Raw genomic sequence first — 57,671 nt, 5'->3', positions numbered from 1 at the left:
TATTAGGGTTGCAAATCTCTAAAATAATATTTTTTAGTTCAACCTTAAAATTATCGAGGGTTTCATTAGTAATTAAATTGTCTTTTTTAGCGCGGTAACCTGAATGTTCTTTTTTCCCAAATTTTAAAACACCGGCATTTAAGTTTTTAAATGAAATAATTCCAGCCTCTACAGGTAATTGAATGGTTTCCATTTGGTGCATCATGTAAGCATAACTTAGTATCTGAAAACTTTTGCTGAATTTTTTATAATCGGTTGTAATGTCTTCCCAATTAACAATCTCAACCTGATTTTGACTTACCTTACCAGATTTGTAGTCGATAATTCTCGTAACACCGTTATATACATCTACACGATCTACTTTACCAACCATTTTTACGGTGAAATCAAGCTCAGGTATATCAACCTGTATTTCATTATTTGCTTCAATGGCTTTAATTTCTATGGTATTTCCTGCTTTCAAATCTGAAATTTCAAAGTCTATAAAGTTTGAGACATAACGTTTAGCAATTTCAAAAATTATAAGGTTTTTCCCTTTACTAATATCACCTTCTTTATATTCATTTTTAAAATGATAGGTTACACGTTCTTCTATTTTACTTTTAAGCGTATTTAAAATATCGATGGTTAAATTTTGGCCTATAAGTGGTTTATAAAAGTCTTCAAGGGTATTGTGCACAACCGTCCCCAAGGTGTTGGCAGCAACCGTTTCTTCAACATCGTCATGTTCTTTAATTTTTAATACTTTTTGATAATAAAAATCTATAGGGTTTCTAATGTAAGCAGTTAACGAAGAAGGGGAAAACCCCTTTGCGGCAACATTTTTTAAATCTTGTATTAACTGGTCTGTTTTGTGTATGATATTTTCCGATTCAACTAAAACGGGGACTTTAGGCGTTAAAATTTGATGAGTTATTTCATGTGTTTTTTCCAATTCAAGCTGTGTAATAAATCGGCTTTTTTCACCACCTGTAAGAACATCAGCTTCGGTATTATATAATATGAAAACTCGTTTTGCACGTTGCAATAGTCTGTAAAAGTGATAGGTATAAACAGCATCCTTTTCTTTATAAGTAGGTAGTTTATTTTCTATTTTAACATCAAAAGGAATAAATGAATTATTACTTTTCCCGGATGGTAAGACACCTTCGTTAACTGAGGATATTATAACGGTTTCAAAATCTAATACGCGCGATTCTAGCATACCCATCAACTGAAGCCCTTGTAGGGGTTCGCCTTGAAAATCTAATGATTCAGAACTTAATAATTCTTTGTAAATGCTAAAAAGTGCAGAAATATCGTTTATATGGCCGTAAGTTGAATTTAAGCTATCTAGCGTATTAAATAATTCGTTAAAGCGATACAGGTACTCTAAAGATAATAAATTGGAGTCTTTATTGGTATTTAGGTAATCTTTGATTAAAATTATTAATTCTGTGCAATTTTTAATAGCAGCAACGGGTGATTGATTCCAGTTCGAAAATAAAATGTTGATGAGATTACTAGATTCTGGAGCTATCTCTTTTAACCGGTTTATCGTAACATAAATTATATTGTTGTTATCTATAGTTTCGATAAGCTTTGAAGCATAATCTACCCCTGATTTAGAAAATAAAGGTCTTACAAACTGATGAGCAATTATGTTAGTTACATCTTTAAAATAGAAAGCATGAGGGTCTGTTTTATGTAGCTGAAATAAAGACTCGAATAATGAACTTAGTGGAATGGATTTTAGTGGAAAACCCATGGTGATATTAAGCGCATTAACATTTTCTGGAATGGAATTTAGTACCGGAATCAGCAAGTCTTCATCGCCCAAAACCACTGCAGTATTTTGTAAATTTGGATTCTCAGTTTGTAATTGTTTTAGCAGCGATCCGATATATTTTGCCTGACCTATATTTTTAGGAATTCCAAATATAGAAAGTTCTTTTTTCTGTTTGTAATTATTGGTTATCCAATTAAAGTCATGGTTTTTAAAGTAAGACCATTTTTTTTTGTGCTGTCGGGTAAACAGTGAAGCATCATGGTATGTGTTGTTAAAAAAATGAGCGTCAATGTCCCAATAAATATCTGCTAATTTATTGTTTAACAAGTTTTGGATAATCTGTTCTTCGCATGTATTTAAAGCATTAAATCCTAAAAACACATGCTTTTTTTCAGGATATTCTTCAATATAGCCATTTATCTTATGAGTAGCTTCACGATACAATAATCCTTGGTAACCCATGTTTTTAGCTTTTAATGTTTCCGAAAAATGGATGTAGTAGCTGTGAAGCTTATTCCAGAATGCTAAATAATTTTTTATGAATTCGGTTTGGTTTTCCTCAAGCGACCAATGATGGTGTTCAATATCTTTGATATCGCTTAAATAATCAAAAATGCGTTTTTGAGGAATATTATAGCGATCAATTTCATTAAAATCCTGTAGTACTATTTGTGCCCATTTTGTAAAAACCTCGAAAGTATCTGGTTTTGCTGGTTTGGTTAGGGTTAGGTAAGTATTATAGAATTCAAATAGAAGTTGGGTATTTGTTACCGTTTTTAATCCGGAAAGTGTTTCAATAAATTCTTCAATACTTATTATTTCTGGGGCAAAGATTGTCTCATCACACAGTTTTTTAAGCTCATGTTTTAGAAAGAGCCCGGCTCTTTTACTTGGTAATATAAAAATTAGTTCTGAAAGGTTTTTGCCTTGAGATTTTAAATCGTTAAGAACATCGAAGATAAATGTGGTCATAGGATAAAAATAAAAAACGCTTCGGATATCCGAAGCGTTTTTTGCAAAACTTATTTATTGAAATCTAAGTTCTAGTTTTCTATTTATTTCACTAAGTTAATTTCAACACGTCTGTTGTTGGCTCTACCTTCTCTTGTAGAGTTGGTGTCGATTGGTTTAGACTCACCAAAACCTTCAGCAGAAAGTCTGAATTCGTCTACGCCATTATTAACTAAATAATCTTTTACAGAAAGTGCTCTGGCATCCGATAATTTTTGGTTTAATGATTCGCTACCAACGCTATCTGTATGACCTTCAACTGTAAATTTAGCATTCGGGTATTCTTTTAATATTGCTACGATATCATCTAATACTTGAGCAGATTGTGCTTTAATAGTAGATTTACCTGTATCGAATAAGATTGTTTTAGCGTAATCGTTAAGCGCTTTTTGAACAGCCTCAGTTACTTCAGGACATCCGTTGTTAGCAACAGTACCTACTTTGTCCGGACATAAATCATCTTTATCTAATACACCGTCACCATCAGCATCAGCGTAAGGACAACCGTTGTTAGATGCAGGACCAGCTTCGTTAGGACATTTGTCTTCACCATCGGTAACACCGTCACCATCGGCATCAGGACAACCGTTTAACGATTTTAAACCAGCTACTGTAGGACATTTATCATCTTTGTCAACAATACCATCACCATCAGTATCTGGACAACCATTGAATTCAGCAGGACCAGCCTCATTAGGACAATCGTCTTTACTGTCTTCGATGCCATCGCCATCAGTATCAGGACAACCATTGAATTCTTCTAAACCAGCAACTTCAGGACAAGCATCATCCTTATCGTAAACACCGTCACCATCACTATCGGCTCCACCAAATTTGATAGAGATACCAGCACTATGTTGGAAGTGTGTTTGTAAATAGTCTTCGAAAGCGTGCTTATAAGTAGATTGAAGTGTTAAACCGATATTTTCGCTAAACCAAAGGTTAAAACCTAAAGTACCGTTTAAGGTACCTGCGCCAATTTCGTCTATCCATGTGTAACCACCACCTACACCAAGAAATGGGTCGATAGTCGTTCCTTGAAGGAAGTTGTACTTAATTGTACCATCAACGCCGTAGTAAGATAAATCGCTAACTTCGTTAACTTCTTCTGGATCAGACCCAGGAACATCACCCCATTTTTCTATTTTATTTAAAGAACCAGTAACTCCAAAAGAGAAACCACCTCCTACGTATTTTGAAACGGAGATTGTAGATAATGATGGTAAAATGTTCCAGTGATCGTCTACGTTAAAATACTCATCGAAGATCGTTTCACCGAATTGGGAACTGCCCACAATACCATCACCAGATGGGTATGCGTCAACGGCATTTACTCCAATACTAATTTGCCAAGGATTGTTTTTGTCTTGTGCGTTCATGCTGTTGTAGCCTAAAACTAGCAACATAGCGAACAATAATCTGCTAAGATTTTTCATATTCAAAAGTTTAATTTTTAAGTGTTAATCGTAAACAAATTTAAGTTGTAAAAATTTATTAACAAAATAAATATAATAAAAAAAGCCTCACATAATGAGGCTTTTATTAAAATATATTGCTTTGTTTATTTAGAAATAAGCTTGATTTTTATCTCACTTCTTCTATTTTCAGCTCTACCTTCTTTAGTTTTATTGTCGGCTAGCGGTTTATCTTCACCAAAACCAACAGTTGAAACATTAGCAGGGGCTACGCCTGTACTTGTTAAGTAATCGGCAACAGCTTGAGCACGTTTTTCAGATAATTTTTGGTTGTATGATTTAGGACCAATATTATCGGCATATCCTTCAATAGTTAAATTGTAGGTTTTATCTGTACTTTCAATTAAATCTGCTATTTTGTTTAAAGTAATTTGATTATCTGGCGTTAATTTAGCGCTATCGAAATCAAAGAATATAGTTTTTGCAAGAGCATCGATTAATTCTTGAGTGTTATCCTCAACAACTTCTGGACAACCGTTATTAGCAGCAGTTCCTTTTTCGTTTGGACATTTATCGTCGATATCAGCAACACCATCGCCGTCAGTATCAGGACATCCGTTTAATGCTTTAGGGCCAGCAGCGTCAGGACATCTATCATCTTTATCGGCTACACCATCACCATCAGAATCAGGACAACCGTTAAATTCTTTTAATCCAGCAACTTCAGGACATTCATCTTCAGAATCTTGTACACCGTCGTTGTCAGAATCAGGACAACCATTAAACTCAGGTAAACCAGCAACTTCAGGACAAGCATCTTCATGGTCTTTAATACCATCTTTGTCGGTATCTTTTGAACCAAACTTATAAGCAATACCTACATTGTGTTGGAAATGAGGAATTAAGTAATCTTCGAATGCGTGTTTGTAAGTAGATTGTACATTTAAAGCAACATTTTTCTTTTTGGTAAACCACCAGTTAAAACCAGCACCTCCATTAATTGTACCAGCACCAATTTTATCAATCCAAGAGTATCCTCCACCAATCTTCAAGAAAGGCTCGAAACTTTCAGAGTTAATGGCTTTTGCAAAACTATATTTAAAGAAACCATCTGCACCGATGTATGAGAAGTCATCGATTTGTTTCCCTAGGTAAGTTGAAGCATCACCAACTTTAGAAATTTTGTTGTAAGAACCAAAAATTCCAAAAGAGAAGTTTCCTCCTAAATAACGAGAAACCGTTAAAGAAGAAGGGTAAGGAACCATGTTCCAGTGGTCAGTAGCGTTAAAGTACTCATCAGTCCACCAGCTTTGTCCTGGGAAGTTTGAATCGCCAACGTTTGTTGGGTAAGTATCTACAGCGTTTACACCTATACCTATTAACCAAGGGTTATTAGCATCTTGTGCATGTAGGTTGCTAATTCCTACAATAGCTAAAGCCAGAATAAAAATAATTTTTTTCATGTGTTAGATTTGTTTGAAACAATTTTTTAAGCTGGCAAATTTAAAGCTTTATGAGGTTTCTTAAAGATGAATTAAATTTTTTCGATGAAGTGCATATAAAACACATAAAGTGTAAATTTGGTTATTTTTTGTAAGTAAATTACACTATTTTTGTAATGATTTGATTATCAGTGTAAACCAGTATTTTTTGCACTACAAAAATGTTCATTTCATTTAACACATCTTCATAACTTTGTAATTGTTGGGTATGTTTTTTGTCTTCAATACCAGTCTTGTAATCTATAATTACAGCTTCATTGTCAGAAAGAAACACTAATCGGTCGGGTCGTAGAATAATACCGCTTTTAGATAGTATATCACGTTCATTAAAAACTTTTAAGTTATTGGCATAATATTTTTGTAAAGTGGGGTGATTAACAATACTAAGTATTATTTTATTTAATTTTTTAGCCTGTTGCTCATTAATTGTACCATTATTTAAGAATTCATTTACGGCATCACTGACATTATCGGCTGTTATAATTTTTGCCATTATGTTATGAATAAGATTTCCTTTCTCAATGGCTTCTTCCTGGTTAGTGTCCCACAGCATTCCAGATTTAGTGACTACCTTAATGTTATGCGCCTCTTTAGATGTAGATATGAACTCCTCGTAAGTTTGTGTATTTGGTAACGCTTTGGAACTTTCTATTTGTTTAAAGGGTGAACCAAAACTATATGTGCTCTGGTTGCTACTCCAAGCTCCTGTATATTGTAAAAAATGAATAAAAAGTCCTGAAAATCGGTTGGTGTTCACCTCGCCTTTTGCATTAATATCTTTAGTTGATATGATATAAAGCTGCTCAACAGGCCGCGTTAACGCTACATATAAAATATTAATATTATCTAGTTCTTGTTTGGATCTATGGCTCGTAAAAATGTTTATACCAGTATCACCGTAATGTTCAAAATCTTTATTAAAGTTTAGTAATGTTGTAGGGAAGCCGTGGTAACTATCTTTATCTAATGGAAACCATTCTTTAGGCTCAACTTCTTTGTAAATATCTAAATCGGCAAAGGGAAAAATAACGACGGGAAACTCGAGGCCTTTCGATTTGTGTATGGTCATAATCTGAACGGCGTCCTGTCCTTTTGGAGATACAATACTTAAGTTGTCTTTTTTTGCCTCAAAATACTCTAAAAACCCTGCGATATCCGAACCTTTTTTTTGTGAAAAATCTAGTATTATATCTAAATAGAATTGAATATACGCATTAGAAGATTCTACTAAATGGAAACATCTAACCAAAGTTTCTGTGAGGTCATAAAGTGGCAATTGAAGCAACTGTTCATGATTAATAAATATGCGATAGTTTTCAAGACTTTTAAATAGCTCGGGCAATTCTAATGGCATTAAATCTATAAAAAAGGCATGTTTATCTTCCAGCTTAAATTTTTCTGCTAAATAGTTTAATACCGATATTTTAACTTCAATGTTTTTAGGTTGAATTAATAATTTGAGCAGATTATTTAAAAAAATAACTTCAGGAGCATTGTTTATTAATAACGTTTCTGAAGAAATAATAGGAATGTTGAATTGACTCATATAGTTGGCAACGGCAATACCCTCACGTTTTTTGCGAACCAAGACGCAAATATCTTCTAACTTATAATTGTTTTCTAAACAACGATGAATCGTTTGCAAGACTTCAGCACAAAATAAGTCATCTCTATCATCATTTTTATGAATGTCTAAGAACGATAATTGAACATATCCATCTTGGGTTTTACTCAGGTTTTGATGCGATTGCTCATATAGGTTTTTATAAATATTGTTACTAAAAACGTCTTGAGATAAATAACTGAAAAATTGGTTGTTGAAATTTACTATTTCCTTAAAACTTCTATAGTTTGCCGGAAGATTTTTAAGCGATTTTTCAACGTGAAACGGATTTTTATCGTGAAACAAATCGATAAATTGTTCGGCCTCACCACCACGCCATCGGTAAATGGCTTGTTTGGCATCGCCTACTAACATGGCAGTACCTTTATTTGCGGATAAAGAATTGTCGAGTAATGGAATGAGGTTTTCCCATTGCATTTTAGAAGTGTCCTGAAATTCGTCTATGAAATAATGATTGAATTTTTCGCCAATGCGTTCGTAAATAAAAGGCGTTGGTTGGTTGCTAATTTCTTTGCTAATAATAGTATTGAACTCAGAAATTAGCATTTTATTTTGTTCTAGTTTTAATGCATTAAGTTCTTTATTTATTGCATTTAACACCGATAAAGGTGTTACATTTTTATAGAATGCTTGTATAAATTTTAAATGATAAACGTGTTTTTTAATGATTTTGTAAAACAGTTCAACTTCTGGCAAAATAGCATCAATACTTGCTGCAATATTTTCGTCGAGCGATTTGTTGTAAATGCCTTTACGTTCGGTAATATTCTCTTCAAGTTTATTATTGTAAAGGGTATCTAATTCTAGTTTAGCGGCTTTTTTAAAGTGATTAGGTAATGTTTCTCTTGTGAAATTTTCAAATTCCAAGCCACTTTCAGAGATTAAATTTAATACGGCGTTTGCAGTTTCTGTAATGGCTTCTTTGGTGGTGGCCATTTCCCCTCTTAATTGTTTTTTTAATGAGCTAAAATCCGATAAAGTTTTCGTTTTTAAACGTTCTATATAAGGTATGTCGTTTTCGTTTACCAATAGTTTAGCGATTTTATTAAAATCGAAAGCAATGTCGAAACTTTTATCGTCGTCTGCTTTTTCCAGTGCAAATTCTACTAGAATCTTTGTTAAAGCTTTGTCGCTTCCTGCTTTTGCAATAAGACTATCTACTGCTTGATTTAGTAATGATTCTTGGTCGAGCTCAACTTCAAAATTTAAGGGAAGTTTTAAATCGTAAGCAAAAGTTCGTATTATTTTATGTGTAAATCCATCAATTGTCGAAATATCGAACGCAGCATAATTGTGAATAATCGTATTTAAAAGGTTTGATGATTTTAAATGAAGTTCCTGAGGTTGCATGCTTAAATCTTCGCAAATCAATTCGAACATCGTATTAGGGCGCTCTATTATGTCTGGATTAGAAAATTCCTTTAAAACGACAATGATACGCTCTTTCATTTCAGCTACAGCTTTATTTGTAAAGGTTATGGCCAAAATGCGTTTAAACTGTTCTAAACTGTTTGATTTGAAAATGATCTTTAAATACTCTTTAACCAGCGTGAAGGTTTTACCACTTCCTGCCGAAGCATTATATATTGTAAATGGAGGCGTTTGCATTATAATTTTCGAAATTTAAAACAAGATAGAAACAATCAATGAAAGGATAAAGATTTATTATTTTTTATTGATGTCATTTATATGTAAATTTGGGAAAACAATTTTATTAATAGTTAAAAAAAATAATTATGGCTTTCGAATTACCGGAATTAGGTTATGCTTACGATGCTTTAGAGCCTCATATTGATGCTCGTACAATGGAAATTCATCATACTAAGCACCACCAAGGATATACAAATAATTTAAATGCTGCAATTGCAGGAACCGATTTAGAAGGAAAATCTATTGAAGATATTCTAACAAATTTAGATATTAATAATGGAGCGGTTAGAAATAATGGAGGAGGTTTTTACAATCACTCATTATTCTGGTCTGTTATGAACCCTGAAGGTAAAGGCTACTTATCAGGAGAGTTAAAAGATGCTATCGAAGCTGAATTTGGTTCAAAAGAAGGTTTTATTGAAGCATTCAGTAAAGCTGCTGCAACTCGTTTTGGTTCTGGTTGGGCATGGTTATGTGTTCATGAGGGCGGAAAGTTGGAAATTTGCTCTACGGCTAATCAAGATAACCCGTTAATGCCTGGTATTGGCTGCGGAGGAACACCTATTTTAGGTTTAGATGTTTGGGAGCATGCGTATTATTTAAATTACCAGAACCGTCGTCCAGATTATATTAGTGCATTTTTTAATGTTGTAAACTGGAATGAAGTTGAAAAACGTTATGCTGAAGCTAAGTAATTAGTTGTAATACTAATTCAATATAGAAAAAAATCGATTGAATCATATTCAATCGATTTTTTTATGTCTTTTTTTTTTTTTTTTTTGTGTGTGTGTGTGTTTCGGATTAATAAATGTTATAAAAATAAAAAGGTGAACTTAACGTTCACCTTTTTGCCCCAAATCTACCATAAACTTAACCTACTTATGTTATGGTAAACTCAAATATAATTTTGGTAGAAAGGGTAAGAAAATTTATTAGTTGAATTGCCAAAATCTTGGCTTAATGGGGTGATTTTAGTTTTTTAACGAATATTTACCAAAAATATTAGCAAAATATTAAATAAAAAAGGTGAACATATGTTCACCTTTTTTTGCCCCAAATCTACCATGAACTTAACCTACTTATGTTATGGTGACTCAAAGATATAATAGTAAAATCTTGTGGTAAAATATTTCGGTTGAAAGGTTAAAATTTTGGCTTAAAAGAAGTTAGGTAAGATTTTTATTCTAAAAGTTATAAAATGCAATGCCAAAGGTATATAGTATAAAAAAAGGCGAACTTACGTTCACCTTTTTTTGCCCCAAATCTACCATGAACTTAACCTACTTATGTTATGGTAGAACGAATGTATATGTATTTTAAATAAAATTTACATTTATTAGATTAAGTGCATTTTTTATAGTTAAAATGCAATTTATTTAAGATTAAATGTAAATATTACAATAAAACCTAGTTTTAATTGACTAGTTTTTAATTAGTAAGCTCTTTCTTTGTTGCCTTCGTAAAAGTTAATAAACGCTCTATTTACAACGCGGTTACCTCCAACCGTAGGATAATCACCTGTAAAATACCAGTCGCCTAAGTTTGTTGGACAGGCTTTATGCAGATTTTCTACTGGTTGGAAAATTATTTTTACTTCTGCATTAATACCTTCCGGACTTAATAATTCAGCGATTTTATCTGAAATTTGTTCATCGGTAAATGGATCGTAAATTTCTTTTACAAAATTCTGAACATATTTATCGGCTAACTCCGTTTGTTCAATACATTTATTATAAACTTCTTCAACAATACTATAAGTACCATTCTCTTTGTGTAACTCTAAAGCTGCTCTAAATGCAATTAAACTTTCTAGATTAGCCATATCTATGCCGTAACAGTCTGGATAACGAATTTGCGGTGCAGATGACACTACAACTATACGTTTAGGCCCTAATCGGTCTAACATTCGTAAAATGCTTTTCTTTAAAGTGGTACCACGAACAATACTGTCATCAATAATAACTAGATTGTCTTCAGGTTTAATAACTCCGTAGGTTATATCGTAAACATGAGCTACCAAATCGTCACGACTACTGTCTTCTGTTATAAAAGTTCTTAATTTGGCGTCCTTAATGGCTATTTTTTCAACACGAATATGTTCAGATAAAATTTCTTTAATTTTTTCGGAAGATAAGGAATGTTGTCCTTCTAATATAGCGGCTGTTTTTCTTTCGTTTAGATAAAGATCAGCAGAGTCTACCATCCCATAAAACGAAGTCTCAGCAGTATTAGGAATAAACGAAAATACTGTGTTTTTCGTGTCGTAATTAATGGCTTCTAAAACCTTAGGCATAACCAAATTACCTAACATTTTACGTTCTTGATAAATTTCGGCATCACTTCCTCTAGAGAAATAAATACGTTCAAAAGAACAAGATTTTCTTTCTAGTGGTTGTAAAATTTGTTTAAAACGTACTTCTCCAGATTTTTTTATAATGATTGCTTTTCCTGGATCTAACTCTTGTACGTCATCAAACTTAACATTGAATACCGTTTGAATTACCGGACGCTCTGAAGCGATTACAACAACTTCGTCGTCTTGGTAATAATACGCGGGACGAATGCCAGCTGGGTCACGTAATACAAATGCATCGCCATGACCTATAAGACCAGCCATAGCATAACCACCATCCCAGTTTTTTGCAGCACGTTTTAAAATTTTGCCAACTTTTAATCTTTCGGCGATTTTAGGTGAAGCATCTCGTTTATTGTAGCCTTCTTTTTTAAGGTCTTTATATACTTTAGCAACGGCATCATCTAAAAAATGACCGATTTTTTCCATGATAGTAATGGTGTCGGTATATTCTTTCGGGTGCTGTCCTAACTCAATTAAATTTCCGAATAATTCTTTAACGTTGGTCATGTTAAAGTTACCCGCCATAATTAAGTTTCGGTGCATCCAGTTGTTTTGTCTTAAAAATGGGTGTACGCTTTCCACGCTGTTTTTCCCAAAGGTTCCGTAACGAACGTGCCCTAATAAAACTTCACCTATATATGGAATGTTTTTTTTCTGTGCTTCAACATCGTTAGCGTATTCGGGATGTGCTGTAAGCTCTGTATTTATGCGATCGTTAATTTGTGCAAAAATATCCTGAATAGGTTGTTGTGCAATAGAGCGCACACGGCTTATGTAGCGTTCGCCAGGCTTCATGTTTAACTTAATACTAGCAAAACCTGCACCATCTTGACCACGATTGTGCTGTTTTTCCATCATTAGGTACATTTTGTTCACGCCGTAAAATGCACTTCCGTATTTTTCTTTGTAGTACTCTAGTGGTTTTAGTAACCTAATCATGGCTATACCACATTCGTGTTTTAAAGCATCACTCATTTTCGATGTATTGTGTTTGTCGCTTTTGCGTAATAATTACGTTTCTAATTAAAAACGCGCCCAAATTTGAGCGCGCGTTATTATGCTAATTCTATTTCAAATTGTGTTAAACTCTTAAACTGCATCAGGCGTTTATTAACTTCTCCTTCCGTTAAACTTTGCATTCGTTCGGTGCCGAATTTTTCAACACAAAACGACGCTAAGGTCGATCCGTAAATTACGGCATTTTTCATGTTTTCGAACGAGGTGTCTCCAGTTTTTGCAATATAACCTGCAAATCCTCCTGCAAATGTGTCTCCCGCGCCAGTTGGGTCAAAAACTTCTTCAAGTGGCAAAGCTGGAGCATAGAATACATTATCGTCGTTAAACAATAAAGCGCCGTGTTCTCCTTTTTTAATCACTACGTATTTTGGCCCCATTTCATGAATTTTTCTAGCGGCAACTAAAAGCGAATATTCACCTGTTAACTGTCGGGCTTCCTCATCATTTATAGTAATAACGTCTACCTTCGTTATGACATGATGTAATTCGTCTAAGGCGCAGTCCATCCAGAAATTCATGGTATCTAAAATAACCAATTTAGGTTTCACTTCCATTTGTTCTAAAACACTCAGTTGGACGAGCGGGTGAAGGTTTCCTAACATTACCACTTCGGCATCACGATAATTTTCAGGAACAACTGGGTTAAAATCGGCAAGGGTATTAAGCTCGGTAGTAATAGTATCTCTGGAATTCATGTCGTTATGATAGCGACCACTCCAGAAAAATGTTTTTCCTTCTTTAATGATTTCTATACCTGAAATATCGATATGTCTTTCAGATAGTAAATCTAAATATTCTTGTGGAAAATCACCGCCTACAACAGAGACAGCAGCTGCGTCTACATTAAAATGTGAAGCCGATAAGCCTATAAAAGTAGCTGCTCCACCAAGTATTTTGTCGGTTTTCCCGAACGGCGTTTCTATAGCGTCAAAAGCTACCGTGCCAACAATGACTAATTTACCCATAAAGGTTTTCTAATTTTGGTGCAAATATACGTCTTTTCATAACTAAAAAACGAATTTATTTTGAGGGTAAAATGTTGTTTTTTAGTTAAAAAAAGCATGTTGAAATTTTAAATATTTCTTAAATTGAATGGATTTCAATTTTGATTTTAATCTAATGAAAGTATAAGTTTATGTTACTTTCTTCCAAAATCAGCTGGTATTTCTCCCCAGGCTTTGGTTTCCCATTTTACAATGGTAGTGGAATAGGAGTTAGTTTTTAGCCAGATAATAGCGCGATCAACTAATTCAAAAAGTGCCTTGTTTTTGTCGTTGCGCTCGAGTTTAGTGTTGCAATTTTTTTTTCTAACCCAGCTCATTGCTGTTTTTGAGTCTGTATATATAATTCGATTGCTGTTGTTTTTTTTAAGAAAGGCTAATCCGTGAACAATGGCTAAAAATTCACCTATATTATTGGTGCCTTCTTCAAAAGGACCTTGAATAAATAATTGTTTTTTGGTTTTCGTATCTACACCACGGTATTCCATAACTCCAGGGTTGCCGCTTGAGGCAGCATCGACCGAAATAGAATTGTAATTAGGTTGTCCTATTTTTTTTAATTGTTCGGGAGACAAGCTACTGGTAAACGATTTGTTTTTTCCTATATAATCTTTGTAGTTGCCATTTAATGCCTTTTTCGCAGCATCGAAGGTTTCAAACGATTTGTATTGCGCGCCTTCATAGTTTTTTATTTGTGCCTTACAGTCGTTCCAGGATTCAAAAATGCCTGTTTTGTGTCCTTTCCAAACGGTATAATATTTTTTCTTTTTAGACATTTATGTCATCTTGAACTGGTTTCTGAATCTTACTTAATTTGAATTCATTATTTCTGTTCCAATAAAAGTTGCTCCACAACTTTTGGAAAATGTTCCATTTCTAAATTGTGTATTTTGGCAGCGACATCTTCGGCAGAGTCGTTGGCTTTTACGTCACATTTTGCTTGAAAAATAATGGCGCCTTCATCGTAATTTTCATTAACATAGTGAATAGTTATACCTGTTTCGGTTTCGTTATTTTCAACCACCGCTTTATGCACATTCATGCCATACATGCCCTTTCCACCAAACTTTGGAAGTAATGCAGGGTGAACATTTATGACCTTATTAGGGAATTTATTAATAATATTTTCAGGAAATTTCCATAAAAACCCAGCTAATACAATTAAATCTGGATTAGTGGCTTGTAAAAGCTTTAAAACATCATTAGTTTCGGTTAATGCCACTTTGTTAAAAGACAGGGCGCTCACTTTTAATCGTTTGGCGCGATCTAAAACCTTGGCCAAGGGATTATTGGTAAGTATCTGAACTACAGAAGCTTTGTTGCTATTGCTGAAATATTCAACGAGATTTTCAGCGTTAGAGCCACTTCCAGAAGCAAATATGACAATGCGTTTCATTTAAAGTCATTAAGAGTTAAACTTATTAAGGCAAAAAAAAGAATAAATATTAACAATTAGAAGGCAAAATGTAAATTCTTAAAAGTAATTTAGTAAATTAGAAACACATTTTTATGCTAAACGTGTGTTTTAAAAATAAAGTTTTTTATTTTTGCCAACTAATTAAAACTTAAAATTAAAAGATTATGTCAGACATTGCATCAAGAGTAAAAGCGATCATCGTAGACAAATTAGGAGTTGATGAAAACGAAGTTGTAACTGAAGCAAGCTTCACTAACGATTTAGGAGCAGACTCTTTAGATACTGTAGAATTAATCATGGAATTCGAAAAAGAATTCGATATCCAGATTCCAGACGACCAAGCAGAAAACATCGCAACTGTAGGTCAAGCTATATCATACATCGAAGAAGCAAAATAAGCCAAGTACTTTATGGAATTAAAGCGAGTTGTAGTCACAGGATTGGGCGCTTTAACACCAATTGGGAATACCAAAAACGAATATTGGGACGCCTTAATTAGTGGTAAAAGTGGTGCTGCGCCTATAACATATTTTGATACCGAAAAGTTTAAAACAAAGTTTGCCTGCGAGTTGAAAAACTTTAAAGCAACCGACTTCATAGACCGAAAACTAGCTGGTAGAATGGATAAGTTTACGCAGTATGCTATGGTAGCTTCTGATGAAGCTATTGCAGATGCGAACTTAGACTTAGACCAAGTAAACAAGCTGCGTGTAGGTGTAATTTGGGGTGCTGGTATTGGAGGTTTAGAGACCTTTCAAGACGAAGTTTTAAATTTCTCAAAGGGTGACGGTACGCCAAGATTCAATCCGTTCTTTATTCCTAAAATGATTGCAGATATTGCACCAGGAAATATTTCCATTAAACATGGATTTATGGGGCCTAACTATACTACGGTTTCAGCCTGTGCTTCTTCCGCTAACGCTATGTTCGATGCCTTAAACACCATTCGTTTAGGACATTGCGACGTTGTTGTAACCGGAGGTAGTGAAGCAGCAGTAACAATTGCAGGAATGGGAGGTTTCAATGCTATGCATGCCTTGTCGACTAGAAATGAAAGCCCTGAAACCGCTTCGCGTCCGTTTGACGGTACCAGAGATGGTTTTGTATTGGGTGAGGGTGCTGGTGCGCTGGTTCTAGAAGAATATGAACATGCAAAAGCAAGAGGTGCAAAAATATACGCAGAATTTATAGGTGGAGGTCTATCTTCGGATGCTTACCACATGACGGCCCCACATCCGGATGGTAAAGGCGTAGTAGCCGTAATGAAAAATTGTCTAGAGAATGCAGGTCTAAACCCTGAAGACGTAGACCATATTAATACACATGGTACTTCTACACCACTAGGAGACGTTGCAGAACTTAAGGCAATTTCAGAGGTGTTTGGCGAACACGCAAAACACATAAATATTAATTCAACAAAATCAATGACCGGGCATTTATTAGGTGCTGCAGGGGCTATTGAAGCGATCTCGGCTATCATGGCTATGGAAAACGGAATTATTCCGCCAACCATTAATCATACAACGCCAGATGAAAATATTGATCCTGAATTAAATTTAACTTTGAATAAGGCTCAAAAACGTGACATTAAAGTGGCTATGAGTAATACATTTGGATTTGGCGGACACAACGCTTGTGTATTATTCAAGAAATTAGATTAAATCCCGAATGAAAAACATTCGTAACATATTAAATTCCCGTTTTAAACGTAACGGGAATTTTTTTATGCAATTACATAAGATTCTTGGGTTTAAACCTAAGGAACTAAAGTATTTTAAAAAGGCATTTACGCATCGTTCAATGAATATAAAGGACAGCAAAGGTAATGCTGTTAACTATGAGCGTTTAGAATTTTTAGGAGATGCCATGTTAAGTGCCGTAATCGCTTCACATTTGTACTTAGAAGTGCCCAGTGGCGATGAGGGGTATTTAACTAAAATGCGGTCTAAAGTAGTTAGTCGCGAACATCTTAACGAGCTAGGTAAAGAACTCAAATTAATCGAACTGGTTGAAAGTAAAATTCCACCAGGTCAATTTGGCGATAATATCCACGGAAACTTGTTCGAAGCCTTAGTAGGTGCCATATTTCTTGATCGTGGTTACAAATTCTGTGAAAAATTTATTTACAATCGGGTTATTATTCCTTACGTTGATATAGAGCGTTTGGAAGGTAAGGTGATAAGTTATAAGAGTTTGTTAATTGAATGGTGCCAAAAAGAGAAAAAAACTTTTAATTATAATGTTTACGACGATACCGGTAACGATGATGTTAAACACTTCTCTGTAAAATTATCTATAGATGATAAAGTGGTTGCTAAGGCCCGAGCAACTTCGAAGAAAAAGGCTGAAGAAAAAGCCTCAAAACGTGCATTTTTTGTCTTTCAGAACAAAATATCAAAAATGCTTTAAATCTTATTCAATAAAGCTATTAACTATAACGTTTGAGTTAATTTTCTTCGAAATATTAATGGATTGTTATAAGCATTGAATGTTTTTAAATATTATATTTACGACGTTTAATATGAAATATGGCTATTCACAAACTTGTTCTTGATGATGTTTTTGATGAAGTCTCTTATACTTTAATTGCGATACATTGTTCGATTGACGATTATCGATTAGCCTATCTTTTAAACAAACATCTAGGAATAAACTTGCATCGTAAATCGATTGATGTCGATGTTAGTTTAGACCAATCAAATTATTCCGTTTTTGAATGGAAGGATAGAAAGCAGTTAACCACTTGGAATTTGGTAGCCAATGCTTGTAAAACTGAAGTTTATCAAAAGAACACAGGTAAATCGTTATTCGATTTGCAGGAAAAAATAACGAGAATATCGTATTTAGTGCCAGAACACAAGGCCGTTAATTATTTTTTAAAAATAGATAACGAGTTTAGTTCCAACAAGGAAAAATATATATTACAGAGTATACTAAATATTCCAAAAGTTGCAACAGCCTTTAGTGTCGATATTAATAATTTAAAATCAAAAGAAAATTTAATTTTTTAGCGAATGCCATTAAATAAAAAAACAAAAATAGTAGCCACTTTAGGACCAGCTACAAGTACAAAGGAAGTTCTAAAAGGAATGCTGGAAGAAGGTGTAAATGTTTTTAGAATAAACTTTTCACATGCCGATTATAAAGATGTAGCTGAGCGTATTGCAATGATACGCGAATTGAATGAAGAATTTGGATTTTCTGCAGCAATATTAGCAGACTTACAAGGCCCAAAACTTCGCGTAGGGGTAATGAAAGAAGAAGTGGTTGTAGAACCTGATGACGAAATAATATTTGCTACAGGCGAACGTTTTGAAGGCACAAAAGAACGTGTTTATATGACCTATGAGCGTTTTCCTCAGGATGCAAAGCCGGGCGAACGTATTCTTTTAGATGATGGAAAACTTATTTTTGAAGTTGTTGAAACCAACGGAGATTCTGAGGTAAAAGCAAAAGTTATTCAAGGTGGCCCATTAAAATCTAAAAAAGGTGTAAATCTACCTAATACAAATATTTCACAGCCTGCACTTACCGAAAAGGATATTGAAGATGCCATTTTTGCTATTAGTCAAGATGTTGATTGGATTGCATTATCTTTTGTGCGCCATGCTGAAGATTTACAGCAGTTACGCGATTTAATTGAAAAGCACACGGAACATAAAATTCCAATTGTAGCCAAAATTGAAAAGCCAGAGGCCGTTAAAAATATCGATGCGATTGTAGCAAATTGTGATGGATTAATGGTAGCACGTGGAGATCTTGGTGTAGAAGTTCCTGCAGAAGAAGTACCATTAATTCAAAAACAGTTGGTGTTACGCGCTAAAAAAGCCAGAATACCTGTTATTATTGCAACTCAAATGATGGAAACGATGATAACCAGTCTAACACCTACGCGTGCCGAGGTAAATGATGTGGCTAATTCGGTTATGGATGGTGCCGATGCAGTAATGTTATCGGGAGAGACTTCGGTAGGACAATATCCTATCCAAGTAATCCGTCAAATGGCTAACATTCTAAAAAATGTAGAAGATTCGCCATTAATTCAAGTACCTCAGTTACCACCGCATGTTCGTACAAGACGTTTTATAACAAAATCGATTTGTTACCATGCAGCCATTATGGCAAATGAGATTGATGCTCAGGCGATTTCTACATTAACAAATAGTGGTTATACAGCTTTTCAGATTTCGGCCTGGAGACCATCGTGTCATATTTTAGTGTTTACATCTAATAAGCGTATCCTAACACAATTAAGTTTATTATGGGGTGTTAAAGCTTTTTATTATGACAAATTTGTGTCTACCGATCAAACAGTTGGTGATATAAATCGTATTGCAAAAGCAAACGGATATGTTAAAAAAGGCGATATGGTTATTAGTTTAGCATCGATGCCAATTGCTGAAAAGGGCATGGTAAATACCCTACGTGTGAGAGAGATTACAAAGTAATTTATAGTATTTATTATAGATTTAAAGCTGCTTAGGAAACTGGGCAGCTTTTTTATTTCATATTAAAAACCAAATTTTAACTGTACACTAACGCTTTTTTTCTCAGGCTCTTTTTTGGTTTCGGTATTTAAATTAGATAACGAAATTCCTAGTAAACGTACCGAATTTTTTAGTTTTTCTTGATACAGTAACTGTTTTGATGTGTCTAGAATGATGTGCTTGTCATTAATAAAATAAGGTAAAGTCTTGCTTCGTGTTTGTAAGGAGAAATCGCTGTATTTAATTTTTAAAGTCACGGTTTTTCCGGCAACTTTATTTTTAGTTAGCCGCTTTGAAACTTCATCGGCAATATGATCTAATTTTTCTAACATAAAAATTTCACTGGAAAGGTTTTCACTAAATGTGCGTTCGGCAGCTAAGCTTTTTCTTATTCGATTAGGTTTTACCTCGCTATTATGTATTCCTCGAACCACGTAATAATAGTATTTTCCAGATTTCCCAAAATGTTCTTCTAAGTATTCAATAGATTTTTGTTTTAAATCTGTTCCTGTAAAAATGCCTAATTGATACATTTTTTCAGCAGTTACCTTACCAACACCATAAAACTTTCGAATATCTAATTGTTCTAAAAATTCAACTACATCTTCGGGGTTAACCGTCTTTTGTCCGTTTGGTTTATTGTAATCGCTTGCAACCTTGGCTATAAATTTGTTAATAGAAATACCTGCGGAAGCTGTTAAACCAATTTCATTAAAAATCCGTTCACGAATTTCCTGTGCGATTAAGGAAGCACTGGGATTTCCTTTTTTATTTTCGGTTACATCTAAATAGGCTTCATCTAAAGAGAGTGGTTCCACCAAATCGGTATAATCGTAAAAAATCTGTCTTATTCGCCTTGAAATTTCTGTGTAGCGTTCAAAATGATGACGCACAAAAATTAAATCCGGACAAAGCTTTGCGGCTAAAGTACCCGACATCGCACTTTTAACACCAAATTTTCGAGCTTCGTAACTTGCAGCACTTATAACGCCACGTTTACTACCTCCGCCTACCGCAATAGGTTTACCCTTAAGTTCAGGATTGTCCATTTGCTCTACAGAGGCGTAAAAGGCGTCCATGTCCACATGAATAATTTTTCTTATTGGTAAATCCCCTTGCATAATGTAAATTTACTAATTCCTTACAAGGAAGAAATCTTAAAATTGATGTTTGTCAAAGAAATAAGCAACAATTTTTTAAGCAAGTATTATGGTAGAAATTGAACGCAAATTTTTAGTAAAATCTTTAGACTTTAAAGATATAGCTTTTAAAAAAACAAGGATAATACAAGGGTTTTTAAACACTGATAAAGCAAGAACAGTTCGCGTGAGAATTAGGGGAGAACAGGGCTTTTTAACTGTAAAAGGCCTGTCATCTAAAGATGGTTTAGAACGTTTTGAGTTGGAAAAGGAGATTACAAAGGCAGAAGCTGAATCTTTATTAAAAATTTGCGAAAAAGGTGTTATTGATAAAATACGTTACGAAGTTCTGTCAGGAAATCATACATTTGAAATAGATGAATTTTTTGGTGATAATCAAGGGTTAATTGTTGCTGAAATAGAATTACAGTCAAAAGAAGACATTTTTGAAACACCTGAGTGGCTTGGAAAAGAAATTACAGGTGAGATAAAATATTATAACTCTCAATTAAGTAAATACCCATTTAAACTATGGAAATAATAAAAAGAATCCCGCTAATTTTAGTAACAATACTGCTAATAATAGCTTGTAAAGAAGAAGTAAAACAAGTAACCGAAGAAACGATTGAAGAGGAGGTAGATACGGTAGAAGTAATCGAAAAACCTGTAGAAAAAACTTTAGCTGATATTAAAGCTGACCTTAAAGCAAAAGGCTTCAAAACGTTCGATTACGTTGATGAAAAAACACAAGATACCATTTTAATGCAGCAGTATTTTGTGGCTTTTTTAAAAAGTGGTCCAATACGGTCTCAAAATGAAGAGGAGGCAGAGCTTTTACAAGAAGCGCATTTGGGGCATTTAACCAAAATGTATGAATTGGGTTACGCAGATATTTCAGGGCCTTTTGGAGACGATGGAGACATAAGAGGGCTAACAATTTATAATGTACCAACTCAAAAAATGGCGGATAGTTTAGCTAATGCAGACCCCATGGTAAAAGCGGGTCGTTTAGTTGTAGAAATACATCCGTGGTGGGCAGCAAAAGGGTTTCCGTTAAGATAAGAGCTATTTTACAATGGTTATGTAGTAATTATTATTTAATTTTTCAATGCTTAGGGAAATATCCTGATATGTTACTTTATTTAAAGTATAGAATGTATGGTTGCATTCATTAGTAGATGTGGATAAATTTAAAATTAAAATATCCGAATCGGTTTCGGCCAAATTAATTTTTAAAGTATTATTTCCCTCTTCACCAAATATTAAAAATGAAATTAAATTTTTGTTTGGATCTACAGCATTTTTAATAGTAAGATCTCGAAATTCCAAATTAATATAGTTAGAGATGTAAGTTTCGTTTTCTATTAAATTGGTGCCATCCTGATCTGTAATTTTTATATATAAGGATGTTGTGAAATAATCAACGGCCGCACAATATTCAGGGATATCGTTAGACGAAGTACAAGAAAAAGACAGAAAAACGACCAATAAAAGGCTGGATATTCTCATTTAATTTTTCTTAATAGATGTTTAGCGTAAGAAAAGGTTGCGTTAAATTATTTTAAAATTTCAATTTGCCTTTTTGCTTCATTCCCATATGCATCAACTACAGTAATCATATGTTTACCTTGCGATGGGGTAATGGCAAATTCATGTATGGTTGTTGTACTACCAAGGTAATAATCATTTAAATACCAGAACACTTCTGTATCTGGTTTGGAGTGCGCTAGTTTTAAAATGAGTTCATTTCGGGTTTCATTGAAATCTTTGGGCAAAAAGATGCTATTTGTTTCATCTGGATATATAAACGCCAGAGATATTGGGTCTTCGCCAAGACAATCATCTCTAAACTCAGGTAAAGGCTTGTAAAACGGATTTTTAGATTTGTAATAATATGCCATTAATGGAGGAAGAATAAACCAAGGTTTAGTAATTATATTGTTAAATGCTTCGCACGATGTGTTTACTTGATATTGTTGGGTTTTATTTAAATGAATTAATTTATGATAGGGGCAAGGTGGCGTTTTCAATCCACTTATTTGAATATATTGTTGCTTGGGTTCCGGGCAATTTGCAGAGGCTCGATAACCACTTTGTTTACAAATATCAATTTGCTGCATTTCATCAAAGGGTTTGGTAAACCATTTACTATTAGGAAGTAAATCAAACACATCAAAAAGGATAGGGGCTGCAGTTTGTACGCCAACCAACCCTGGGCGACCTTCGCCATCGGCGTTGCCAACCCAAACGCCAACTACATAATCTTTCGTTGTACCAATGGCCCAGGCATCCCGAAACCCGAAACTCGTTCCTGTTTTCCAAGCAATTTGTTTTGAGCTATCAAAAAACTCCCAGTTTTCGTCATGTTCAGGGCGATTGACTTCTTTTAAACTTTCAAAAGTGTGATAAATGGCAGCGGCATCGAAAAGTGTTTTTTCATTCGATAATTTACCAAAATTTAGTTCTTCCGAAGCGAAGTAAGTAGGTTCGCAAAATTCTTTTGAAAAATATTCACTGGATGTTTCATTAAAATGATTTAATGTAGAGGACAAAGCTGCGTAACTTTTGCATAAATCCCATAAATTGCTCTCAGCACCGCCCAAAATAAGTGAAAGTCCATAATGGTTAGTGTTGTATGTGAGGTCTTTTAGGTGTAAAGATTTTAAATAGTGATAAAACCGTTCTATGCCAAAAGATTGTAGCATTCGTACGGCAGGCACATTAAGAGAACGAGAAAGGGCTTTGCTTGCAGGAACAGCACCGTCGTAACTTTTATTGAAATTTTCAGGGGTGTAATTTCCATACTGGGTAGGGATATCCGCAATTAATGTATGTGGTAATAGTTCTCCTGCATCTAACATGGCAGTATATAAAAATGGCTTTAATATGCTACCTGTACTTCTTGGTTTATCAATAATATCGACGTCTTTTTGGTGGGCTTTATCGGTAGGTGTATTTCCAACATAGGCCAATACTTTTCTGGTATGTACATCTAAAACTAAAACTGCAGCATTATATATTTCGTTTTGTTTTAATGCGTTGTAATGCGATTTTACAATAAAATTTGTTTGGTTTTGAAGGTTGTAATCCAGAGTTGTGGCTACCTGTTTTCCGTTGTGCGATTTTGAAACACGTTGTAATAAATGCGGTGCTATTTTAGGTAATGGATAAGGCTTTTCGGGAAGTGATTCTGCTATGGATAGGCTGTAAGTTAATGAATCGATAACTTGATGATTCAATAACTTTTTTAATAATCGGTTTCGTTTTTTCAGTAGGAGTTTTTGATTTTTACCTGGGTATATTAAACTGGGTGCATTGGGTAATATGGCCAGTGTGGCACTTTCTGCCCAGGATAAGTGTTCTGAGTCTCGATTAAAATAGCGCCAAGCAGCAGCATCCAGGCCTACCACATTACCTCCAAAAGGGGCATTGCTCGCGTAAAGCGATAAAATACTTGCTTTGGAATGTCCAAGTTCTAATCGTGTGGCTAAAACAAGTTCTTTAAATTTTTCAAAGTAGGTTCTGTCTTGTCCTTGTCTTGATAATCTGATGACTTGCTGAGTTATAGTACTACCACCCCGTTTAATGGTATTTGCTTGTAAATTGTCTCGAAAGGCTTTAAAAATGGATACCGGATTGAAGCCCGGATGATAGTAAAAATATTCATCTTCAAAGTAAATAATGCAGTTTTTGAACTTTTCAGGGACGCTTTCATTATGAGGAAAACGCCACTGTCCGTCGTTCGCTATTAAGGCACCCAATAGGTTATTTTTGTTGTCGGTAATAACCGTTGATGTTGTAGTTTTAAAAAGTGTTTTAGGTAAGCAGAAGTAATATGCAATAAACAGAACTATAAAAACCGTCGATTTTATTTTGTGTTTTTTTATGTAGCCAAAAATCCTGTTCATGTACTTGTTGCTGCCGTTAACAGTAATTTATATATCATTTACATAATCTTAAAAAAAGATTAATTATCATGGTTATTAAGAAGTAGTTCTAATTCGGTAATTAGGTTTTCAACTTTAGAAACAGGCATTTTTACGACAGATACTATATAGTCTTCTCGGTTGTCAATTGTAATCGAGCCTGTTTTGTCTTCATCGTAACCTATTTTATTTACGTAAAATACCAAGTTGTTATAGCCTATTTGTTTTTTACCATCTTTAAACCACCCATAATTGGCTTCATAGTCAATGCTGCCAGTTTCAAATTTAATCGTTTCTTGTCCGTAAGTATTCCAAAGAGATAGGCGTAATAAATAAAATCCTAAAAGGCCAAATAAAAATAAACCAATTAAAAAACCAAAGTGAAAGCCTTGCCCTTCATAAATGGACATAACAACACCCGATAATGGCAATACAAAACAGGCAAAAGCAAATAAAAACATAGCACACCTAATCGCTAATGGTGCTTTTTTAACTTTTAAAGTCAATGTTTTGTTACTTATATGGTATTGCGACATTTATAAATTAAAATTTATTTTAAAGGAACATTCTATTATTTTTCAACTGTAACCCATTGGCCTTTTCCTCGAACAAAATAGTCGTTGTCATACATGGCTTCAGCTTGTATACCCGGTAAATAATAGGTGCCTAAATACGATGCATTTAACAATACGCTAAATCTTTTTGAACTTTGTTTGCCTTGTTTGTCTAAATCGAAATAAAAGTTTACACGGTCATCTCTTATGTCGGTGTAACGTGCTGCACTTGTTGTACTATCCCCAAATGCCGTAAAGCGGGTATTTACAATTTCCCATCCAGAAGGAAATATTTGAGTTAAAGCGATATCGTTAATGGTTTCGTCTTTTAAATTATTTACGGTAACAATAGCGACAAAGTCCTGACCTTGTTTTAACGTTTTTACATCTATTGTTTTACCTGATAAGTCTTTGTAATTAACGCCAATATTTAAACCGCGTTGTTCGGTTAATTCTTCACCTAAAGTAAGTTTGCCCGAATTCATTAAAGTAACATAAACTATGTTATCTAAATTATTCGTAAAACTTAGTAAATTATTGCCTTCGTTAATGATTAATTTCCGTTGGGCAATGGCATGGTTTGTAGATACAGGTGTCGTTTTGCCATTTAGCGTGTATTCCAACTGCATTGATTTACCACCATTGGCTTCTACCATTTTAGCCATAGCTAACAAACTGTAGGCTGTTGTTTGCGTACTCATCCAGCTGTTCCCTGATAATCGTTTTGCAATATATTCTGTAATTTCCCGAGTTTTTGAATGCTCTGTAAGCACCATAGTTTCGAGTGCCATGGCGCGGTTCCTGTCTACCGAACCATAGGTGTAATAATCATATCTTTCAGATGTGAAGTTTATATTTGCGGTTCTTGAAATGGCTTTACTGGCTTCTTTTTGGCCGGCTAGCGCATAAGCTGCGGCTAATCGCCATTTTGCATCGTTAGAGAGTTTATTAAATTCTTTTAAGCGATTCATAGCAGCGAGGTCAGGACTTCCTGCCAGAGCTAAAGTATAAAGTCTATAAGCCTGTGCTAAATCAGAATTATACGATGTGTAAGATGGTCGCCAATCACGTGCGGCCTGTTTTTGATATTTTAACCAATTAGTTTTGAAAGTTAATGGTAAAACAAAGCCTTTTTTCTCGGCTTCAATCATAAAATGACCAGCGTAACTACTAGCCCAGTCATTAGTCTGATTTTCACCTATCCAATAACTTAAACCGCCATTAGGTTGTTGAAAATTCCCTAATCGTTTTATCGCTTTTTCAATATTAGTTTGGATGGCTTTTTTCTTGTCGTATGTTAAATCAAAGATGTCATTTAAAAATAACTGCGGAAAAGCGCTCGATGTGGTTTGTTCCAAGCAGCCATGAGGATATTGTATTAAATAGTTAAGACGACGTGAAAAATCCATTGGAGGTAACGTAGAAAATTCTAAAGTCGTTTCATTGGTTCCTGTCACCCCAAAAGTTGAAAAATTCAAAGAGTTTGTTTCTTTGGCATTTAAGGTAATATTGGTGATTTTATTAGTTATTGGATTTGGATTAAAAACATCAAATTCTATGTTTTGCGATGCTGTTTCACCTTGTCCGGAAGCAATAACACTTAAGGAATTAAAACCATTGGCTTTACTAACATCTAAATCGAAGTAAACCATTTTTTCATCGGGTGATGTAAAGTTTAAGGTTTTTGTTTGGTCACCTATAATTTGAATGCCTTTACTCAATTTTAGTTTAACGGTTGCCTGTTTTATTTTTTTGTTCATAGCAAAAACCGTAACTGGTAAAGTAACTTTTTCTCCCGGACTAAGCTTCCGCGGAAGCGTAGCCAATACCATTAGTGGTTTTTTAACCTGTACTGACTTATCGGAGCTGCCATAGGCTTCTGTATTTACGTTTCCAGCAACAATCATAGCTCTAACTGCACCAATGTAATTTGGCATTATAAGTACATGTGAGGCCGTTTTGCCAGCTTCTAAAGAAAAGGGTCCTAAATATTTTACAACAGGTTTAAAACGGTTAGCTTTTTTCTTTTTACCAGCAAGAGCCGAGCCGTCGCCACCTATGGCGAATACCTGATCAATACTGCCGCTATAGGCGCCAATAACATCATCGAAAATATCCCAGGTTTTTACTCCAAGAGCTTCGCGGGCGAAAAAGGATTGCCAGGCATTTGGCGTGCTAAAACGCGTTAAATCGAGTAAACCTTCTTCAACCACCGCTATGGTGTAAGTCATGGCCTTATTGTTTTTTTCTGAAACGTCAATTTTAAATTCTTGTTCAGGCTTTAATTCATCAGGCATTTGTATTACGGGATGAAGTTTGGTTACCGGGTTTTCTACCATTAAAGGAATAACACCGTATAAACGAATAGGTAAATCGTTACTTGTAATAGCATGGGGTTGTAATAATGAAATATTGACGAATACGTTTGGTGCCATTTCTGGTGTAATAGGTATGTTTACGGTGGTTTCATTTTGGATAGTTTTTACCCATTGATGATCAATAATTTCAGAGCCGTTTTCAATACTAATTAAAGCGCGACCTTCAGGACCTGAAGGGAATGTTATTTTGGCTGTTTCTCCTACATTGTAACTTTCTTTATCGGCTGAAAACACTAGCATTTTTGCAGCTTCTTTATCTGCTGAAGGAGCTGTTTGATTCCAGTTTTTGTAGAAATATGCGGTACGACCAGTAGCATGACCACTAGTCGGGTCTGTAACCCGAATTAAATAGCGACCACGTTCGTTTTCAGGAATTTTTAATTTGAATTGTGCCTTGCCTTGCGCATCGGTGTTTATCAGTTGATCGAAATACGGACGATGGTATTTGCTAGAAACATAGCTAGAGAGGTTGTCGTACGAAGAGTTCCACCACCAACGCCATTCAATTTTATAAATTTTAACCTCTAATTTATTTCGTTTTACAGGATTTCCTTGAGCATCGACAACAACAACATTAAAGGTTTGATTTTCGTCGGTGTAGTATGAACCAAATCGGTTGCTTTGTGGTGATTTTAATCCTACAAACGAGGCGTATGGCGCAAAGGTTTTGGTAAAGGCATCGATGGAAGAATCGCCACCATTTTCGAAAGCACGGACTAAAAATTGAGCGTTTAATAATCCCGGGGCATTTTTACCAACTTTAAGTGATTTGTTAAAAGTTGCTTGGCCTTCTGCATTAACCTTTCCTTCAAATACATTAATATCTTCCGAAGAAAATGATCTGGTAGGGTCTGTAAAAACATAATCTTTATAATTTTTAAACCCAGTATTCGAGACACTAAATCGTGCTTTAATTTCGGTTTTTAGGTTTTTAGCAGGCGCACCGTGTAACCATTTTACATCTAAAGTTCCATTAATTGGTTTTTCAGTAGTTAATATATCATTTTTAAAGTCGACTTTAAGTTTTAAGCGGTTAGGTTTAACCGTTTCAATACGTAAACTTTTAAAGAATGAAACGCCACCTACCGATACTTTTGCACTATAAGTCCCTGTTTTACCATCTGTTGAGGTTGGAACCGTAAATTGATAAAAATTATTGACATTATTGGCTGTTATATTTTTATATATAAGTTTACCATTAGGATCTCGGACTTCCATTTTTACCGGGTGTCCTGCTGGAAGTTTATTGGCCTTATCATTAAGTATAAAACTTAAAAACAATGAATCTCCAGGGCGCCAAACACCGCGTTCACCGTAAATATAACCTTTTAGTCCTCGCTGTAATTTATTTCCTGATATATCAAACTTACTTAGCGATAACGAATGACCATCCTGAAGTTTTAAATAAGTTGTATTAGCCCCTTTGGAAATAATAGCGAAAGCGGCATGGTTTTCAGATTTTATAATGGCTAACCCATCGTTATTAGTTTGGGATTTACTTAGTTGTTGCTGCTGAAAATTATAAAGTCTTATTTCGGCATTTGCAATAGGTTCGGTATTTAAAATGTCGGTAACAGCAAAAAAGTATTCGTTAGTGCTACTTCGTTTTGCAATTACACCAAGGTTAGATGCTAAAAGGTTTTGAGCTACCATTCGGTTTTCGTGGAAATAAGCATCGTGGCAAGGATTATCGCGTTCACGCCAATTATAGGTGTAGTTTTTATAGCGGTAAGTTAAATTGTCCCAATAGGCTTCTTCTCTAATGTTTTCGCTTTCTTCAGAATAGTCCAGATCACCTTCAGTAAAATCTTCTTCGTAGTAGTCTTCATCATAGGTTTCATCTGGATTTGTTTCTGTATAATCGTCGCAATTAAATAACGAATATTCTTTTGTGTAGCTCAGTTCTACACGGTAAATTGCTCCAGGATCTGCCTTAAAATATTTCGATAAATCGATACTGTAAGCTTTCCATTTACCATCGTTAATTTCACCTTCTTCGTAAAGATTTATGGTTTGTTTGGCAATGCGGCGACCCACGTGCTTAATAGCGTTGTCATTGTTGCTGTTTAAAGTATTATCTTGAAGAAACTGAAGTATATTGTCTTCAAATATTTTAATGATACGAACATCTATAGCTTTCAAATTTACAGCTTCAAAATTGAATTTTAAGGCCTTAGAATTAGGTAAAATACTTCCGTTACTAATGAGTCTTAGCTGTGGTTTTATTTCTTCAAAAGAAAGGGTTTCAGATAAAGGATTTTTGAGTTTATAACCATCGGTATTCATTATACCCTGAAAAACATCGACTAAAATATTACCAACTAATCGGGTGTCGGGATACACTTTTAATACATTTCCTATAACAACGTATTTTGGCTTCTTTGCATTTTGAATACTCACTAAACCATCAAAATTTTGTTGTTTTTTTAAAGGATCGGAAAAGTTAATTATCAGGGCTTGTTCTGGTCGTTGTATAACCTCTACATTTACTATTGAAAAGTTATTAATGCCTGGTATTTTAATCGTATTCTCACCTTCATTATCTGCATGTATAGCTTTACCTTTCCATTTTACGATAATTTCAGAATCGTCAACCAAACGGTTAATACTATCTATTTTAAAATCGAAAAGTTTAGATGTTTTATTGGCTTCATTCCATTTAAGTTTTAAAGGTTTTCCATTTTGTGAAGCTTCCACCAATTGTTTTGCTTTTTCTAAAGAAATAATATCTGCAGAATTTAGTCGGGCTTCTAAATACTGCCAGGACTTGCTGTAGGATTGTAAATTAGTAGTGGTAATGAAAAAGTTTGGCGCTATGGTTTTAAATTGAAAGGTGTAGTGATTAAATTCCTCCGGAATGTTTTTGTAGATATCATCTAATTTTACTGTTACTGTATATTCGGTATCTGGTTCAAGAGGTTCGTCGAGTATAAAGGTAAGGGCGTGTGTATTAGTGGTGGTTAAGTTGCCCTGAACATGAGGTTTTATTTCCATAAAATCGGTATTTATGGTTTCACCAGGTATCCAGTTGTCAACATTCTTTTTTAAATTAATGACTATTGGGTCGTGGGTAGAGACCCTTCCATTAGTCGTATAACTGATGTATTCTTTAAATTTAAAAAGGTTATCGGTGTCTTGTTGGTCACTTTTATGCTTACATGATACAGCAAAATTAAAAGCAAGGATAATTAAAAGGATGTGTTTCAGGGACATTAAAAATGGGATAATATGGTTAACGGATTGAGTTAAAATTACGTATTATATTTCGCTCAATAAATCGAATTTGAATATTTTTTTTAGCTAATTAGAATGTCAGGAATCAAAACCTTTTAAACCGCATAATTTCATTAGTTTGCTGTGCTTTTGCAACAAGTAAAGTCTTTATAGTCGGATTTGTTATTTTTCAAACATACCAATGTACAGATCACCGTTAGCTGTCATAGTTGCTCTAAACATGCCAGCTGTGTTGAATTCCATCATCAGATTCCCTTTATTGTCAACCCCAATTACACCGCCATTTCCCCCTAGCTTTCCAACTTTATTGTGAATGACTTCTTTTGCAGCTTGCGTTATGGAGAGTCCTTTATATTCCATAAGTGCTGAAATATCGTGGGCAACTACCGATCGAATAAAATATTCGCCCCAGCCAGTACAAGAAATAGCACAAGTTTGGTTGTTGGCATAAGTACCAGATCCTATAACTGGTGAATCGCCTATGCGTCCCCAGCGCTTATTGGTCATCCCTCCAGTAGATGTTCCTGCTGCCAGATTGCCTTTTTTATCGAGGGCAGCACAGCCTACTGTTCCAAATTTTGAATCGTTAATATTGGCATCGTAGTATGCCATGTTTTCATTCTGTTTTACTCTTTCTAAAGATTTGAAGCTTTTTTTAGTATAGAAATATGAAGGGTCTACAAGTATGAGTTGTTGTTCCGCAGCAAATTGTTCGGCACCTTCCCCAGAAAGCATAACATGAGGCGAGTTTTCCATTATGGCACGGGCTAAATTTATAGGGTTTTTCACAGTTTTTGTTCCGGCTGATGCACCAGCATTTAGCGTTTTACCATCCATTATGGAGGCGTCATGCTCATTGGTTTCTGCATTAGTAAATACGGCACCTTTTCCGGCGTTAAACAATGGTGAATCTTCTAGAGTATTAATGGTTTTTTGCACAGCATCAATGCTACTACCGCCTTCATTCAAAATGTTATATCCGACACGTATAGCTTCTTCTAGTTTAGCTTTATAAAGTTTTTCTTTTTCTGGGGACATATTCTTTTTTAAAATGGTCCCTGCGCCGCCATGAATAATAATAGCAAATTTAGCTTCTTTAATATTTGGTTTCTGAGGTTTTTCAGTGCCGTTTTTGCATGAAAACAAAAACAAAACAAATAAGAATGAGCGGAAAATGTAATGCATGGTAAATGTTTTATGTACAGTTTAAAGATACTTGTTTTTAACTAAATCAATTCTTGGAGTTTTGTGTTTTTACAGGATTCTGAAAACCGTTATAACTTATTCTAAATAATCTGGTTAAAGCTGATAAGTGTCATATTTTGCCTGTAGGGTTATTTGTAATTTGACGTTTAAATCACCAAAGTTTTAAAAATGAATAAAATTATAGAGCCTATTAATAGGTTTGTGAAATCTTCAAATTCTGGAAGTTTTTTGTTGCTGTTTGCAACGGTTTTGGCATTAATTATAGCTAACTCCCCGTGGAATACGCTGTATCATAATTTATTAAAAAGTGAATTTACTTTAGGCTTTTTAGAGAAAGGTTTTGAGTTAACCGAGCCTTTTTATCTGTGGATTAACGATGGTTTAATGGCTATTTTCTTTTTTCATGTTGGTCTGGAAATAAAGCGCGAAATATTGGATGGTGAGTTATCATCAATATATAAAGCGTCATTACCCGTATTAGCAGCGCTTGGTGGTGTTTTAGTACCGATTGTAATTTATTTTTTAACGATACCAAACCCAGATTTATCTAAAGGATGGGGCGTACCTATGGCTACCGATATTGCTTTTTCTTTAGGGATCTTAAAACTACTTGGAAAAAGAGTGCCCTTAGGTTTAAAGGTGTTTTTAACGGCGTTTGCTATTGTAGATGATTTAGCAGCGGTAATCGTTATAGGTGTCTTTTATGCTACCGATATTAATTTGATGCTTTTGCTGTATTCTGCAATCATCCTTGTATTTATGGTGTTTTTAGGGATGAAGAAGTATTTTTCAAAATTCATATTTTTCCCGCTTAGTGTCGTGGTGTGGATTTTATTTTTGAAATCAGGAATTCATCCTACTATTGCAGGTGTACTATTAGCATTTACTATTCCAGCAACCCGCACAACAACATTAGACCGGTTTTTCGAGAAAATTAAAGTTTCTGTGCAGCGGTTTACCGAAGAACGTGACCACGTAAAAACGCACCATATTTTAAAGCAAGAACACGTGCATGCCGCTTATGCTATACGCATGGCTTCTGTACATATTAATTCGCCGTTACAAAAAATAGAACATGATTTGCATCCTTGGATTGTGTATTTTATAATGCCTGTTTTTGCTTTTGCAAATGCAGGGGTAACCATTTCTAGTGGAACAGAAATAGATTTTGGTGTGGCCTTACCTATCGCTTTGGCCTTAGTAATTGGTAAGTTTGTGGGTATTAGTGTGGCATCTTGGTTAGCCGTATCGACTAAAATCGCACATTTGCCTAAAGGCGTAAATTTTAAACAAATTTTGGGAGCTGCGCTGTTAGGAGGTCTAGGATTTACGATGTCTTTGTTTATTGCCAATTTAGCATTTACCGATGCGGTACTTTTAAGTTCGGCTAAGGTGGGTATTTTGTCTGGTTCACTTATTTCTGGTGTGTTAGGATATTGGGTTATTCGTAGTTTGGTTAAAAAGAAAGATACTTTAAGTATTTAGTTATTTGAAAAATAACATCTTAATAAGCGTTATTTTATTGCTATATTCGTAAAAAAATAAAGCTAAAACGGTAAATAGTTTAATTATGGACACTCGGGCAATAGATTTTGGTATTGATAAAGCACTTGATATTTTAGGGGTAAAACCAATAAATAATGGAACATCAACAGGGACAAATTCTTTCGGTTCGGGCGACCTTATATCCAGTTATTCTCCCGTTGATGGAAAACTTATTGCAGAAGTAAAAGCTACAAATTTAGAAGATTTTGAAAAGGTACTAATTACGGCATCATCGGCATTTAAAACCTGGCGATTAATGCCTGCACCACAACGTGGTGAAATTGTAAGACAGTTTGGGGACAAACTAAGAGATAAAAAAGAAGCGCTTGGTAAGTTAGTATCCTACGAAATGGGTAAATCATACCAGGAAGGGCTTGGTGAAGTTCAGGAAATGATTGATATCTGTGATTTTGCTGTAGGTTTATCACGTCAGTTACATGGTTTAACCATGCATTCTGAACGTCCGGGGCATCGTATGTATGAACAATACCATCCTTTAGGTATTGTCGGTATTATTTCGGCCTTTAATTTTCCAGTTGCTGTTTGGTCATGGAATACTGCTTTGGCATGGGTTTGTGGTGATGTTACTATTTGGAAACCCAGTGAAAAAACACCGCTTTGCGGTATTGCTTGTCAAAATATTGCTACCGAGGTTTTTAAAGCCAATAATTTACCGGAAGGCATTTCTTGTTTGGTTAATGGCGATTATAAAGTCGGGGAGTTTATTTCAAAAAGTTCTCAAATACCATTAGTTTCAGCAACGGGCTCTACAAGAATGGGTAAAATTGTAGCTCAGGATGTTGCTGCAAGATTGGGTAAATCTTTATTAGAGCTTGGGGGAAATAATGCCATTATTGTAACTCCGGATGCTGATATAAAAATGACAGTTATTGGAGCTGTATTTGGCGCAGTAGGAACCGCGGGACAACGCTGTACCAGTACCCGCCGATTAATTATACATGAAAGCATTTACGATAAAGTAAAAAATGCTCTTGTTGAAGCTTATAAGCAATTACGAATTGGTAATCCGCTTAATGAATCGAATCATGTAGGGCCATTAATTGATAAAGAGGCTGTAACCATGTATACAAATGCCTTAAATAAAGTGGTTGCCGAAGGCGGTCATTTGGTGGTAGAGGGCGGTGTATTACATGGTGAAGGTTATGAAAGTGGTTGTTATGTAAAACCAGCAATAGCAGAAGCCAAACCAGATTATAAAATTGTTCAGCATGAAACTTTTGCACCTGTTTTGTACTTGCTAAAATATTCAGGCGATGTTCAAAATGCTATTCAAATACAAAACAATGTGGTGCAGGGTTTATCATCAGCAATTATGACTAATAATTTACGAGAAGCAGAGCATTTTTTATCTGTTGCAGGTTCCGATTGCGGAATTGCTAATGTAAATATCGGAACTTCTGGAGCCGAAATTGGTGGTGCTTTTGGTGGAGAAAAGGAAACTGGAGGCGGTCGCGAATCTGGTTCCGATGCATGGAAAGTATACATGCGAAGACAAACCAATACTATTAATTATACGGCAAATCTACCTTTAGCACAGGGAATAAAATTCCATTTGTAATATTTTTCTTTTTTTAACGCAACCATAAAGTGAAATAAACATCTTAGTATAAACTCACTAAGTAAATGAAAAATTATGCCTTTTTGGTTTTTGCTATTGTTTTATGGGGAGGTTGTTCAATCCCTCAATTTGAGCCTAATGCCAGAGTGTTAATTAAAGGAAAAGTGCTTGATGAAAACAATGCACCCATTTTAGATGCAAAAGTAACCGCTTATATTTTCAGAGAGGATTATTATTTGCAATCTTATTTTTTAGGAAGTGATTTATCAGCACAAGATGGAGGTTTTCAAATCACATCGCTGTTGCCTAAAAATGAAGAATATGTAGTTGAAGTAAAAAGTGCAGATAATTATACCGAATATTATTATTTATCGAATACTTTCGAGAATAATAAACCTGACAATTACACCATTAATTTAGAAGCTGTTCAGCTGAAAAAGAATTCAAAAGTAAACTACACAATCACCAGAACAAGTCCATTAGGAACAACACTACATTATTCCTTTAATTTTCCTAACGTTAAATGCTATGAATATTTTGAAAACGGGCAAATAAATCCTGAGAATTCCAATTGTTTTGATGCGGTTTACATAAGTCGATTTCTCGATGATAATAACCCTAATGATTCAAGTTTTTTTTGGACTGTTTTAGGATCCGTTGTTGAATTTAGATACGTCATTAACGACGGCCCGGAAGTTGTAGAAACATTTATTATTGATGAAGAAAATTATGAATTTGAATTTTCGTATTAAGCTTTGTTGTTTTTCGTTATTGTTTACTTGTTGTAGTTTGAGTTTTGCTCAAAATAACAAGGCAAAAGATCAAGGTGTTGAGGTATCAAATAAAAATCTGGGATATTTTGCTTACGAGTACGCATTGCCAATTACAACTGGCGATAATTTTACCGGATTAGGTTTAAAGGGAAAGTTTGGGGTTAATTTAAAACTTCATGTATTTGTTTATAAAGGCTTTTTTGTTTCAGGAACTGCAGGCGCACATTATTTTAAAGTAAAAGATAAAAGTATCGTTGGAAATTATGAAAAAACCACTGCAATACATCAGTATTTGAGCGTTGGTTACGAAATTGAGCCTGTTACAAAATTAAAACTGGGCGTAAGTGCGGCCGTATTAGGTCGTTCTAGGTATAAAAATAAAATAGATCCCAATAATAAATTAGTGTTTCAAACAGATAGAGGGCGTATAAGAGCTTACGATGCATATATTCATTATATGCTAGTTTCTCAATTAGCAGTTTATATTAATTATACATATCGAAATGATCACATGAATATTCAAACGGCGGCAGAATTAAATTCGATCTTCGATAACGCTAGTTTTCATACCATTGGTTTTGGTTTTCGTTTCTGTTTTGGGAAAAAAGATCTTATTTCTACATTGAAAAATAATTATTGATTAGTTTTCGTTAGTCATATATAAACTTTTTCAATTAATTAGAGTCTAAGAGGTTATACTTAACTAAATAATTCCAGGCATATGAAGCTAAAGCATATTCAACATTTATATTGGCGTGCCGGATTTGGAATACTGCCAAATGATTTAGAACCTTTAAAAGACTTGAAACGCAAGGCAGTTGTTGATCTTCTTTTTAAAAATTCTGAAAAAATTAGTCCTTTAAATATTGATACTTCAGAACTCAATCAGATTTTAAAAAGTGGTGGTCCATTATCCGATGTAGAACGAAAAAAAATTCAGCAATTAAGTCGTAAAAAAAGTATCGAGCTTAATATGTCTTGGATGCAAAGAATGATGAAACCATGGGAACTTTTGCGAGAGAAAATGACGCTTTTTTGGGCGAACGTTTTTGTTTGTGAGGATAATAATGTGGTTTACACGCAAAAGTATAATAATACGCTACGAACTTTTGCACTCGGAAATTTTAAAGATTTTGTAAATGCCATTTCTAAGGAGGCGGCAATGACAAAGTATTTGAATACAAAACAGAATAAAAAGCAAAAGCCAAACGAGAATTTTGCACGAGAACTTATGGAATTATTCACTTTAGGTGAAGGCCATTACACCGAAGAAGATATTAAAGAGAGTGCCAAGGCATTCACGGGGTATAGCCATAACTTAGAAGGAGATTTTGTACTTAGAGCCTTTCAGCATGATAATTCTTATAAAGTATTTTTTGGTGAAACAGGAAATTTTGATGGAGCCGATATTATAGATATAATTTTAAAGCAGAGACAGTGCGCTAAGTTTATCTGTGAAAAGATATATGCTTACTTCGTAAATGATCGGTTAAATGCAAAGCACATAAACGAAATGGTCGATGTTTTTTACCGAGACTACAACATTAAATCGTTAATGCATTTTGTGTTTTGTGCCGATTGGTTTTACGACGATGAAAATATTGGAATAAAAATAAAGTCACCGGTAGAATTGTTGGTAGGTATAAATCACCTTGTTCCTATTCGTTTCGAAAATAAAAAACAGTTGCTTTATCTTCAACGGCAGCTGGGGCAAGTCCTTTTAGATCCGCCAAATGTAGCGGGCTGGAAAGGTAGTCGTTCCTGGATAGACAGTAATACCATTTCGCTACGATTAAAATTACCTTCAATTTTATTAAATGACGCTTATATTTCTAAAGTGGAAAATGACGAGTCTGAATCTATGATGCTTGCTAAAAAACAGGTGTTAAAAAATAGAGTGGGTAAACAGTTTAAGATTCAAAGGGACTGGAATTTTTTCGAAAATTGTTTTAAGCAAGTGCCTTCAAATAAATTACAAGACTACGTATTGATGGCACCTTTAAGTTCAACCGCCGAACAGTATTTAAGTACTTTAAATAAAACTTCAAAGCAAGAATATTGCGTTCAGCTTATGTCGTTGCCCGAATATCAAATGTGTTAATTATGGAAAGAAGAAAATTTTTAAAACAATCATCGCTGGCCAGTAGTTTATTTTTTGTTCCAAGTTTTGTAAAAGCATTTGAGCAGGTAGCAACTAGTAAATTAGGGTATAAGCGATTGGTGATAATTCAATTATCGGGAGGAAACGATGGACTTAATACGGTTGTTCCTTTTACAAATGATCTTTATTATAAGGCACGACCAACGTTGGCTATTTCTAAAAAGGATATTATAAAAGTAAATGATGAGTTAGGGTTTCATAGTAGCTTATTGCCATTAAAGCGTTTGTATGATAATGGCGATTTAACCGTAATTAATAATGTGGGGTATCCAAATCCGGTACGTTCCCATTTTAGGTCTATGGATATTTGGCAAACGGCTACCGATGCCAATAGGTATTCTCAAACTGGTTGGTTGGGACGTTATCTTGATAATTATGCCAACAAACCTTATTTAGGAATTGAGGTAGACGATAATTTGTCGTTAGCCTTAAAAGGGGAGCGATTAAATGGAATTGCCACTAAAAATCCTAAAGCTTTTTTTAATCTGTCTAGAGATCCTTATTTTAAAAATCTGGTAAATCATGAAAAAGATGCGCATTTAAGTGAGCATAATTTGGGGTATTTGTATAAAACCATGATAGAAGCGCAATCTTCTGCGAAATATATTTTTGAAACGACTAAAACGGTATCAAATCATGCTTCTTATCCCGATAACAAGTTTGCAAATCAGCTTAAAACCACGGCGCAATTTATCAATTCAGGAATCGAGACAAAAGTATTTTATACCTCATTAGGAGGATTTGATACTCATGCGGGGCAGTTAAATACCCAAAAACGATTATTAAAAACTTATGCCGATGGCGTTGAAGCTTTTGTCAATGATTTAAAATCGAATAACACATTTAACGATACATTGGTTTTAACGTTTTCAGAATTTGGAAGAAGGGTTGCTCAAAACGCCGGACAAGGTACCGACCATGGTACGGCAAATAATGTATTTATTATTGGCGGACAACTAAAAAAGCAGGGCATTTATAATAACAATCCAAATTTATCTGATTTAGATGATAATGGAGATTTGAAATTTGAAATAGATTTCAGAACCATTTATGCCACTGTTTTGAACAAATGGCTGGAAGTAAACGATGAAAAGATTTTAAATAAAAACTTTAATCAATTAGAATTTATTTAAAAAAAAAGACCTTGTTTCGGTTTGAGCAAGCTCATGTAGAAACAAGGTCATATCTTAAAAAGATTAATAGCAAGACAAATATAATGAATTTTATTATTGTTTTGAATTATTTAAAAATTAAAAAATTATTGGCTTAACTATATTTCACTTTCCTTAAAATTCTGATGGTTTCTTTATAAAGTTGATATAAATAATCATCATAACTTTTTAAATAAGGTTTTGCTTCATTTAATTTGTCTATGGCGTCATGAAACGAATTAAAATAACATATCAAATAGGTTATGGGCAGGTTTTTTAAATCGGCTAATTCATTATTGGTAAACGATAATCCTTTTTTTAGTTTTTCTAAAATGGCATTATTAGTGTTGTAAATATGATGCAGGACTTTTTTGTCGTATTGAGGGGGCTCAAACAATAATTTGGTTTCAATATGATAAGCGGCATTTTCTTCAAAATGAATAATGGTTTCTTCCAGCTGATAATATTTATTTTGATTTTGAAACCCTAGGTTTACGTATTCTATTATTTTAAAACGATCGTCATCAATAGTTATGGCGACTTCATCTAGTGCTGAAAAAAACAGTAGCACTTGTTCGTTAATAAGCTTTATGTCTACTCTAGAGTAAAAGGTTTCGTCTTTTACTACCTTTTTTTGCCCGGACCAACAAACCACAAAATACTCTTTAAATACTTTGTATTGCGGATGATAGTCTTTGTGCAAATTCATGAAGTCGAAAACTCCGTTTAAGGTATGCTCAATATTATTCTGAGAATTATTTTCTATAGATTCGACGATTTTGGAGTTGATATCTTTTATTTCAATATCAAACACTTTAGGCATGCTCATACTGCCATCCCTAAAAAATACCGAACCACCATAGTATTTCCAGATGTTTTTTCGAAGGGATGTAATTTTTCCAGTAGGGCGGATGGTTACCAAGCCAACAACTTTGTCCTCTGGTAAATGAGGAAATGAAATATTTTCATACTGAACAATTGGCGGATGGGTTAAATAGGCATTGATAAGATTTTGAATTTTGCTATCGTCGAAAAAGTCGACACCAACAATACGATTATCCTTGTCTTCAACCCCAATTAGGATATACGAGTTGTTTTTAGGGTTGCTATTGGATAGTGCACATACATGTTTTAAGAATTTGGCTTTACCTTCTTTAAAACTAATATTAACCTTACGCTTTTTGTCGTAGAAGCTGTTCTCGTCGTTGTGAGCTAATAAATGCTTTATAAGCAGGCGTTTGTTAATCATGTAATTACTCGTCTTTTTTTACCGTTACACTATTGGCTTGAGCAGTAGGGAATACCAGTAAATCAGCAATATTTACATGAGTTGGTCTCGATACTACAAAATAGATGATTTCGGCGATATCTTCGGCTTGTAAGGCTTTAAAACCTTTATAAACAGCATCTGCTTTAACATCGCCTTTAAATCGCACTTTAGAAAATTCGGTTTCAACTAAGCCCGGATTTACAGCACTTACTTTTATGCCAAATTTATTTAAATCTAGGCGCATACCTTCGGTAATAGCCAAAACGGCATGTTTACTGCCGCAATACACATTACCGTTAGGATACACCTCTTTACCTGCCGATGATCCTATGTTTATAATGTGTCCTGATTGGCGCTCTGTCATTTGCGGAATTATAGCTTTGCTTACATAAAGCAGACCTTTTACGTTTATATCCATCATGGCATCCCAATCGTCTAGATGTCCTTCTTGAATGGGGTCTAAGCCATGAGCGTTCCCGGCGTTGTTTATTAAAATATCGATCGTTTTAAAAGCCTCAGGTAAGCTGTCGATAGCAGAAAAAACTTCCGATTTATCACGAACATCAAAATGTAAAATGTGAACTTGAGTTAATGGTTCCAGTTCTTTTTTTAAAATTTCTAAACGCTCTAGTCGTCTTCCGCATAAAATTAAATTTATATGGTGTTTTGCGAACTCAATTGCAGTGGCGCGACCAATTCCGCTGGTAGCTCCAGTTATAAATGCAGTTTTTTTCATACTCAAATTTAAATAAATTTAAGATGTTATTCTGTTGCAGTTTGTATATGTTTTTCTGTAATTCACATATAAAAATACTGAAAAACAACGATAAACTGTAAATTGAGAAGGCATTTTTAAATGGGGTTTAAAAAACAGGATGCAAACATCCAATTCCCACTTTGATGCGTATATATTTTTAAACAAAAAATAATCCTTATGAAAAATTTAAGACAGCTAAAATTTATTTTACCCCTGTTATTATTAACATTTGTTTTCGGTTGTAAAGACTCTGAATCTGATGGAGTAAGTGCCGAAGCGCCTAGAATTTCTATAAGACTTGTTGACAATCCTGGTGATTATGCTGCTGTAAATGTAAATATAGTAGATGTCCTGATTAAAATGGATGATGATACCGAAAGCGACGAAGGCTGGATGTCTCTTGAAGCCGAAAGCGGTATGGTTAATTTATTAGAATTTAGTGGTGGATTTAGCAAGGTATTAGTTGATCGTTTCCCTATTCCTGCAGGTACATTAAGCCAAATGAGATTAGTATTGGGAGATGGAAACACTATCGATATTGAAGCTGAAGGCGGAGCAATTGAAACACACGAATTAAAAACACCTAGTGCACAGCAGTCAGGATTAAAATTAAAAATCGACGCTGTAATTGAAGAAGGTTTTACTTATAATTATGTGTTAGATTTCGATGTTAATAAATCTATCGTCATGGCAGGAAATTCAGGTAATATCATTTTAAAACCTGTGATTTACGCAAATGCTGAAGTATCTTCTGGTATTATAGAAGGAACGGTAGCGCCAATGGAAGCCCTTCCTGCAATGGCTTCAGTAACAGCTTATGAAGGAACGGAGGACGAGCTTGTTATTTCAGCTTACACCGATGAAACTGGTGCTTTTGCGTTATGGGGTGTGCCAGAGGGTAGTTATGAGGTAACGGTAGAGCCAACAACTGAAGATTCTGATTATGGCACAGCTAGTGCTATGGATGTGCAAGTTGTTAATGGCGCAATCACCACTATTGAAGATCCAATCGTGTTAATGTTAAAACCGGGTTCGATTTCTGGTACAGTAGCAGGTTTGGTTGGAGATGACACAGCAATTGTATACGTTGTTACCGGCGATAATGGGACTCCTGAAAATTTAGAAGATGATCCAAAAATTGAAGCAATTACTGGCGAAAATGGAGCTTATCTTTTAGAGGGTGTTCCTGCAGGAGATTATGATTTAATGGTTACTGCCGAAGGGTATGTAAACCAGACTGTTGAGGTAAATGTTACTCCTGGTGATAATACGGAAGTAGCCGAAATTACATTGGTTGCAGAATAATTAATAAAATCCTTAAAAAATTAAAAGCAATGCATCCGCATTGCTTTTTTTTTGTTTTAACCTAACATTAACTTTTAAAAATATTTATTTTAACCAATTGTTAACAGGCTCCGAAGAAAAAAATTAACAATTTGCATTGCTCGAATAAGCGTATTATATTCGGCTTTTAAAAATTCTAATAATGATGGAAGATACAGGTACAATTGATATTAAGACAATTAATGAAAAAATAGAAAAAGAAAGTGCTTTTGTTGACTTGCTGATGCTAGAAATGAATAAGGTTATAGTGGGGCAAAAACACATGGTTGAAAGGTTGCTTATTGGATTACTTGGTCAGGGGCATATTTTATTAGAAGGGGTGCCCGGTTTAGCAAAAACCCTTGCCATAAACACATTATCGCAAGCCGTTCAGGGTTCTTTTAGCCGTATTCAATTTACCCCAGATTTATTACCTGCCGATGTAACAGGTACATTAATCTACAACATGAAAGAGAATGATTTCTCGATTAAAAAAGGGCCTATTTTTGCCAACTTTGTTTTAGCCGATGAGATTAACAGGGCGCCAGCCAAAGTTCAGGCTGCCTTACTGGAAGCTATGCAGGAAAAACAGGTAACTATTGGCGACGATACCTTTCCTTTAGATAAACCATTTTTAGTAATGGCTACCCAAAACCCGGTAGAACAAGAAGGAACTTACCCATTACCTGAAGCACAGGTAGACCGTTTTATGTTAAAAACTGTAATTGACTATCCAAAAATTGCTGAAGAGCAATTAATTATGCGAGCCAACCTAAAAGGTGCCTGGGAAAAAGTTAATCCGGTAGTTTCTTTAGAACAAATTTTAAATGCACAAAAAGCGGTGCGTGAAGTATATATGGATGAAAAAATAGAAAAGTATATTCTAGATATCATCTTTGCAACGCGTTATCCTGAAAAATATAAACTAGCCGATTTAAAACCATTAATTTCTTTTGGAGCATCACCTCGTGGTAGTATAAATTTAGCAACAGCAGCAAAATGTTATGCGTTTATTAAGCGTCGTGGTTATGTAATCCCTGAAGACGTTCGTGCTGTGGTTTACGATGTGTTACGACACAGAATAGGTATTACTTACGAAGCTGAAGCCGAAAATGTAACTTCAGTAGATATCATTAATAAAATAGTAAACGAAATCGAAGTGCCTTAAAATTGACAATTGATAATTGAACATTGATTATTTCTTAAGTGATCAATAAAAAACATTCAATAGACAATTGAACAATGGATACAAAAGATTTACTAAAAAAAGTACGAAAAATAGAGATTAAGACACGTCGTTTGTCTGATCATATCTTCGGGGGCGAATATCATTCTACCTTCAAAGGACGCGGTATGACCTTTAGCGAAGTGCGTCAGTATCAATTTGGCGACGATGTTCGTAATATCGACTGGAATGTTACAGCTCGTTATAACGAGCCATACATAAAGGTCTTCGAGGAAGAACGTGAACTCACCATGATGCTTATGGTTGATGTTTCGGGATCTGAACTTTTTGGTACAGACCAGCAGTTTAAAAATGAAGTGGTTACCGAAATTGCAGCAACTTTAGCTTTTTCAGCAACTCAAAATAACGATAAAATAGGGCTTATTTTATTTTCTGATAAGGTCGAACTTTATATTCCTCCTAAAAAAGGACGTTCGCACGTATTGCGTATTATTCGCGAGCTTATCGAGTTTCAACCAGAAAGTAAGCAAACAAACCTAGCCGAAGCCTTAAAATTCATGCAAAATGTCATGAAGAAAAAGGCGATTGTGTTTGTGTTGTCTGATTTTATTGCCGACGATTATCATCATACCATGAAAATTGCCGCAGGAAAACACGATGTTACAGGAATTAGGGTTTACGATAAGCACGAAGAAGAAATTCCGAATCTGGGTGTGGTGCAAATGCAGGACGAAGAAACTGGCGAGTATATGCTGGTTAATACATCTTCAAAAACCGTGCGACGAAATTACGCCAGGTTCTATAACGAAAAAGTAAATTATTATAAAGAAAGCTTCAACAAGGCTGGTGCCGGAACGATAGATTGCCGTGTAGATGAAAGCTATGTTAAAAAAATGTTGGGCTATTTTAAAAGAAGAGGATAAACAAATTATGAATGACGAATTACGAATTATGAGTAATAAATCGATGGTCATTGGTCATCGGTCATCGGTGGTGAGTTTAATTGTTTTTTTTCTTTTTATAGTATCTTCTTTAAATGCTCAGGTAAAAACAGCGATAGATTCAACCTCCATTAAAATTGGAGAACAGATAACATATACAGTGTCGGTTGAAACTGATTCTACAAATCTGGTAGTATTTCCAGAAGGGCAAACATTCATGCCTTTGGAGGTAATCGATTCTTACGATATAGACACATTAAAAAACAAGGATAAATTCAACCTTATAAAGAAATATGGCTTAACACAATTCGATTCGGGAGCCTATACCATTCCTAAACAAAAAATTATTATTGGTGATAAAACCTTTTTCACCGATTCTTTGCAAGTTGAAGTTAGAAATGTAGTGGTCGACACTACAAAACAAGGACTCTACGATATAAAACCACTTATCGAAGTTGAAAAACCAGCTAGTAATTGGTGGAAATATTTACTTATAACGCTGTTAATATTAGGAGTTGTGGCGTTTTTAATCTACTGGTTCATCTGGCGTAAAAAACCGCTGACTGAAGAAGAGGAAATTGCCTTGCTTCCACCATACGACAGAGCGAAACTGGCTTTAAAGAAATTAGATGAAAGTGATTATTTAGAAAATGATGAAATCAAAGATTATTATTCTGAATTAACGTTTATAATAAGAAAATATCTTGATGAAAAGGTATACGATCGCGCGCTTGAAAGTACTACCGATGAGTTAATAAGTCGGTTAAAATTATTAAAAGAAGGCAATCAGGTTGATATTAGTCAAGAAGACATTAAAAATCTGGAGAGTATTTTAAAACGAGCCGATTTAGTAAAATTTGCTAAGTCTGCAGTCGATAAAGAACTGGCCAAATTAGACAGAAATACTATTGACGTAGAAATTGATCATGTTAAAGAAGCACTGCCTGAGCCAACCGAAGAAGAAAAACTTTTAGACGAAAAGTACCGAGCAGAACAGGAGCGTAAAAAGAAGCGTAATAAAATAATTTTAACTGTCGCTATTAGTTTGTTTTTATTAATCGGAACGGTTATAGGTTTTGGTATTAAATACGGTTTTGGTTACGTGAAAGACACCATTATTGGTCATGAGAGTAAAGAGCTGCTAGAAGGCAACTGGGTAACCAGCGATTATGGCGTGCCTCCGGTAACGATATCAACACCTAAAGTATTAAAGCGTGTAGAGCTTCCATTACCAGATGATGTTAAAGCGCAAGTGAATATGACCTCTTTTATGTATGGAGCACTGGCAGACGAATTTAGTGTTGGCGTAACAACTACGACTTATAAGAATGCGCCTAAAGAAGGTGTGAATATGGAAAGGGCTGTTGAAGGCAGTTTGAAAGCAATAGAAAGTCAGGGCGCGAAAGATATTTCGGTATTCAAAGAAAAATATACAACGCCCAATGGTGCCGAAGGTTTAAAAGTACATGGGAGTCTAAAAGTAGATGGGTTTAATACTGGTAATTTGGTTGAAACTAAATATGTAATGCTAGCCTTTGCGTCGCAAAATGTATTGCAACAGATTATAATCACCTACCCTGTTAATGATACTTATGCCGACCAAATGATAGATCGTATTTTAAATTCAGTTGAACTTAAAAAATCGGAAGAGTAATGTTTGAAGGAATAGAGTTTTTAAACAAAGAATTTTTCTGGTTACTGTTGGTTTTACCATTAGCCATACTCTGGTATGTGTTTAAGCATAGTAAGCAAACGGCCGAATTAAAAATATCGAGCTTAAAAGGATTTAAAGTTACCAATTCAGTATTACCTAAACTAAAGCATGTATTGTTTGCGCTTAGATTATTGGCGTTGGCATTATTAATTACAGCCTTAGCCAGACCACGCAGTGTTGATGTTTCAACAAAAACAAAAACAACTCGAGGTATCGATATCGTTATGGCTATTGATGTGTCGGCCAGTATGCTGGCGAAGGATTTGCGACCAAATCGATTAGAAGCCTTAAAAAATGTAGCCGCCGAATTTATTAAAGGTCGCCCTAACGACCGTATTGGATTAGTTGAGTATGCCGGCGAAAGTTATACAAAAACGCCTATTACAAGTGATAAGGTTATTGTGCTTCGCTCGTTAAAGGACATTAAATATAATACGGTAATTGAAGGGGGAACAGCCATTGGTATGGGGCTCGCAACATCGGTAAACCGGTTAAAAGACAGTAAAGCGAAAAGTAAGGTGATCATACTGCTAACCGATGGTGTTAATAATTCCGGATTTATTGATCCTAAAATTGCCAGCGAATTAGCGGTTGAATATGGCATAAAAGTGTATACCATTGGTTTAGGAACAAATGGTATGGCTTTGTCCCCTGTAGCTATAGATTCTAGAACAGGAGAGTTTCAATATGGACGTATACAGGTGGAAATCGATGAAGTTTTATTAAAGGAAATCGCCACCGCTACGGGTGGGAAATATTTTAGAGCAACCGATAATAAAAAGCTTGAAGATATTTATGAAGAAATTAATAAACTGGAGAAAACCGAAATAGAAGAATTCAAATTTTATAACTACGACGAAAAATATAGACCTCTAGTTATTCTGGCTGGGTTGTTATTGCTGTTCGAATTCTTATTGAGAAATACAATATTCAGGAGTTTTGTTTAATAGTTTAGAACTAAACAAATTCATAAAAAAAACATAAGCGTAAATGTATCAATTAGAAGAAAAAATATGGTTTTGGGTATTAGGAATTATTCCTGTAATAATCCTGTTCTTTTTGGTGCTTCAACTATGGAAACACAGGACGCAACGAAAATTTGCCGATAAAGAATTACTCAAGCGATTAAGTCCGAATATTTCGCTTTTTAAATCAAGCTTAAAAACAATTGTTCTTTGTTTGGCTTTTGCTAGTTTGGCCGTAGCATTAGTAAATCCAAAAATTGGTTCTAAGCTGGAAACCGTAAAGCGAGAAGGTGTTGATATTGTTTTTGCAGTTGATGTTTCTAAAAGTATGCTAGCTGAAGATATTGCACCAAATCGTTTAGAAAAAGCGAAACAGTTGGTAACCCAGATTATTAATAATTTGGCTAGCGATAGGGTAGGTATTATAGCTTACGCAGGAAAAGCGTTTCCACAATTGCCGATAACAACCGATTATGCCTCGGCTAAAATGTTCTTACAAGGGATGAATACCGATATGTTATCGTCGCAGGGTACAGCAATTAACGAAGCTATTAAGTTAGCCACAACCTATTTTGATGACGAAGAGCAAACCAACAGGGTACTAATTATAATTTCCGATGGAGAAGACCACAGTGAACAAGCTGCAGCCGTAGCTGAACAGGCTAATGAACAAGGTATTCGTATTTTTACAGTTGGTGTGGGCGATGTAAAGGGCGGCCCAATACCAATAAAAGGTGTTGGAGGTTCGATAAGTTATAAAAAGGACTCCGAAGGCGAAACAGTAATTACTAAGTTAAACGAAGAAACTTTACAGACAATTGCCAGCGAGGCTAATGGAATCTATATAAACGGTAGAAGTACCAACGAAGTCGTGGAAAGTATTGGAGATATTTTGAATAATATGGATAAAAAGGAGTTTGAAACCAAGCAATTTGCCGATTTCAAAGACCAGTTTCAATGGTTTTTAGGTTTTGCAATTTTCTTTTTGTTGCTCGATATTTTCTTATTAGATCGTAAAACAGCTTGGTTAAAGAAATTAAATTTATTTAACGAAAACCTTTAATGCTTAGCATTCTGTAAAAGGTTAGTTAATATTTTATATAATTTTTAACGAACAAAAACTAAGGGTTTCATATCTTAGAAATTACTAAAAAAGTAAGCCAGGTAATAGAAAACAGATAGATATTAAGAGATGAACATGAAGACTGTTGTATTAATTATTTTAGGAGTTTTTACATCCTTAGCGCACGCGCAGGATGATGAAACTCAAAAACAAGCATTATTAGCACAAAAAAAAGCGAATAGCTATGTTTATGAAGCAAATAGTTTGATGCAGGATGATGATTTTGTTTCAGCCGAAATGGCTTATAGAAAAGCTTTGTCAGAGCAACCAGAAATCGTGGCAGGTGTTTATAACTTAGGCAGCTCGTATATTAAGAAAGGAAATTTTGAAGAGGCATTATACCGTTTGCAACAAGCGGCTAAATCGGCTACAGACAAGTCAGAAAAACATAAAGCATTTCATAATATTGGTAATGTTTTAATGGAAAATAAAAAGTGTAAAGAAGCCGTTGAAGCCTATAAAAGTGCCCTTAGAAATGATCCTACCGATGAAGAAACACGTTATAATCTGGGGTTAGCGAAAGTATGTGCTGAAAAACAAAAAGATGAAGATCAGCAGGATCAGAACGATAATGATCAGGAAAATAAAGATAATCAGGATCAGCAAAAAGATAAAGAGAATAAAGAAAACCAGGATAATAAAGATCAGGGCGACAATAAAGAAGACGAGAATAAAGATAAAAATGACCAAGGCGACCAGGACAAAAAGGACGGCGACGATAAAAAAGACGAACAAGGAAAGCCTAAGGAAGAGAATGAAGATAAAGGTGAAGGGGAAAAGGAGCAACAACCCCAACAACCTAGAAAGGGACAGATGTCGCCTCAGCAAATAAAAAACTTGCTGGAAGCCATGAATAACCAGGAGCAAAAAGTTCAGGAAAAAATGAATGCTGAAAAAGTTAAAGGTGTAAAAGTGAAAACTGAAAAAGACTGGTAAAATCAATTACGAATTTAGAATGTATGGATTTTAAGTCGTAAATCTAGAATCGTGAATTATTATGACATTATATAAACAAATAACATTATTTTTCATATTATTTCTTACTGCAACTGTAGTATCGGCACAAGTTAAGTTTGAGGCCAAAGTAAGTAAGCAAACCTTAGGTGTTAATGAACGCTTAAGAATAGATTTTGTAATGAATCAGGACGGTGATAATTTTAACCCACCTGATTTTTCTAATTTTACCATTGTAGGAGGGCCAAACCAGTCGGTAAGTAACAAATGGATTAATGGTGTGCGTTCTTACGAAAAAATTTACAGCTATTTTTTAGCACCAAAAAAACGAGGTACTTTCACCATTAATCAGGCGGAAATAACCATAGATGGGAAAATTTTCAAAACAGTTCCTATTAAAATTGAAGTCACAGCAGCGGTCGATATACCAAAAGACCCGAACGATCCAAATTATATTGCATCAGAAAGCGTGCATTTGGTTGCCGAAGTTTCAAAGTCCGATCCATATTTAAATGAAGCCATTTCAGTGGTTTATAAGTTATATGTATCACCAACAGTGGCAGTCGATAATTGGAATGAAATTGATACGCCAAGATTTAATGATTTTTGGAGTCAGAATATCGATACCCAAGGGCAAAAAGTTCAAAATGGAACCTATAAGGGCGAAAATTATCGCTTTTTAGTTTTACGTAAAACAGTATTGTACCCGCAAAAAACCGGCGAACTAACCATCGAGCCATTAACCTTAAATATTGCATTACGAGTGCCATCTAACCGTCGGGATATTTTTGGTGGTGTATTAATGACGCGTACAAACCGTACAGTTTCTGCGGGCAATAGAACCATTAATGTAAAAGCACTTCCAGAAGCCGGAAAACCATCAGATTTTACAGGTGCTGTTGGCGATTTTAGTTTCGATGTAACCACTAGTAAAACCGAGCTTGACGCGACCGAGTCGCTTCAGCTTAAAGTTGCAGTTAAAGGTAATGGAAACTTAAAATTATTTAAATTACCAAAAGTATCTTTACCTAGTTCACTTGAAGTATATGAACCAGAGCATACCGAAAATGTGAGAACAAATTTATCGGGAATGCAAGGGAGTATTTCAGATAGTTATACAGTAGTGCCGCAATTTAAAGGTAAATACCCGATACCAAGTGTGTCTTTTTCATATTTCGATTTAAAAACAAATAGCTACAAGCGTTTGTCTTCTGAAGAGATTGTTATCGACGTGCTCGAAGGCCCTATGAGCAATGCAACGGCAGAAAATACAAATGTACCAGGAAGTACTAAACAGGTTGTTACACTAAATAACGATCAGTTTAATTTTATTAAAACCGATACCGAATTTGTTAGTACTAAGCGCTCACCTTTTTTCAAAACTAATTTGTTTTGGAGTATGTTATTACTTCCATTTTTGGCTATTCCAATAGCTATTGTTATCAGGAAACAAAAGGCTGTGCGCGATGCCGATGTATATGGAAATAAAATTCGTAAAGCCGATAAATTAGCCAGAAAATATTTAAGTCACGCAAAAAAGTCGTTAGGTAAAAAAGAAGCCTTTTATATTGCTTTAGAGAAAGCATTACATAACTACTTAAAAGCAAAACTTCGTATAGAAACCAGCGAATTAAGTAAAGAAAACATTACCGATTTACTTATTGAAAAACAGGTGGAGCAGGATGTAGTTAAGGATTTTAATAGCATTTTACAAAGTTGTGAGTTAGCGCGTTACACACCAATGGATATTGTAACAATGCAAGAAGATTACGATAAGGCTGCAAAAACTATTTCGTTAATTGATAAACAAGCACGATAAAAAATGAAAATTTATTTATATACCCTATTGTTTTTATTGAGTTTTGGTGTGTTTGCACAAAATCAGGCACTTTTCGAGCAAGCGAATACTTTATATAATGATGGGAAATATGCCGAAGCTATCGACAAGTATGAGGCTATTTTAGCGACAAAAAATGAGTCGGCTGAGTTGTATTTCAACCTAGGAAATGCCAATTATAAACTAAATAATATAGCGCCTAGTATTTATTATTACGAGAAAGCTTTGCAATTAGCACCTAATGATACTGAAATTCAAAATAATTTGGAATTCGCAAAAAATATGACCATTGATGCTATCGAGGTTCTACCTGAAGGCGCTGTATCTAGATTGGTAAAACGAATTACAAATACCATGAGTTATGATGGTTGGGCAAAATTGGCAATTGCATTCGTATTCTGTTTCGTGATTTTGTTTTTAGTTTATTATTTTGCCTATTCTACCGTAAGAAAGCGTCTTGCTTTTATAGGAAGTTTTGTAGCATTAGGTTTAGTTTGTTTGAGTTTGTCGTTAGCATTTCATAAATATACTTTGGTAAAAAAGGATAAGCCAGCTATAGTGTTTGTTCAGGAAAGTAAAGTCAAAAATGAACCGAATAATAGAAGTGAAGAGGCTTTTAGGCTTCATGAAGGTACAAAAGTTCAAATTTTAGATACCGTTGAAGATTGGAAAAAAATTAAACTAGCCGATGGTAAATCGGGTTGGGTATTAAAACAAGATATCAGGGCGTTATAAAGTATTTTCAGTTATCTTTATTTAATTTTCTATACAAATGAATTTAGATAATGTTTTTCAGAATAATAAAAAGTGGATTGAAAGTAAATTAGAAATCAATCCAAATTACTTCAAGACTTTAGGTGAAGGTCAAAACCCAGAATTATTGTTTATAGGCTGTTCCGACAGTCGAGTAACAGCTGAAGAACTTATGGGGTTAGGCCCCGGCGATGCTTTTGTGCATAGAAATATTGCCAATATGGTTACTGCAACCGATTTAAACGTGATGTCGGTGGTCGAATATGCGGTAGTACATTTACAAGTGAATCATGTTGTAGTTTGCGGGCATTACGCATGCGGAGGAGTAAAGGCCGCGATGCAACCTGCCGATTTAGGCATTTTAAACCCCTGGTTACGTAATATTCGAGATGTTTATCGTCTTCATAAAAAAGAATTAAGTGCCTTTGAAAATGAAGAAAAGAAATATGACAGACTTGTAGAGCTTAATGTTCAGGAACAGTGTGTTAACCTTATAAAAACAGCAGCTATCCAAAAAGCTGTGAGAGACCGTGGGTTAAAAGTGCACGGTTGGGTTTTCGATATACATACTGGCGAATTAATTGATTTAAAAATAGATTTTGAATCCATATTAGAGTCCATAAAAGAAATTTACCACTTAGATTAAATTTAGGTGGTTTCTATTTCCAGTTCAGATGCCTTGTCTGGATTTTCGTCAAGAATATTTTTCTTATTTAAAATACTCGGGAATATCATGGGTGCTAGAGATTTAACAGGCTGGTAAAGTACAGAGTCTTCCAGATCTTCTTCATCCGCAAAGGGAAGTGTGTTATTCATCGTGTCAAAAACAATAAGAATTACACTTAAAATAAGTCCTATTTTTAAGGCGCCAAATACCCCTCCAAGAACTTTATTAATTATACCAAGGGCAGCAAAATCAGCAAGTTTCGTTAGAGCTTTACCGGCAATGGCGATCGCTATTACAATAACTATAAAGGTTATTGCAAAGGCCACAATATTTACATATTTTTCGTCCCAGTCTACATTATTTTCAACAAAAGCTCCAGCGTAGTCACTAAAGTGAATAGCACCGTAAACACCAGCAATTAAGGCTACTAAAGAAGCTACTTCAACAAATAAGCCTTTCGAAAAACCTCTAATTAGTCCAAACAGCAATAATGCCAGTAAAACAATGTCTATTACACTCATATTCTATAAGATTTTTAACAAATATAAATTAACTTTGCGACTTCGCAGCAAAGGCAAAAAAACACATTCAAAATGGCAAGAGACGAACAATTAAAAGAACGATGGGAATTGGTGGTAACTAAACTGTCTAATCAGTTTGCTGATGGCGATACGCTAGATTTAGACGCTGTAATTTACTTAATTGGCGTACAGGAGCTAGGGCAGCCGCACTTAAAATTTAAGAAGGACCATAAGTTGGATTTAATGCATATCGCGATTTGTCGATTATTAGAACCTTATGGTTATTACGAATTCGATTATTTCGACGACGATAAATGGCCGCATTACAAAGTGAAAGCCGAATTACCTCATTTAAAAGCTGGCGAACAAAGTGTTTTAATGAAAGAAGCTATTGTTAATTATTTTTTGGAAAATGAGTACATATCATAAATAAAGCTGTTTGAATTTCAAACAGCCTTAACTTTTAATCATGACAATGTTTACTCGTCTTTAAAAAATAACTCTTTTTATTACGCTAGCGTTTTCGGTTTCTATTTTAATAAGAATCATTTTGTTATTTATATTCAAATTCGAAATGGATAAATCTGGAGCATTAATATGTTTTCGAACAGTTAATAAGCGTCCTAGCATGTCGTAAAAACTAACGTTGGTTAAAATATTATTACCAGCATTTAAAAACAAAGTTTCGTTTTTAAAATAAACTACGGGGTTAAACGCTTCAACCTTATTAGTCGATAATGTAGGCGGAACATCGCTGTAAAGTTTAAATCCAAAATTGTTGTTGGCAAATTCCCAATGCCTTGTTGATTGAATGGCTGGAACTAATTCAGCCTCATACCCATATAATCTGATTTTAAGAGTTTCTCCACCATTTACCGGTACATTTAGTCCTGTAATATTATTTTCAGTTGCTGTATTTGGTATGGTTCCTGTTGCTAAGGTTGTAAAATTGCTAAAATTATCTACCGATGCTCTAATTTCGTATTTTTTAGGAGCACTGTTTGGATTAATTACAGTTTGTCTGTTATGCGTAAAATGCAACTGAGTAACCGTAACAGAATACCCTGCATTCGGTGTAATACTTAACTCCAAATAATAATTTAGATCTATACTGGTACTTGTCGCCCAGTTCGCAAAACCTTTTGTTGTAAGGGTCGTTGAACTACCACTGGTCCCTGATTTACCTATATTGGCTGCCGTAATATTGCTATTAACACTTATGGCATCATCACTATTCGTAACATTCATAGGCCAATGCGCTAATAATTCTTGTGCATTAATCACGCCTGTGGTTAAAATAAGGCCTAAAAGTAGTAGAGTAATTTTCTTCATAAGTAACTGTATTTGAGGTTTGTATGTCTCTAAAGTACTACAAGAACATATTGAAATATGAAAATGAAGTGAAAAAGTAGTATATATTTTTCTTTCTCATTAAGATTAAAATAGCTCTAGATCAGCGTTTTATGTGTTATTTTGATGGTTGTGTTTACATTACTGTATTTTGGGCGTTTCCTTACTCCTGAAACACATTTTAGGAATTAGGTCGTGCTTTAGTCAGTCACTTTTTCTTTATTTTAAACAAATAAAAGAGCTCCAACAAATGCTTCAATCACTAACGGATATTGTAAAAAAACATTAAATTTGCCATCATTTTAAGGATGTTATGATAGATAAGATAAAAGAACTTATAGCCGAAGCCGAAGCGTTTACAGCACAAACCAAAGAAGAGGTTGAAGCATTTAGAATTCAATATTTAGGTAAAAAAGGATTGTTAAATCAGTATTTTGCAGAGTTTAAAAATGTAGCAAACGAGCAAAAAAAAGAATTTGGACAAGCCGTTAATACCCTAAAAAAGGCTGCCGAAGATAAAGTAAACACTTTAAAAGAAGAATTAGAAAGTAAGGAAGAAGTTAAAGGTGTTTACGGCGATTTATCTCGTCCTGGAGAACCTGTAAATTTAGGTGCGCGCCATCCAATATCTATCGTTAAAAATCAAATTATAGATATTTTTTCTAATATTGGTTTTAATGTGAGTGAAGGTCCGGAAATAGAAGACGACTGGCACAATTTTACAGCATTAAATTTACCGGAATACCACCCTGCACGGGATATGCAGGATACCTTTTTTATTCAAACCAATCCTGATGTTTTATTGCGAACACATACCAGTTCGGTACAGGTGCGGTATATGGAAAAAAATCAGCCACCAATTCGTACTATTTCTCCAGGTCGTGTGTATAGAAACGAAGCGATTTCGGCACGTTCACACTGTTTTTTTCATCAAATTGAAGGATTATACATTGATAAAGAAGTAAGTTTTGCCGATTTGAAACAAACTTTACAATACTTTACAACGCAATTATTCGGAAAATCTAAAATTCGTTTACGTCCGTCGTATTTCCCGTTTACCGAACCTAGTGCCGAAATTGATGTGTATTGGGGCTTAGAAACCGAATCGGATTACCGCATTACAAAAGGCACCGGTTGGTTGGAAATTGGCGGATGTGGTATGGTAGATCCAAATGTATTGGAAAACTGTAAAATCGATTCTAAAGAATATTCAGGATTTGCCTTTGGAGTGGGAATCGACCGTATTGCCATGTTATTGCATCAAATTAACGACATTCGTTTATTAAGCGAAAACGATGTGCGTTTTTTAGAGCAATTTAAATCTGCCCTCTAAAATTGACATCATAGATTAGTCTTATACATCAAGACGCTTTATAAAACAAATAAACTACCTCAAAGAGGTAGTTTATTTGTTTCTAGACCTTATTTTAAAATTAAATACTTCTAATTATCTGCTGTTTTTCTATACTTTAGGTTTTAATATTACCTTTGTACCCTTTAAAACATTTCGTTTATGATATACTCCATGACAGGCTATGGTAAATCGGTTTTGCAATTGCCTACAAAAAAGGTAACCATCGAGCTCAAATCGCTAAATAGCAAAAATCTAGATTTAAATGCAAGAATGCCATCTATATATAGAGAAAAGGAACTCGCTATTAGAAAATTGCTTGCCGATAAACTAGTACGAGGAAAAATAGATTTCTCAATTTATGTGGAAGCGACTGCCGAAGATACATCAACCCAAATAAATACGCCTGTGGTGAAACAATATATCGAACAGCTAAAGCAGGTTGTTGATGGTAATGAAATTGAATTACTTAAAATGGCGGTGCGTTTTCCAGATGCTTTAAATACTGTTCGTGAAGAAATAGACGAAAATGAATGGCAGCAAATTGAAACGGAAATTAAGAAGGCTGTAGACGATTTAAACGATCATCGATTAGATGAAGGCAAAGTTCTGGAACAAGATTTTAACACCAGAATAAAAACGATTGAAACTATCCTGGAACAGGTTATTGCTATGGATCCTGAGCGTATTCAAGGGGTTAGAGAGCGCTTACTTAAAGGTGTAGAGGAGTTAAGAGAAAAATATGATGAAAACCGTTTTGAGCAGGAATTAGTCTATTACATTGAGAAATTCGATATTACCGAAGAGAAAGTTCGTTTACAAAACCACTTGAATTATTTTACCGAATCTATTAATTCTAAAGAATCTAACGGAAAAAAATTAGGGTTTATATCTCAGGAAATGGGGCGTGAAATAAATACCATTGGATCAAAAAGTAATTATGCTCCTATGCAGCAGCTAGTCGTTCAAATGAAAGACGAGCTTGAAAAAATTAAAGAACAATTATTAAACGTATTGTAATAATACCAAAACGAATTAGCATTGAATCAAGGTAAACTTATTGTGTTTTCAGCACCATCAGGTTCAGGAAAAACAACTATAGTAAGACATTTATTAGGCATTGAAGATTTAAACTTAGAATTTTCAATTTCGGCAACATCCAGAGAAAGACGAGGCACTGAAGTCGATGGAAAAGATTATTATTTCTTATCGCTAAAAGATTTTAAACAACACATTAAAAATGAAGATTTTTTAGAGTGGGAAGAGGTGTATCGCGATAATTTTTACGGTACTTTAAAAAGTGAAGTCGAGCGTATTTGGACTATGGGTAAGCATGTTATTTTCGATATTGATGTGTCTGGTGGTTTACGCATAAAACGTAAATTTCCAGAACAAACGCTATCTATTTTTGTAAAACCACCAAGTATCGATGAATTAAAAATTCGTTTAAAAAACCGAAAAACTGAAAGTGAAGAAAAGATAAGTATGCGCGTTTCTAAAGCCTCGGCAGAGTTGGCAACAGCACCGCTTTTTGATAAAATTGTTATAAACGACACTTTAGAGCATGCCTTGGAGGAAGCAGAAAACCTGGTAAGAGATTTTATTAAAAGTTAATAATGAAAATCGGATTGTATTTTGGCTCGTTTAATCCCATACACGTGGGACACCTAATTATTGCCAATCATATTTCAGAATACAGCGATCTCGATGAGGTTTGGTTTGTGGTGACACCGCATAATCCATTTAAAAAGAAAAGTACTTTACTAGATAATTACAATAGGCTGGAGTTGGTATTTAGAGCAACAAAAGATTACGATAAGTTAAAACCCTGCGATATCGAATTTAATCTACCACAGCCTAATTATACTATAAATACATTGGTGCATTTACAGGAAAAATATCCAGGCCATGAGTTCGCTTTGCTTATGGGAGAAGATAATCTTAAAAGTTTCCATAAGTGGAAAAATTATCAGGTGATATTGGAAAACCATCATATTTATGTGTATCCTAGAATTTCAGGAGAAAAATTAACTACCATATTCGATAATCATCCTAAAATTCATCA

The 57,671-nt window shown here is 34.6% G+C and carries 47 protein-coding genes (2 of these 47 running past the window's edge); 29 read left to right on the top strand and 18 right to left on the bottom strand.

The window, feature by feature from the left end; genetic code table 11:
• The 4 genes from ICJ83_RS03270 to ICJ83_RS03255 all read right to left on the bottom strand — a co-directional run.
• Nucleotides 1-2,740 carry the 5' portion of a PD-(D/E)XK nuclease family protein gene (locus ICJ83_RS03270; RefSeq protein WP_188228916.1) on the bottom strand. 26 nt of this gene lie to the left of the window's left edge, so 2,740 of the gene's 2,766 nt are visible here — the first part of the coding sequence; it begins with the start codon at nucleotides 2,738-2,740; its stop codon lies off the left edge, out of view.
• 83 nt (nucleotides 2,741-2,823) lie between these two features.
• Nucleotides 2,824-4,215 (bottom strand): OmpA family protein, encoded by a 1,392-nt coding sequence (locus ICJ83_RS03265; protein ID WP_188228915.1) that lies wholly within the window; start codon nucleotides 4,213-4,215, stop codon nucleotides 2,824-2,826.
• Nucleotides 4,216-4,340: 125 nt separating this feature from the next.
• A complete protein-coding gene (locus tag ICJ83_RS03260; protein ID WP_188228914.1) occupies nucleotides 4,341-5,657 on the bottom strand; it encodes an OmpA family protein in 1,317 nt (438 codons plus the stop codon).
• 139 nt (nucleotides 5,658-5,796) lie between these two features.
• On the bottom strand, nucleotides 5,797-8,928 hold the full coding sequence (locus ICJ83_RS03255) for a UvrD-helicase domain-containing protein (RefSeq protein ID WP_188228913.1): 3,132 nt from the start codon (nucleotides 8,926-8,928) through the stop codon (nucleotides 5,797-5,799).
• Between the two features lie 128 nt (nucleotides 8,929-9,056).
• Between ICJ83_RS03255 and ICJ83_RS03250 the strand changes: the two genes are divergently transcribed.
• Complete coding sequence (locus ICJ83_RS03250) at nucleotides 9,057-9,665, top strand: superoxide dismutase (protein WP_223154576.1); 609 nt, start codon at nucleotides 9,057-9,059, stop codon at nucleotides 9,663-9,665.
• A 737-nt stretch (nucleotides 9,666-10,402) separates the two neighbouring features.
• Here the strand turns inward: ICJ83_RS03250 and ICJ83_RS03245 are convergent.
• From ICJ83_RS03245 to purN, 4 genes are all read right to left on the bottom strand, one after another.
• On the bottom strand, nucleotides 10,403-12,301 hold the full coding sequence (locus ICJ83_RS03245; protein ID WP_188228912.1) for an amidophosphoribosyltransferase: 1,899 nt from the start codon (nucleotides 12,299-12,301) through the stop codon (nucleotides 10,403-10,405).
• An 80-nt stretch (nucleotides 12,302-12,381) separates the two neighbouring features.
• Nucleotides 12,382-13,308 (bottom strand): PfkB family carbohydrate kinase, encoded by a 927-nt coding sequence (locus ICJ83_RS03240; protein ID WP_188228911.1) that lies wholly within the window; start codon nucleotides 13,306-13,308, stop codon nucleotides 12,382-12,384.
• Nucleotides 13,309-13,481: 173 nt separating this feature from the next.
• Nucleotides 13,482-14,120 carry a ribonuclease H1 domain-containing protein gene (locus tag ICJ83_RS03235; protein ID WP_188228910.1) on the bottom strand — a complete coding sequence of 213 codons (639 nt, stop codon included), beginning with the start codon at nucleotides 14,118-14,120 and terminating at the stop codon, nucleotides 13,482-13,484.
• Nucleotides 14,121-14,167: 47 nt separating this feature from the next.
• Nucleotides 14,168-14,740 (bottom strand): phosphoribosylglycinamide formyltransferase, encoded by a 573-nt coding sequence (gene purN / locus ICJ83_RS03230; RefSeq protein WP_188228909.1) that lies wholly within the window; start codon nucleotides 14,738-14,740, stop codon nucleotides 14,168-14,170.
• A 185-nt stretch (nucleotides 14,741-14,925) separates the two neighbouring features.
• On the opposite strand from purN, the gene ICJ83_RS03225 reads away from it, so the two are divergent.
• The 5 genes from ICJ83_RS03225 (at nucleotide 14,926) to pyk (ending at nucleotide 19,209) form a co-directional block, all read left to right on the top strand.
• Complete coding sequence (locus tag ICJ83_RS03225) at nucleotides 14,926-15,159, top strand: acyl carrier protein (protein ID WP_008269813.1); 234 nt, start codon at nucleotides 14,926-14,928, stop codon at nucleotides 15,157-15,159.
• Nucleotides 15,160-15,171: 12 nt separating this feature from the next.
• Nucleotides 15,172-16,422, top strand: coding sequence for a beta-ketoacyl-ACP synthase II (fabF, locus tag ICJ83_RS03220; RefSeq protein ID WP_188228908.1), 1,251 nt, complete (start codon nucleotides 15,172-15,174; stop codon nucleotides 16,420-16,422).
• Between the two features lie 7 nt (nucleotides 16,423-16,429).
• The gene (rnc, locus tag ICJ83_RS03215; protein ID WP_188228907.1) at nucleotides 16,430-17,170 is read left to right on the top strand and encodes a ribonuclease III; all 741 of its coding nucleotides are present in this window, start codon (nucleotides 16,430-16,432) and stop codon (nucleotides 17,168-17,170) included.
• Nucleotides 17,171-17,289: 119 nt separating this feature from the next.
• Nucleotides 17,290-17,772, top strand: a complete 483-nt coding sequence (locus ICJ83_RS03210) for an IPExxxVDY family protein (protein WP_188228906.1) — start codon at nucleotides 17,290-17,292, stop codon at nucleotides 17,770-17,772.
• A 3-nt stretch (nucleotides 17,773-17,775) separates the two neighbouring features.
• The gene (gene pyk, locus ICJ83_RS03205) at nucleotides 17,776-19,209 is read left to right on the top strand and encodes a pyruvate kinase (RefSeq protein WP_188228905.1); all 1,434 of its coding nucleotides are present in this window, start codon (nucleotides 17,776-17,778) and stop codon (nucleotides 19,207-19,209) included.
• Between the two features lie 62 nt (nucleotides 19,210-19,271).
• Here the strand turns inward: pyk and dinB are convergent, their stop codons facing one another.
• Entirely contained in the window at nucleotides 19,272-20,369 is a 1,098-nt protein-coding gene (gene dinB, locus ICJ83_RS03200; protein WP_188228904.1) for a DNA polymerase IV, read from the bottom strand.
• An 88-nt stretch (nucleotides 20,370-20,457) separates the two neighbouring features.
• Between dinB and ICJ83_RS03195 the strand changes: the two genes are divergently transcribed.
• Together ICJ83_RS03195 and ICJ83_RS03190 are read left to right on the top strand one after the other, a co-directional pair.
• The gene (locus ICJ83_RS03195; RefSeq protein WP_188228903.1) at nucleotides 20,458-20,928 is read left to right on the top strand and encodes a CYTH domain-containing protein; all 471 of its coding nucleotides are present in this window, start codon (nucleotides 20,458-20,460) and stop codon (nucleotides 20,926-20,928) included.
• A complete protein-coding gene (locus ICJ83_RS03190) occupies nucleotides 20,919-21,449 on the top strand; it encodes a YciI family protein (protein ID WP_188228902.1) in 531 nt (176 codons plus the stop codon). The genes ICJ83_RS03195 and ICJ83_RS03190 overlap by 10 nt, the downstream gene beginning before the upstream one ends.
• A gap of 3 nt (nucleotides 21,450-21,452) precedes the next feature.
• Here ICJ83_RS03190 and ICJ83_RS03185 read toward each other — a convergent pair whose 3' ends face one another.
• The 5 genes from ICJ83_RS03185 to ICJ83_RS03165 form a co-directional block, all read right to left on the bottom strand.
• Entirely contained in the window at nucleotides 21,453-21,896 is a 444-nt protein-coding gene (locus ICJ83_RS03185; protein WP_188228901.1) for a hypothetical protein, read from the bottom strand.
• A gap of 47 nt (nucleotides 21,897-21,943) precedes the next feature.
• The gene (gene pbpC, locus ICJ83_RS03180) at nucleotides 21,944-24,295 is read right to left on the bottom strand and encodes a penicillin-binding protein 1C (RefSeq protein ID WP_188228900.1); all 2,352 of its coding nucleotides are present in this window, start codon (nucleotides 24,293-24,295) and stop codon (nucleotides 21,944-21,946) included.
• Nucleotides 24,296-24,354: 59 nt separating this feature from the next.
• Nucleotides 24,355-24,819 carry a hypothetical protein gene (locus ICJ83_RS03175; RefSeq protein ID WP_188228899.1) on the bottom strand — a complete coding sequence of 155 codons (465 nt, stop codon included), beginning with the start codon at nucleotides 24,817-24,819 and terminating at the stop codon, nucleotides 24,355-24,357.
• Between the two features lie 65 nt (nucleotides 24,820-24,884).
• The gene (locus ICJ83_RS03170) at nucleotides 24,885-30,458 is read right to left on the bottom strand and encodes an alpha-2-macroglobulin family protein (RefSeq protein WP_188228898.1); all 5,574 of its coding nucleotides are present in this window, start codon (nucleotides 30,456-30,458) and stop codon (nucleotides 24,885-24,887) included.
• A gap of 183 nt (nucleotides 30,459-30,641) precedes the next feature.
• Complete coding sequence (locus ICJ83_RS03165; protein WP_188228897.1) at nucleotides 30,642-31,664, bottom strand: isoaspartyl peptidase/L-asparaginase family protein; 1,023 nt, start codon at nucleotides 31,662-31,664, stop codon at nucleotides 30,642-30,644.
• A gap of 189 nt (nucleotides 31,665-31,853) precedes the next feature.
• On the opposite strand from ICJ83_RS03165, the gene nhaA reads away from it, so the two are divergent.
• The 6 genes from nhaA to ICJ83_RS03135 all read left to right on the top strand — a co-directional run bounded on the left by nhaA (nucleotide 31,854) and on the right by ICJ83_RS03135 (nucleotide 38,876).
• Nucleotides 31,854-33,170, top strand: coding sequence for a Na+/H+ antiporter NhaA (gene nhaA, locus ICJ83_RS03160; RefSeq protein ID WP_188228896.1), 1,317 nt, complete (start codon nucleotides 31,854-31,856; stop codon nucleotides 33,168-33,170).
• Between the two features lie 85 nt (nucleotides 33,171-33,255).
• Entirely contained in the window at nucleotides 33,256-34,809 is a 1,554-nt protein-coding gene (gene amaB, locus ICJ83_RS03155) for an L-piperidine-6-carboxylate dehydrogenase (protein WP_188228895.1), read from the top strand.
• Between the two features lie 65 nt (nucleotides 34,810-34,874).
• Complete coding sequence (locus ICJ83_RS03150; RefSeq protein ID WP_188228894.1) at nucleotides 34,875-35,561, top strand: carboxypeptidase-like regulatory domain-containing protein; 687 nt, start codon at nucleotides 34,875-34,877, stop codon at nucleotides 35,559-35,561.
• Between the two features lie 37 nt (nucleotides 35,562-35,598).
• Nucleotides 35,599-36,222, top strand: coding sequence for a hypothetical protein (locus ICJ83_RS03145; protein ID WP_188228893.1), 624 nt, complete (start codon nucleotides 35,599-35,601; stop codon nucleotides 36,220-36,222).
• 81 nt (nucleotides 36,223-36,303) lie between these two features.
• Nucleotides 36,304-37,683, top strand: a complete 1,380-nt coding sequence (locus tag ICJ83_RS03140) for a DUF1800 domain-containing protein (RefSeq protein WP_188228892.1) — start codon at nucleotides 36,304-36,306, stop codon at nucleotides 37,681-37,683.
• A 2-nt stretch (nucleotides 37,684-37,685) separates the two neighbouring features.
• Nucleotides 37,686-38,876 carry a DUF1501 domain-containing protein gene (locus tag ICJ83_RS03135; RefSeq protein WP_188228891.1) on the top strand — a complete coding sequence of 397 codons (1,191 nt, stop codon included), beginning with the start codon at nucleotides 37,686-37,688 and terminating at the stop codon, nucleotides 38,874-38,876.
• A gap of 133 nt (nucleotides 38,877-39,009) precedes the next feature.
• Here ICJ83_RS03135 and ICJ83_RS03130 read toward each other — a convergent pair whose 3' ends face one another.
• Nucleotides 39,010-40,143: an ATP-binding protein gene (locus ICJ83_RS03130; RefSeq protein WP_188228890.1), complete on the bottom strand. Its 1,134-nt coding sequence runs from the start codon at nucleotides 40,141-40,143 to the stop codon at nucleotides 39,010-39,012.
• Between the two features lie 4 nt (nucleotides 40,144-40,147).
• Nucleotides 40,148-40,900 carry an SDR family NAD(P)-dependent oxidoreductase gene (locus ICJ83_RS03125; RefSeq protein WP_188228889.1) on the bottom strand — a complete coding sequence of 251 codons (753 nt, stop codon included), beginning with the start codon at nucleotides 40,898-40,900 and terminating at the stop codon, nucleotides 40,148-40,150.
• Nucleotides 40,901-41,098: 198 nt separating this feature from the next.
• Here ICJ83_RS03125 and ICJ83_RS03120 point away from each other — a divergent pair, with 198 nt between their 5' ends.
• From ICJ83_RS03120 to ICJ83_RS03075, 10 genes are all read left to right on the top strand, one after another.
• Entirely contained in the window at nucleotides 41,099-42,226 is a 1,128-nt protein-coding gene (locus ICJ83_RS03120; RefSeq protein WP_188228888.1) for a DUF4382 domain-containing protein, read from the top strand.
• Nucleotides 42,227-42,410: 184 nt separating this feature from the next.
• Nucleotides 42,411-43,412, top strand: a complete 1,002-nt coding sequence (locus tag ICJ83_RS03115) for an AAA family ATPase (protein WP_188229281.1) — start codon at nucleotides 42,411-42,413, stop codon at nucleotides 43,410-43,412.
• A 74-nt stretch (nucleotides 43,413-43,486) separates the two neighbouring features.
• Nucleotides 43,487-44,353: a DUF58 domain-containing protein gene (locus tag ICJ83_RS03110; protein WP_188228887.1), complete on the top strand. Its 867-nt coding sequence runs from the start codon at nucleotides 43,487-43,489 to the stop codon at nucleotides 44,351-44,353.
• Between the two features lie 7 nt (nucleotides 44,354-44,360).
• A complete protein-coding gene (locus tag ICJ83_RS03105) occupies nucleotides 44,361-46,025 on the top strand; it encodes a BatD family protein (protein WP_188229280.1) in 1,665 nt (554 codons plus the stop codon).
• Nucleotides 46,025-47,032, top strand: coding sequence for a vWA domain-containing protein (locus ICJ83_RS03100; protein WP_188228886.1), 1,008 nt, complete (start codon nucleotides 46,025-46,027; stop codon nucleotides 47,030-47,032). The genes ICJ83_RS03105 and ICJ83_RS03100 overlap by 1 nt, the downstream gene beginning before the upstream one ends.
• 43 nt (nucleotides 47,033-47,075) lie before the next feature.
• Complete coding sequence (locus tag ICJ83_RS03095) at nucleotides 47,076-48,113, top strand: vWA domain-containing protein (protein ID WP_188228885.1); 1,038 nt, start codon at nucleotides 47,076-47,078, stop codon at nucleotides 48,111-48,113.
• Nucleotides 48,114-48,248: 135 nt separating this feature from the next.
• Nucleotides 48,249-49,109, top strand: a complete 861-nt coding sequence (locus ICJ83_RS03090; RefSeq protein WP_188228884.1) for a tetratricopeptide repeat protein — start codon at nucleotides 48,249-48,251, stop codon at nucleotides 49,107-49,109.
• Nucleotides 49,110-49,170: 61 nt separating this feature from the next.
• Complete coding sequence (locus ICJ83_RS03085) at nucleotides 49,171-50,946, top strand: BatD family protein (protein WP_188228883.1); 1,776 nt, start codon at nucleotides 49,171-49,173, stop codon at nucleotides 50,944-50,946.
• A gap of 3 nt (nucleotides 50,947-50,949) precedes the next feature.
• Nucleotides 50,950-51,699 (top strand): SH3 domain-containing protein, encoded by a 750-nt coding sequence (locus tag ICJ83_RS03080; protein WP_188228882.1) that lies wholly within the window; start codon nucleotides 50,950-50,952, stop codon nucleotides 51,697-51,699.
• 37 nt (nucleotides 51,700-51,736) lie between these two features.
• Nucleotides 51,737-52,363: a carbonic anhydrase gene (locus tag ICJ83_RS03075; RefSeq protein ID WP_188228881.1), complete on the top strand. Its 627-nt coding sequence runs from the start codon at nucleotides 51,737-51,739 to the stop codon at nucleotides 52,361-52,363.
• 2 nt (nucleotides 52,364-52,365) lie between these two features.
• Here ICJ83_RS03075 and ICJ83_RS03070 read toward each other — a convergent pair whose 3' ends face one another.
• Entirely contained in the window at nucleotides 52,366-52,905 is a 540-nt protein-coding gene (locus tag ICJ83_RS03070; protein ID WP_188228880.1) for a CvpA family protein, read from the bottom strand.
• Nucleotides 52,906-52,977: 72 nt separating this feature from the next.
• Between ICJ83_RS03070 and ICJ83_RS03065 the strand changes: the two genes are divergently transcribed.
• The gene (locus ICJ83_RS03065) at nucleotides 52,978-53,334 is read left to right on the top strand and encodes a hypothetical protein (RefSeq protein WP_188228879.1); all 357 of its coding nucleotides are present in this window, start codon (nucleotides 52,978-52,980) and stop codon (nucleotides 53,332-53,334) included.
• Between the two features lie 60 nt (nucleotides 53,335-53,394).
• Here the strand turns inward: ICJ83_RS03065 and ICJ83_RS03060 are convergent, their stop codons facing one another.
• Complete coding sequence (locus tag ICJ83_RS03060) at nucleotides 53,395-54,237, bottom strand: hypothetical protein (protein WP_188228878.1); 843 nt, start codon at nucleotides 54,235-54,237, stop codon at nucleotides 53,395-53,397.
• A gap of 331 nt (nucleotides 54,238-54,568) precedes the next feature.
• On the opposite strand from ICJ83_RS03060, the gene pheS reads away from it, so the two are divergent.
• From pheS to nadD, 4 genes are all read left to right on the top strand, one after another.
• On the top strand, nucleotides 54,569-55,588 hold the full coding sequence (pheS, locus tag ICJ83_RS03055; RefSeq protein ID WP_188228877.1) for a phenylalanine--tRNA ligase subunit alpha: 1,020 nt from the start codon (nucleotides 54,569-54,571) through the stop codon (nucleotides 55,586-55,588).
• Between the two features lie 180 nt (nucleotides 55,589-55,768).
• Nucleotides 55,769-56,626 (top strand): YicC/YloC family endoribonuclease, encoded by an 858-nt coding sequence (locus tag ICJ83_RS03050; RefSeq protein WP_188228876.1) that lies wholly within the window; start codon nucleotides 55,769-55,771, stop codon nucleotides 56,624-56,626.
• Nucleotides 56,627-56,647: 21 nt separating this feature from the next.
• On the top strand, nucleotides 56,648-57,220 hold the full coding sequence (gene gmk / locus ICJ83_RS03045) for a guanylate kinase (protein ID WP_188228875.1): 573 nt from the start codon (nucleotides 56,648-56,650) through the stop codon (nucleotides 57,218-57,220).
• Between the two features lie 2 nt (nucleotides 57,221-57,222).
• Nucleotides 57,223-57,671: the 5' portion of a nicotinate (nicotinamide) nucleotide adenylyltransferase gene (nadD, locus tag ICJ83_RS03040; protein WP_188228874.1), read on the top strand. 130 nt of this gene lie beyond the right edge of the window; only the first 449 of its 579 coding nucleotides appear in the window; the start codon lies at nucleotides 57,223-57,225; its stop codon lies beyond the right edge, outside the window.

The sequence above is a fragment of the Aestuariibaculum sediminum genome (assembly GCF_014596945.1).
GTDB lineage: Bacteria > Bacteroidota > Bacteroidia > Flavobacteriales > Flavobacteriaceae > Aestuariibaculum > Aestuariibaculum sediminum.
This window is presented reverse-complemented; position numbering and strand designations above follow the sequence as displayed.

What these genes read in the sequence shown, in the direction of transcription:
- ICJ83_RS03265 (WP_188228915.1), bottom strand. Translation starts at nt 4,215, where the DNA reads ATGAAAAATCTTAGCAGATTATTGTTCGCTATGTTGCTAGTTTTAGGC.
- ICJ83_RS03260 (WP_188228914.1), bottom strand. Translation starts at nt 5,657, where the DNA reads ATGAAAAAAATTATTTTTATTCTGGCTTTAGCTATTGTAGGAATTAGC.
- ICJ83_RS03255 (WP_188228913.1), bottom strand. Translation starts at nt 8,928, where the DNA reads ATGCAAACGCCTCCATTTACAATATATAATGCTTCGGCAGGAAGTGGT.
- ICJ83_RS03250 (WP_223154576.1), top strand. Translation starts at nt 9,057, where the DNA reads ATGGCTTTCGAATTACCGGAATTAGGTTATGCTTACGATGCTTTAGAG.
- ICJ83_RS03245 (WP_188228912.1), bottom strand. Translation starts at nt 12,301, where the DNA reads ATGAGTGATGCTTTAAAACACGAATGTGGTATAGCCATGATTAGGTTA.
- ICJ83_RS03240 (WP_188228911.1), bottom strand. Translation starts at nt 13,308, where the DNA reads ATGGGTAAATTAGTCATTGTTGGCACGGTAGCTTTTGACGCTATAGAA.
- ICJ83_RS03235 (WP_188228910.1), bottom strand. Translation starts at nt 14,120, where the DNA reads ATGTCTAAAAAGAAAAAATATTATACCGTTTGGAAAGGACACAAAACA.
- purN (WP_188228909.1), bottom strand. Translation starts at nt 14,740, where the DNA reads ATGAAACGCATTGTCATATTTGCTTCTGGAAGTGGCTCTAACGCTGAA.
- ICJ83_RS03225 (WP_008269813.1), top strand. Translation starts at nt 14,926, where the DNA reads ATGTCAGACATTGCATCAAGAGTAAAAGCGATCATCGTAGACAAATTA.
- fabF (WP_188228908.1), top strand. Translation starts at nt 15,172, where the DNA reads ATGGAATTAAAGCGAGTTGTAGTCACAGGATTGGGCGCTTTAACACCA.
- rnc (WP_188228907.1), top strand. Translation starts at nt 16,430, where the DNA reads ATGAAAAACATTCGTAACATATTAAATTCCCGTTTTAAACGTAACGGG.
- ICJ83_RS03210 (WP_188228906.1), top strand. Translation starts at nt 17,290, where the DNA reads ATGGCTATTCACAAACTTGTTCTTGATGATGTTTTTGATGAAGTCTCT.
- pyk (WP_188228905.1), top strand. Translation starts at nt 17,776, where the DNA reads ATGCCATTAAATAAAAAAACAAAAATAGTAGCCACTTTAGGACCAGCT.
- dinB (WP_188228904.1), bottom strand. Translation starts at nt 20,369, where the DNA reads ATGCAAGGGGATTTACCAATAAGAAAAATTATTCATGTGGACATGGAC.
- ICJ83_RS03195 (WP_188228903.1), top strand. Translation starts at nt 20,458, where the DNA reads ATGGTAGAAATTGAACGCAAATTTTTAGTAAAATCTTTAGACTTTAAA.
- ICJ83_RS03190 (WP_188228902.1), top strand. Translation starts at nt 20,919, where the DNA reads ATGGAAATAATAAAAAGAATCCCGCTAATTTTAGTAACAATACTGCTA.
- ICJ83_RS03185 (WP_188228901.1), bottom strand. Translation starts at nt 21,896, where the DNA reads ATGAGAATATCCAGCCTTTTATTGGTCGTTTTTCTGTCTTTTTCTTGT.
- pbpC (WP_188228900.1), bottom strand. Translation starts at nt 24,295, where the DNA reads ATGAACAGGATTTTTGGCTACATAAAAAAACACAAAATAAAATCGACG.
- ICJ83_RS03170 (WP_188228898.1), bottom strand. Translation starts at nt 30,458, where the DNA reads ATGTCCCTGAAACACATCCTTTTAATTATCCTTGCTTTTAATTTTGCT.
- ICJ83_RS03165 (WP_188228897.1), bottom strand. Translation starts at nt 31,664, where the DNA reads ATGCATTACATTTTCCGCTCATTCTTATTTGTTTTGTTTTTGTTTTCA.
- nhaA (WP_188228896.1), top strand. Translation starts at nt 31,854, where the DNA reads ATGAATAAAATTATAGAGCCTATTAATAGGTTTGTGAAATCTTCAAAT.
- amaB (WP_188228895.1), top strand. Translation starts at nt 33,256, where the DNA reads ATGGACACTCGGGCAATAGATTTTGGTATTGATAAAGCACTTGATATT.
- ICJ83_RS03150 (WP_188228894.1), top strand. Translation starts at nt 34,875, where the DNA reads ATGAAAAATTATGCCTTTTTGGTTTTTGCTATTGTTTTATGGGGAGGT.
- ICJ83_RS03140 (WP_188228892.1), top strand. Translation starts at nt 36,304, where the DNA reads ATGAAGCTAAAGCATATTCAACATTTATATTGGCGTGCCGGATTTGGA.
- ICJ83_RS03135 (WP_188228891.1), top strand. Translation starts at nt 37,686, where the DNA reads ATGGAAAGAAGAAAATTTTTAAAACAATCATCGCTGGCCAGTAGTTTA.
- ICJ83_RS03130 (WP_188228890.1), bottom strand. Translation starts at nt 40,143, where the DNA reads ATGATTAACAAACGCCTGCTTATAAAGCATTTATTAGCTCACAACGAC.
- ICJ83_RS03125 (WP_188228889.1), bottom strand. Translation starts at nt 40,900, where the DNA reads ATGAAAAAAACTGCATTTATAACTGGAGCTACCAGCGGAATTGGTCGC.
- ICJ83_RS03120 (WP_188228888.1), top strand. Translation starts at nt 41,099, where the DNA reads ATGAAAAATTTAAGACAGCTAAAATTTATTTTACCCCTGTTATTATTA.
- ICJ83_RS03115 (WP_188229281.1), top strand. Translation starts at nt 42,411, where the DNA reads ATGGAAGATACAGGTACAATTGATATTAAGACAATTAATGAAAAAATA.
- ICJ83_RS03110 (WP_188228887.1), top strand. Translation starts at nt 43,487, where the DNA reads ATGGATACAAAAGATTTACTAAAAAAAGTACGAAAAATAGAGATTAAG.
- ICJ83_RS03105 (WP_188229280.1), top strand. Translation starts at nt 44,361, where the DNA reads ATGAATGACGAATTACGAATTATGAGTAATAAATCGATGGTCATTGGT.
- ICJ83_RS03100 (WP_188228886.1), top strand. Translation starts at nt 46,025, where the DNA reads ATGTTTGAAGGAATAGAGTTTTTAAACAAAGAATTTTTCTGGTTACTG.
- ICJ83_RS03095 (WP_188228885.1), top strand. Translation starts at nt 47,076, where the DNA reads ATGTATCAATTAGAAGAAAAAATATGGTTTTGGGTATTAGGAATTATT.
- ICJ83_RS03090 (WP_188228884.1), top strand. Translation starts at nt 48,249, where the DNA reads ATGAAGACTGTTGTATTAATTATTTTAGGAGTTTTTACATCCTTAGCG.
- ICJ83_RS03085 (WP_188228883.1), top strand. Translation starts at nt 49,171, where the DNA reads ATGACATTATATAAACAAATAACATTATTTTTCATATTATTTCTTACT.
- ICJ83_RS03080 (WP_188228882.1), top strand. Translation starts at nt 50,950, where the DNA reads ATGAAAATTTATTTATATACCCTATTGTTTTTATTGAGTTTTGGTGTG.
- ICJ83_RS03075 (WP_188228881.1), top strand. Translation starts at nt 51,737, where the DNA reads ATGAATTTAGATAATGTTTTTCAGAATAATAAAAAGTGGATTGAAAGT.
- ICJ83_RS03070 (WP_188228880.1), bottom strand. Translation starts at nt 52,905, where the DNA reads ATGAGTGTAATAGACATTGTTTTACTGGCATTATTGCTGTTTGGACTA.
- ICJ83_RS03065 (WP_188228879.1), top strand. Translation starts at nt 52,978, where the DNA reads ATGGCAAGAGACGAACAATTAAAAGAACGATGGGAATTGGTGGTAACT.
- ICJ83_RS03060 (WP_188228878.1), bottom strand. Translation starts at nt 54,237, where the DNA reads ATGAAGAAAATTACTCTACTACTTTTAGGCCTTATTTTAACCACAGGC.
- pheS (WP_188228877.1), top strand. Translation starts at nt 54,569, where the DNA reads ATGATAGATAAGATAAAAGAACTTATAGCCGAAGCCGAAGCGTTTACA.
- ICJ83_RS03050 (WP_188228876.1), top strand. Translation starts at nt 55,769, where the DNA reads ATGATATACTCCATGACAGGCTATGGTAAATCGGTTTTGCAATTGCCT.